At 71.1% G+C, this 53,867-nt stretch carries 45 protein-coding genes and 1 pseudogene (1 of these 46 only partly in view); 22 read left to right on the plus strand and 24 right to left on the minus strand.

Features of this window, described 5'->3' with window-relative positions; translation table 11 throughout:
* From KXC43_RS32755 to KXC43_RS32765, 3 genes are all read right to left on the minus strand, one after another.
* Positions 1 to 1,542, minus strand: the 5' portion of a protein-coding gene (locus KXC43_RS32755; RefSeq protein WP_221380070.1) for an MMPL family transporter. Its footprint begins 633 nt before the window's first position; only the first 1,542 of its 2,175 coding nucleotides appear in the window; it begins with the start codon at positions 1,540 to 1,542; its stop codon lies beyond the left edge, outside the window.
* A 1-nt stretch (position 1,543) separates the two neighbouring features.
* A complete protein-coding gene (locus tag KXC43_RS32760) occupies positions 1,544 to 2,131 on the minus strand; it encodes a TetR/AcrR family transcriptional regulator (protein ID WP_221380071.1) in 588 nt (195 codons plus the stop codon).
* A gap of 148 nt (positions 2,132 to 2,279) precedes the next feature.
* Entirely contained in the window at positions 2,280 to 3,047 is a 768-nt protein-coding gene (locus KXC43_RS32765; protein ID WP_221380072.1) for a S1 family peptidase, read from the minus strand.
* Positions 3,048 to 3,322: 275 nt separating this feature from the next.
* Here KXC43_RS32765 and KXC43_RS32770 point away from each other — a divergent pair, with 275 nt between their 5' ends.
* On the plus strand, positions 3,323 to 5,530 hold the full coding sequence (locus KXC43_RS32770) for an MMPL family transporter (RefSeq protein ID WP_221380073.1): 2,208 nt from the start codon (positions 3,323 to 3,325) through the stop codon (positions 5,528 to 5,530).
* A 106-nt stretch (positions 5,531 to 5,636) separates the two neighbouring features.
* Here the strand turns inward: KXC43_RS32770 and KXC43_RS32775 are convergent, their stop codons facing one another.
* From KXC43_RS32775 to KXC43_RS32795, 5 genes are all read right to left on the minus strand, one after another.
* Positions 5,637 to 6,470, minus strand: a complete 834-nt coding sequence (locus tag KXC43_RS32775) for a PHP domain-containing protein (protein ID WP_221380074.1) — start codon at positions 6,468 to 6,470, stop codon at positions 5,637 to 5,639.
* Positions 6,471 to 6,612: 142 nt separating this feature from the next.
* Complete coding sequence (locus tag KXC43_RS32780; protein ID WP_221380075.1) at positions 6,613 to 7,119, minus strand: DUF1990 domain-containing protein; 507 nt, start codon at positions 7,117 to 7,119, stop codon at positions 6,613 to 6,615.
* Positions 7,120 to 7,626: 507 nt separating this feature from the next.
* Positions 7,627 to 9,684, minus strand: coding sequence for an ATP-dependent zinc metalloprotease FtsH (ftsH, locus tag KXC43_RS32785; protein WP_255645247.1), 2,058 nt, complete (start codon positions 9,682 to 9,684; stop codon positions 7,627 to 7,629).
* A 197-nt stretch (positions 9,685 to 9,881) separates the two neighbouring features.
* Complete coding sequence (locus KXC43_RS32790) at positions 9,882 to 11,072, minus strand: hypothetical protein (protein ID WP_221380076.1); 1,191 nt, start codon at positions 11,070 to 11,072, stop codon at positions 9,882 to 9,884.
* A gap of 129 nt (positions 11,073 to 11,201) precedes the next feature.
* Positions 11,202 to 12,056, minus strand: a complete 855-nt coding sequence (locus KXC43_RS32795; RefSeq protein ID WP_221380077.1) for an NAD-dependent epimerase/dehydratase family protein — start codon at positions 12,054 to 12,056, stop codon at positions 11,202 to 11,204.
* Positions 12,057 to 12,138: 82 nt separating this feature from the next.
* Between KXC43_RS32795 and KXC43_RS32800 the strand changes: the two genes are divergently transcribed.
* Positions 12,139 to 13,038 carry a LysR family transcriptional regulator gene (locus KXC43_RS32800; protein WP_221380078.1) on the plus strand — a complete coding sequence of 300 codons (900 nt, stop codon included), beginning with the start codon at positions 12,139 to 12,141 and terminating at the stop codon, positions 13,036 to 13,038.
* Positions 13,039 to 15,087: 2,049 nt separating this feature from the next.
* On the opposite strand, the gene KXC43_RS32805 is transcribed toward KXC43_RS32800, so the two are convergent.
* Complete coding sequence (locus KXC43_RS32805; protein WP_221380079.1) at positions 15,088 to 16,329, minus strand: FAD-binding protein; 1,242 nt, start codon at positions 16,327 to 16,329, stop codon at positions 15,088 to 15,090.
* Between the two features lie 235 nt (positions 16,330 to 16,564).
* Here KXC43_RS32805 and KXC43_RS32810 point away from each other — a divergent pair, with 235 nt between their 5' ends.
* The gene (locus KXC43_RS32810) at positions 16,565 to 16,987 is read left to right on the plus strand and encodes an STAS domain-containing protein (RefSeq protein ID WP_221380080.1); all 423 of its coding nucleotides are present in this window, start codon (positions 16,565 to 16,567) and stop codon (positions 16,985 to 16,987) included.
* Here KXC43_RS32810 and KXC43_RS32815 read toward each other — a convergent pair.
* Complete coding sequence (locus KXC43_RS32815) at positions 16,898 to 17,872, minus strand: sigma-70 family RNA polymerase sigma factor (protein ID WP_221380081.1); 975 nt, start codon at positions 17,870 to 17,872, stop codon at positions 16,898 to 16,900. The genes KXC43_RS32810 and KXC43_RS32815 overlap by 90 nt on opposite strands.
* Positions 17,873 to 17,991: 119 nt before the next feature.
* Between KXC43_RS32815 and KXC43_RS32820 the strand changes: the two genes are divergently transcribed.
* From KXC43_RS32820 to KXC43_RS32830, 3 genes are all read left to right on the plus strand, one after another.
* The gene (locus KXC43_RS32820; protein ID WP_221380082.1) at positions 17,992 to 18,816 is read left to right on the plus strand and encodes an alpha/beta fold hydrolase; all 825 of its coding nucleotides are present in this window, start codon (positions 17,992 to 17,994) and stop codon (positions 18,814 to 18,816) included.
* An 80-nt stretch (positions 18,817 to 18,896) separates the two neighbouring features.
* The gene (locus KXC43_RS32825; RefSeq protein ID WP_221380120.1) at positions 18,897 to 19,571 is read left to right on the plus strand and encodes a response regulator transcription factor; all 675 of its coding nucleotides are present in this window, start codon (positions 18,897 to 18,899) and stop codon (positions 19,569 to 19,571) included.
* The gene (locus KXC43_RS32830) at positions 19,568 to 21,016 is read left to right on the plus strand and encodes a sensor histidine kinase (RefSeq protein ID WP_221380083.1); all 1,449 of its coding nucleotides are present in this window, start codon (positions 19,568 to 19,570) and stop codon (positions 21,014 to 21,016) included. Before KXC43_RS32825 ends, KXC43_RS32830 begins: the two co-directional genes overlap by 4 nt.
* Before the next feature lie 106 nt (positions 21,017 to 21,122).
* On the opposite strand, the gene KXC43_RS32835 is transcribed toward KXC43_RS32830, so the two are convergent.
* Entirely contained in the window at positions 21,123 to 23,120 is a 1,998-nt protein-coding gene (locus tag KXC43_RS32835; RefSeq protein ID WP_308129365.1) for an MMPL family transporter, read from the minus strand.
* A 13-nt stretch (positions 23,121 to 23,133) separates the two neighbouring features.
* On the opposite strand from KXC43_RS32835, the gene KXC43_RS52895 reads away from it, so the two are divergent.
* Entirely contained in the window at positions 23,134 to 23,310 is a 177-nt protein-coding gene (locus tag KXC43_RS52895) for a hypothetical protein (RefSeq protein WP_308129366.1), read from the plus strand.
* A gap of 276 nt (positions 23,311 to 23,586) precedes the next feature.
* Here the strand turns inward: KXC43_RS52895 and KXC43_RS32840 are convergent, their stop codons facing one another.
* From KXC43_RS32840 to KXC43_RS32860, 5 genes are read right to left on the minus strand one after another with little or no spacing between them, the layout of a single operon-like run.
* Positions 23,587 to 24,168, minus strand: a complete 582-nt coding sequence (locus KXC43_RS32840) for a hypothetical protein (protein WP_221380085.1) — start codon at positions 24,166 to 24,168, stop codon at positions 23,587 to 23,589.
* 6 nt (positions 24,169 to 24,174) lie between these two features.
* Complete coding sequence (locus KXC43_RS32845; protein WP_221380086.1) at positions 24,175 to 25,005, minus strand: carbohydrate ABC transporter permease; 831 nt, start codon at positions 25,003 to 25,005, stop codon at positions 24,175 to 24,177.
* Entirely contained in the window at positions 25,005 to 25,955 is a 951-nt protein-coding gene (locus KXC43_RS32850; RefSeq protein WP_438870928.1) for a carbohydrate ABC transporter permease, read from the minus strand. Before KXC43_RS32850 ends, KXC43_RS32845 begins: the two co-directional genes overlap by 1 nt.
* Positions 25,956 to 25,966: 11 nt before the next feature.
* Entirely contained in the window at positions 25,967 to 27,283 is a 1,317-nt protein-coding gene (locus KXC43_RS32855; RefSeq protein WP_221380088.1) for an ABC transporter substrate-binding protein, read from the minus strand.
* 12 nt (positions 27,284 to 27,295) lie between these two features.
* Positions 27,296 to 28,330 carry a LacI family DNA-binding transcriptional regulator gene (locus tag KXC43_RS32860; RefSeq protein ID WP_221380089.1) on the minus strand — a complete coding sequence of 345 codons (1,035 nt, stop codon included), beginning with the start codon at positions 28,328 to 28,330 and terminating at the stop codon, positions 27,296 to 27,298.
* Between the two features lie 229 nt (positions 28,331 to 28,559).
* Between KXC43_RS32860 and KXC43_RS32865 the strand changes: the two genes are divergently transcribed.
* Genes KXC43_RS32865 through KXC43_RS32885 form a run of 5 tightly spaced genes read left to right on the plus strand, consistent with a single transcriptional unit; the run spans position 28,560 to position 35,175 of the window.
* Positions 28,560 to 29,795, plus strand: coding sequence for a Gfo/Idh/MocA family protein (locus tag KXC43_RS32865; RefSeq protein ID WP_221380090.1), 1,236 nt, complete (start codon positions 28,560 to 28,562; stop codon positions 29,793 to 29,795).
* On the plus strand, positions 29,792 to 31,192 hold the full coding sequence (uxaC, locus tag KXC43_RS32870) for a glucuronate isomerase (protein ID WP_438870929.1): 1,401 nt from the start codon (positions 29,792 to 29,794) through the stop codon (positions 31,190 to 31,192). The genes KXC43_RS32865 and uxaC overlap by 4 nt, the downstream gene beginning before the upstream one ends.
* Positions 31,189 to 32,466 carry an enolase C-terminal domain-like protein gene (locus tag KXC43_RS32875; RefSeq protein WP_221380092.1) on the plus strand — a complete coding sequence of 426 codons (1,278 nt, stop codon included), beginning with the start codon at positions 31,189 to 31,191 and terminating at the stop codon, positions 32,464 to 32,466. Before uxaC ends, KXC43_RS32875 begins: the two co-directional genes overlap by 4 nt.
* Positions 32,457 to 33,905, plus strand: coding sequence for a mannitol dehydrogenase family protein (locus KXC43_RS32880; RefSeq protein ID WP_221380093.1), 1,449 nt, complete (start codon positions 32,457 to 32,459; stop codon positions 33,903 to 33,905). The genes KXC43_RS32875 and KXC43_RS32880 overlap by 10 nt, the downstream gene beginning before the upstream one ends.
* Positions 33,898 to 35,175, plus strand: coding sequence for a Gfo/Idh/MocA family protein (locus KXC43_RS32885; protein ID WP_308129367.1), 1,278 nt, complete (start codon positions 33,898 to 33,900; stop codon positions 35,173 to 35,175). Before KXC43_RS32880 ends, KXC43_RS32885 begins: the two co-directional genes overlap by 8 nt.
* On the opposite strand, the gene KXC43_RS52435 is transcribed toward KXC43_RS32885, so the two are convergent.
* Positions 35,072 to 36,103 (minus strand): LysR family transcriptional regulator, encoded by a 1,032-nt coding sequence (locus KXC43_RS52435; protein WP_221380094.1) that lies wholly within the window; start codon positions 36,101 to 36,103, stop codon positions 35,072 to 35,074. The two genes, KXC43_RS32885 and KXC43_RS52435, sit on opposite strands and share 104 nt — an antisense overlap.
* 90 nt (positions 36,104 to 36,193) lie before the next feature.
* On the opposite strand from KXC43_RS52435, the gene KXC43_RS32895 reads away from it, so the two are divergent.
* The 3 genes from KXC43_RS32895 (at position 36,194) to KXC43_RS32905 (ending at position 39,211) form a co-directional block, all read left to right on the plus strand.
* Positions 36,194 to 36,907 carry an SDR family NAD(P)-dependent oxidoreductase gene (locus tag KXC43_RS32895; protein ID WP_221380095.1) on the plus strand — a complete coding sequence of 238 codons (714 nt, stop codon included), beginning with the start codon at positions 36,194 to 36,196 and terminating at the stop codon, positions 36,905 to 36,907.
* Positions 36,894 to 37,265: an SgcJ/EcaC family oxidoreductase gene (locus KXC43_RS32900; protein WP_308129368.1), complete on the plus strand. Its 372-nt coding sequence runs from the start codon at positions 36,894 to 36,896 to the stop codon at positions 37,263 to 37,265. The genes KXC43_RS32895 and KXC43_RS32900 overlap by 14 nt, the downstream gene beginning before the upstream one ends.
* A 71-nt stretch (positions 37,266 to 37,336) precedes the next feature.
* Positions 37,337 to 39,211, plus strand: coding sequence for a S41 family peptidase (locus KXC43_RS32905; RefSeq protein ID WP_221380097.1), 1,875 nt, complete (start codon positions 37,337 to 37,339; stop codon positions 39,209 to 39,211).
* Here the strand turns inward: KXC43_RS32905 and KXC43_RS32910 are convergent.
* Positions 39,208 to 42,066 (minus strand): TIR domain-containing protein, encoded by a 2,859-nt coding sequence (locus KXC43_RS32910; protein WP_221380098.1) that lies wholly within the window; start codon positions 42,064 to 42,066, stop codon positions 39,208 to 39,210. The genes KXC43_RS32905 and KXC43_RS32910 overlap by 4 nt on opposite strands.
* A 31-nt stretch (positions 42,067 to 42,097) precedes the next feature.
* Here KXC43_RS32910 and KXC43_RS32915 point away from each other — a divergent pair, with 31 nt between their 5' ends.
* The 4 genes and pseudogenes from KXC43_RS32915 to KXC43_RS32930 all read left to right on the plus strand — a co-directional run bounded on the left by KXC43_RS32915 (position 42,098) and on the right by KXC43_RS32930 (position 44,591).
* A complete protein-coding gene (locus tag KXC43_RS32915) occupies positions 42,098 to 42,361 on the plus strand; it encodes a type 2 periplasmic-binding domain-containing protein (RefSeq protein ID WP_221380099.1) in 264 nt (87 codons plus the stop codon).
* 52 nt (positions 42,362 to 42,413) lie between these two features.
* Positions 42,414 to 43,328: pseudogene (locus KXC43_RS32920) on the plus strand (MFS transporter); the annotation flags it as partial.
* Positions 43,329 to 43,361: 33 nt separating this feature from the next.
* Positions 43,362 to 44,243, plus strand: a complete 882-nt coding sequence (locus tag KXC43_RS32925) for an endonuclease/exonuclease/phosphatase family protein (protein ID WP_308129369.1) — start codon at positions 43,362 to 43,364, stop codon at positions 44,241 to 44,243.
* A gap of 75 nt (positions 44,244 to 44,318) precedes the next feature.
* Positions 44,319 to 44,591 (plus strand): hypothetical protein, encoded by a 273-nt coding sequence (locus KXC43_RS32930; RefSeq protein WP_221380101.1) that lies wholly within the window; start codon positions 44,319 to 44,321, stop codon positions 44,589 to 44,591.
* Here the strand turns inward: KXC43_RS32930 and KXC43_RS32935 are convergent.
* The 4 genes from KXC43_RS32935 to KXC43_RS32950 are packed head-to-tail and all read right to left on the minus strand — an operon-like array spanning position 44,549 to position 48,355.
* Positions 44,549 to 45,313, minus strand: coding sequence for a DUF6807 domain-containing protein (locus KXC43_RS32935; RefSeq protein WP_221380102.1), 765 nt, complete (start codon positions 45,311 to 45,313; stop codon positions 44,549 to 44,551). The genes KXC43_RS32930 and KXC43_RS32935 overlap by 43 nt on opposite strands.
* Complete coding sequence (locus KXC43_RS32940; RefSeq protein WP_221380103.1) at positions 45,310 to 46,113, minus strand: sugar phosphate isomerase/epimerase family protein; 804 nt, start codon at positions 46,111 to 46,113, stop codon at positions 45,310 to 45,312. Before KXC43_RS32940 ends, KXC43_RS32935 begins: the two co-directional genes overlap by 4 nt.
* Complete coding sequence (locus KXC43_RS32945) at positions 46,110 to 47,207, minus strand: DUF993 family protein (RefSeq protein ID WP_221380104.1); 1,098 nt, start codon at positions 47,205 to 47,207, stop codon at positions 46,110 to 46,112. The genes KXC43_RS32940 and KXC43_RS32945 overlap by 4 nt, the downstream gene beginning before the upstream one ends.
* Positions 47,204 to 48,355, minus strand: coding sequence for a Gfo/Idh/MocA family protein (locus tag KXC43_RS32950; protein ID WP_221380105.1), 1,152 nt, complete (start codon positions 48,353 to 48,355; stop codon positions 47,204 to 47,206). The genes KXC43_RS32945 and KXC43_RS32950 overlap by 4 nt, the downstream gene beginning before the upstream one ends.
* A 133-nt stretch (positions 48,356 to 48,488) precedes the next feature.
* Here KXC43_RS32950 and KXC43_RS32955 point away from each other — a divergent pair, with 133 nt between their 5' ends.
* On the plus strand, positions 48,489 to 49,487 hold the full coding sequence (locus tag KXC43_RS32955) for a LacI family DNA-binding transcriptional regulator (protein WP_221380106.1): 999 nt from the start codon (positions 48,489 to 48,491) through the stop codon (positions 49,485 to 49,487).
* Here KXC43_RS32955 and KXC43_RS32960 read toward each other — a convergent pair.
* Together KXC43_RS32960 and KXC43_RS32965 are read right to left on the minus strand one after the other, a co-directional pair.
* Positions 49,484 to 50,368 carry a CPBP family intramembrane glutamic endopeptidase gene (locus KXC43_RS32960; RefSeq protein WP_308129370.1) on the minus strand — a complete coding sequence of 295 codons (885 nt, stop codon included), beginning with the start codon at positions 50,366 to 50,368 and terminating at the stop codon, positions 49,484 to 49,486. The two genes, KXC43_RS32955 and KXC43_RS32960, sit on opposite strands and share 4 nt — an antisense overlap.
* Positions 50,369 to 50,633: 265 nt before the next feature.
* Positions 50,634 to 51,284 carry a hypothetical protein gene (locus KXC43_RS32965; protein WP_221380108.1) on the minus strand — a complete coding sequence of 217 codons (651 nt, stop codon included), beginning with the start codon at positions 51,282 to 51,284 and terminating at the stop codon, positions 50,634 to 50,636.
* Positions 51,285 to 51,383: 99 nt separating this feature from the next.
* On the opposite strand from KXC43_RS32965, the gene KXC43_RS32970 reads away from it, so the two are divergent.
* Both KXC43_RS32970 and KXC43_RS32975 read left to right on the plus strand, forming a co-directional pair.
* Entirely contained in the window at positions 51,384 to 51,986 is a 603-nt protein-coding gene (locus KXC43_RS32970) for a TetR/AcrR family transcriptional regulator (protein WP_221380109.1), read from the plus strand.
* Between the two features lie 498 nt (positions 51,987 to 52,484).
* Positions 52,485 to 53,555 (plus strand): pectinesterase family protein, encoded by a 1,071-nt coding sequence (locus KXC43_RS32975; RefSeq protein WP_221380110.1) that lies wholly within the window; start codon positions 52,485 to 52,487, stop codon positions 53,553 to 53,555.
* The last annotated feature ends 312 nt before the right edge of the window (positions 53,556 to 53,867 follow it).

The raw sequence follows: 53,867 nt of genomic DNA on the forward strand, positions 1-53,867 counted from the left end.
CAGCGCCTGGTCGAGCTTCTCGGACACGTCGATGCTGACCGCGGTCTGCCCGGTGACGTAGACCTGCGCGTCCGGGCCGTCCGCCACGTCGTCCCGGATGGCGTGCACGAGGTCGAGCGTGGCCTGGTCCTCCGGCCCGGAGCCGGGGATGATCGTGATCAGGGCCGCGTTCTGCGCCGGGTTCACCTGGGGCTCGGCGACGAACGCCACGTCCTGGAGTCCGGCAATCCTCTCCCGCACCGTGGCCGCATACGCCGGGGAACCGGAACCATCGACCAGGACCAGCAGCGGTCCGGCGAAGCCGGGACCGAAGCGCTCGCTGATGATCGCGTCGGCCTTCTCCTGCGTGCTGCCCTCGGCCGCCCGCTGGATGAGCGTCGTCTGCATCGAGAAGAACGGGATCGCGATGACGGCCAGCGCGGCGACCGCGACGATCAGGCTCAGCACCCGCTGGTGGGTCACCATGTGCGCCCAGCCGCGGTAGAAGCCACGGTCCTTCTGCTTTTGAACGCCGCCGCGCTCCTTCTTGGGGAGCGCCCGCATGCCGATCGCGCCCAGGAAGGCGGGCACGAGCGTGATCGCGACCAGGACGGCGAAGACGATGGTGGCCGCGGCGGCCAGGCCCATCTCGGTGAGGAAGGGAATGCCGGCGACGCTCAGGCCGGCCAGCGCGATCACCACGGTCAGGCCGGCGGTGACCACAGCTGAGCCGGCGGTGCCGACGGCGAGCGCGACCGCCTCGGGCACCGGCAGGCCGCGGCGCAGCTCCTGGCGGAACCGGGTGACGATGAACAGCGCGTAGTCGATGCCGACGGCCAGGCCCAGCATCACCGCCAGGATCGGGGTGGTCGACTGGAGCTCGGTGAAGCCGCTCAGCGTGGTGATGGCGAGCGCGCCGATGGCCACGCCGGCCAGGGCGGTCAGCAGGTTCATGCCGGCCAGCACCAGCGAGCCGTACGTGATGGCCAGCACCACCAGGGCCACGACCACACCGAGGATCTCGCCGGCGCCGCCGATGTCGGCGCCCGATTCCTGCGTCGCCTCACCGCGGGCCTCGACGACCAGGTTCGCGGAGCGGGACTCGTCGACCACGGCGGTCAGCGCCTCGCGCTCCTCGACCGTGATCTCGGACGCCTGCACGCCGTAGGTCACCGTGCTGTACGCGGCCCGCTGGTCCTGCGAGACGGTGGGCGCCTTCGGGTCGAGCGGGTTGCTGGCCGCGACCACGCCGGGCAGCTTCTGCAGCTTGGCGACGACGGCGGCGACCTGGGCCGCGCCGGCCTGGTCGGTGATCTTGCCGGTGCCCGGCGCCTCCATCACCACCTGGGCCGTGGCGCCGGCCGAGGCGGCGCCGAACCGCTCCTCCATCAGGTCGAGCGCCTTGGTCGATTCCTGGCCCGGGATGGAGAAGGAGTTGACCATCGTGCCCGAGAGGGTGGCCGCGCCGGCGCCGAGCGCGATGACGGCCACCAGCCAGGCCACCATGACCAGGGCCTTGTGGCGCACGGCGCCCAGGCCGAGGCGATGCAGCAACGTTGCCATGTCAGTCGTTCCCTCGCTCGGTGTCGTACCCGGCCGCACTGCGGTGGCCGAGAGCGTCGTAGCTGACGTCGATCAGGTCGTCCTGGGTCACGGCCAGCGGCTTCTCGCGCAGCGCGACCCCGGCGACGGCCAGGGCGCCCAGCGCCCCGACGACCCGGATGGCCCGCAGCGGGTCGGTCTCGGGGTCGACGGCGAAGGCCTCGAAGACCGGCTCGCCGATGCGTTCCATGGCCGCGCCGAACTCGCTCTCCTCCGAGCCCGCGAGGCCGGTGAGCAGCAGCGCGACCGTGCCGGGACCGTCCATGGCCAGCTGGGCGACAGCCGTGATGACCGCGCGGTCGCGGGCGGGCCCGGGCGGCTGGTCAGCCACCTGACCGGCGATCTCGCGGATGTCGCTCAGCACGCGGTCGAGCACCGCCTGCTGCAACGCCTCCTTGGTCGGATAGCGGTGCAACAGGCCCGTCTTCGAATAGCCCACCGCGTCCGCGATGCGCTGGATGGACGTCTCTTTGAAGCCGTGCCGCGCGAAGAGCGTGGCGGCGGCCTCGAGGATCTCGTCGTCTATCTGCTGCTTGGTCGGCCGCGGCATGCGGACCACACTAGTCGGTCACGGACCAACCTGGTCGGTAGCCGACCGTGGCGGTCCTCACAATTGTGGATCTCATGTCTCTGGCCTACCGCAAACGAAACGGCCGGCCACGGGTTTCCCCGCAACCGGCCGTCGAACCCTTCGGGTTCTAGCTCACCGTGCTCTTGATCCAACTGGCGATGTTGTCGACCCGGGCCGCACTCTCGATCTGGGTGTGCGGGCAGGACGGCCCGTTGCTGACCACGGCGACCAGCGCCGGGCCCCTCTTGCCGCGCTCGAGGAAGAACGGGCCACCCGAGTCGTACGGGCACGGGGTCGTGTCCGCCTGGGGGGAGTTGCCCCTCAGCTGGGTCACCGTGTCGGTGAGCCCGGCCACCTCCATCTTTCCGGTGCGCAGCCAGGTGACCGGGGCCGGATTGGTGCTCGTGGTCGAGCCGTAGCCGGTGACCCGGACGAGGTCGCCCACCTCGGGCGCCGTACGGCTCACCTTGATCGGGCGCACGTCCCGGATCGGTTCGGCCAGTTTGGCCAGCGACACGTCAGCCGTCGCCGACTGCCGGACCGCGACGATCTCGACCTCGTGACCACGCTCGGTGTTCGTGAGGTCGGTGCGGCCGACGGTGGCGATCGTCGAGTCGGCCACCGGGCGCTCGACCCGGACGCCGTTCGCGTCCCGGAAGCAGTGCCCGGCCGTGATCACCCACTGTGGTGCGACGAGTGCGCCGGAGCAGGCGCTGTTGCGCCGGCCACCGTCGGCCGTCGGGATGCCGGTCATGGTCAGCTTGACCGAGAAGGCATACCGTCCCGGCTTGACCTGCTCCCCGTTGGCGATCGCGTTCGCCGGGGCGGCGAACCCGAGGAGCCCGACGGCGACGGCGCCGGCCGCGGCGAGAATCGATCTCTTTCTCTGTCCCATTCGGACAACCTAGACCCGTCGATCAACCCCGGCGAATCCGGGAAGACCCCGGGTGATCCCTGAGTGTCGTGGTGGCATTTGGTGGCCTGTGGGGCTTTACCGACGCCCCGCGGGCCTGGGGGTGCGGTTTTCCCCATCGGGGTCCGACCGGGGTTCGGCCCGGATGTTCCCAGCTCCCTACCTGCCTAGTTTCAGGTTCGACACAGGAGAGGCGGCCTTCAGTCCGTTCAGGGTTGGCGGGCGGGGCGGTCGGACGGTTGGGGCTGGGGGAACTGATGGGCAAGCGACCGGTGACGGTACGCATGGCGCGCTGGAGCGCCGAACATCCGTGGCGCGCCATCGCGCTGTGGGTGGTCTTCGTGGCGGTGTGCTTCGTGGGCGGCAACGCTGCCGGGCTCAAGGAAGCCACGGCTACCGACGACGCGATCGGTGAGGCCGGACGCGCGTACGTGATGATCGAGGAGGGCGGGTTCGCCGATGAGCCCGCCGAGGACAACGTCCTGATCACTGCCCGCTCGGGCAAGCTCGACAACGCGGCCGCCCAGCGCGCCGCCGCCGACGCCACCACCAAGCTACGCACGGTCACCGGCGTCGCCTCGGTCGGCAAGCCTGTCCCGGCCAACGACGGTTCGGCCCTGCTCTTGTCCATCACCATGGCCGGCGACCCCGAGACTGCCTCCGACCGCGTCGAGCCGCTCCGCGCGGCGACCGCCGAGGTGCAGCGGGCCCACCCGGATCTGCGGGTGGAACAGGTCGGCGGCCCCTCCATCGGCAAGGCCCTCGACGACACCCTGGGCGAGGACTTCAAGCGGGCCGAGATCCTCAGCCTGCCCGTCACGCTGGCCATCCTGATCCTGGTGTTCGGCGCGCTCATCGCCGCCGGCGTGCCGGTGCTGCTGGCGCTCTCGTCGGTGGCGGCCGCGATGGGCCTCTCGACGCTGGCCTCACACCTGATCCCGTCGACCGACGCCACCTCCAGCGTCATCCTGCTGATCGGCATGGCGGTCGGCATCGACTACTCCCTCTTCTACGTACGCCGGGAACGCGAGGAACGGGCGAAGGGCCGCGGTCACGTCGACGCGGTCGAGATCGCCGCCGAGACCTCCGGGCACGCCGTGGTGGTCAGCGGCACGGCCGTCGTCATCGCGATGGCCGGGCTGTTCCTGGCCGGGGACTCCACGTTCTCGTCGCTCGCGGTCGGCTCGATCCTCGTCGTCACGGTGGCCGTGCTCGGCTCGCTGACCGTGCTGCCCGCCCTCCTGGCCAAGCTGGGCCGCTGGGTCGACCGGCCGCGCGTCCCGTTCGTGTGGCGCCTGACTGCCCGCAACTCCGGCAACGGCTCCCGCTTCTGGCGCGCGGTCCTGCACCCGGCGCTGCGCTGGCCCGCCGCCACGCTGCTGGTGAGCGTGCTCGCACTGCTGGCCCTGGCCGCCCCGGCGCTGAACATGAACCTCAAGTTCCCCGGTACGGAAGACCTGCCCCGCACGACGCCGGCCATGCAGGCGTACGACCGGCTGACCGCGGCCTACCCGAGCAACGGCACCACCCACATCGTCGCCGTGCGGGCTCCCGCCGCGTCGGCCGGCGAGGTCAAGGCGGCGCTGACCGAGCTCACCGAGAGCACCCAGGGCAACCGCCTGTTCGCGCCGCCGGAGCAGACCGGCCCGGACATCGAGGTCTCCCCGGACAAGACGGTGACGGTGCTCGACCTGTCGACGCCGTACACCTCCCGCAGCGACGAGGCCGCCGATTCCCTGCACGAGCTGCGGACGACCCTGGCTCCGGCCGCGCTGGGCGGTCTGGACTACGCGGTCGGCGGCGACGTCGCCAACAACGAGGACTACGCGAAGCACATCTGGCGGACCCTGCCGATCGTGGCCGGGGTCGTGCTGCTGCTGACGTTCCTGATGATGGCCTGGACGTTCCGCTCGGTCGTGGTGGCAGCGACCTCGATCGTGCTCAACCTGCTCTCGGTCGGTGCCGCGTACGGCCTGCTGGTCCTGGTCTTCCAGGGCAGCTGGGCGCCCGACCTGCTCAACTTCACCTCGATGGACGCGATCGTCAGCTGGCTGCCGCTGTTCCTGTTCGTGGTGCTGTTCGGCCTGTCGATGGACTACCACGTGTTCGTCGTCTCCCGGATCCGCGAGGCCGTGCTGCGCGGCGTACCGACCCGCGAGGCCGTGGCCGAAGGCATCACCGGCTCCGCCGGCACGGTCAGCAGCGCCGCCCTGGTGATGGTCGCGGTGTTCTCGATCTTCGCCACCCTGTCCACCATCGACATGAAGCAGCTCGGCATCGGCCTGGCCGCCGCCATCCTCCTGGACGCGACGATCATCCGAGCCGTGGTGCTCCCCTCGGCCATGACCCTGCTGGGCAACGCCAACTGGTGGGCGCCCCGCTTCATGCGTCCCCGGGGCCGCCACGCCGCTTCGGCCGCCGTGACCCCGCCCGCTCCCGAACCGGAACTGGTCGGCCGCCACTGACCCCGGACGGCACATCGGGAGGGGATGCCCACACGGCGTCCCCTCCTCGCCGTCGCGTCCCGGCGATCCTTCGCGCGGTGGCCGCCAACCGCCGCGCCGGCCCGCTTCAGCTGGTCCAGAAGTCCCAGGGACGACGACCGGGCCGGAAGCCGTGCGCCTCAGCCGCGTGGGCAGCCTCCCGAAAGCCGCCGGCGAGCCCCGCGGGATGGTGGGCGTCGCTGCCGAACGAGAGAGCCGTGCCACCCTCCTCACGCCACCAGCGAAGAACCTCGGGGCACAGCGGCACGCGGGAGTTGAGCTCCAGCACCCGGCCACCGTCGGCCACGGCCCGCAGCGCGAGACGGAACTCCTCCTCGTACGCGAAAGGGTTGAACGGCACAGCGCCGACCGGCCAGAACCGCAACGGGTAGTCGATGTGCGCGAAGACAGCGAACGCATCGCTCCCGGCGACGACCGCCGGAACCCGTTGCAGGTACAGCCGGAGCGCCCGCTCCCGTCCGAAGTGCTCGAACAACATCGGCGGCTCGTAGAACTCCGGCCCGACCGGCAGCCCGTGCAACGACCCGAGCACCCGATCGAACCGCCCCGCACGCAGCACGTCCGCGACTGCTTCGACATGCAGATGCGGCTCCCCGATCTCGAGCCCACTCAGAATGCGCAACCCAGGAAACCGATCCCGGCAGCGCTCCACGGCCGCGAGATACCCGGCAGCGTCGAATGCCGGCGCAGTCACCCTCCCCCGCTCGTCGGCGAAAGAGGCCAGATGCGGACTCTCCTCCAGGGTGCCCCGATCAGCCGTCCACACGACGTGGTCGAGGTGCTCGGTGAAGGCCACCGCGGGCACCCCGATCGCGACGGCCCGCGCACAGGTCCCCTCCATGTCCCCGATGTTCGTGTCCCACGACCATTCGCTGTGCACATGACTGTCAGCCGGCAGCATCCGAGCACCTCCCCCGCTCACCTGTTCCCCACCAACCGGCGACACGACACGCACCCGACTCAGCGGGCCCGGAGTTGCCCCATGGACCGCAGGCAGCGCTGGCGATACGCGCGCTGCGCGACCACCCGACAAGCGCCCAGATTCAGCGGGCCGAATATTGCCCCATCGACCGCAGATAGCGGCGGCGGTACACGCGCTGGGCGACCAGCAGAGCCGGGAAGGCCCACCGCCAGGCGCCGGCGGCGGGACGGGTCAGCGACCGGATCGTCAGCCAGACCAGGCCGTCGGCCGACCGGTGGGCGACGAAGGCCTCCTCGCCGCTGACCGGATGCCCGATCAGGGTCCCGTACGAGAAACCCCGCCGTTCCGCTCGGTCGACCGTCTCGATCACCCGGATCGATTCGGTCACCGTCACCGGCCCCACCCGGGCGGTCAGCCGGTAGTCGCTGCCGCCGACCGGACTCACGGCGAACCCGCTACGCGTCTTCACCTGCCAGTCGAGGACCCCGGCCCCGATCCTCGCCCAGTCGGCCGCACCCCGCCCGACGCAGACGGTCCGCTCGTAACGCCGATAGCCGACGGGCCGCTCGTCCCAGACCTCCCGCTCCGGCCGGGTCGCGCCCACAACGTCATAACTCAGCTCCGGCACCACTTCATGATCACAGCCCACCACCGCGGCAGCCCATCATTCACCGCGTCCGCGACATCTCTCGCGCCACCGTCTCCGGTCATGGTCCTCCACCGGCAACCCGACAAGATCTCCCGGACGTACCAGACCGGAATCGCGACAGGCGCTGTGCCACAAGCGCAACCGGCACGGTGCGAACGCGCAACCAACCGCCCAGACCCGCCCGGGTGAGAGAAAGTCCTGCCTCCGTCCACAGAGCGGAAGCCAGACCCCGAACCCGCGCGGGTTCCCCAGCTCAGCCATGCACCGGAGAAGCGCCAACCACGACGCTGCCGCAAGGTGATCCCACGCAAGGACGGGGCCGAGGGTGACCATGCAGGGCGTAGCTGCCTTTCCAGCCATGCATGGCCACCCTCGGCCCCGTCCGTCCCAGCGCAAGAAAGCCGCTGTTCGCAAACCCCGATGCCCCGGTTCGCGAGCTCCGATGCCGCCGCTCGCAAGCCCCGATGCCGCCGCTCGTAAACCCGATCAGGATGGGGCGGGCGTCGGAACGCCGTTGGAAGGGTTGCTGTCGGCTGACACCGGATGCGGGATGCCCGGGGCAGGAGTAGAGCCGGGGGCCTCCCCCCGGGCCACCGCACCGGGCGCCTCGGCCGGGTTGATGCCCGCGGCGGCGTACGCGTCGGCTTCGTCCAGTGTTTCGGTCTGGAGCAGACGATGAGCCAGGCTGTCGAGCTGCGGCCGGTGCGATCGGAGCAGGGACAGCGCCTCGGCGTAGCACTCGTCGACGATCTTGCGGACCTCGGCGTCGATGAGTTCCTTGGTGGCGGGGGCGACGCCGTCGCCGAACGGGGATTCCTGGCCGGGGGGCGGCAGGACGGTGACCGGGCCGATCGCGTCGGACATGCCCCAGCGGCCGACCATCTGGCGTGCGATGTTGCTGACCTGGTCGAGGTCGCTCTCGGCGCCGGTCGTCTCGTCGCCGAAGACGACCTGTTCGGCGGCGCGCCCGCCCAGGGCTCCGATGATGCGGCCCATGAGGTATTGCTTCGAGTAGCCGTAGCGGTCGCTCGACGGGCTCTGGAACGTGACGCCCAGGGCCTGGCCCCGCGGGATGATCGAGATCTTGCGGACCGGGTCGGCGCCCGGGGTCAGCATGCCCAGCAGCGCGTGGCCGGATTCGTGGAACGCCGTGCGCTCCTTCTCGTCGGGGGTCAGCATCAGGCCCCGTACGGTGCCCAGCACGATCTTTTCGAGGGCGTCGGTGAAGTCGTTGTTCCGCACCTGGTCGTGCCCGCGCCGGGCGGCCAGCAGCGCGGCCTCGTTGACCAGGTTCTTCAGGTCGGCGCCGACCATGCCAGGCGTGGACGCCGCGATGCCGTCCAGGTCGACGCCGGGCGCGACGGGGACACCGCGGGTGTGCACGGCCAGGATGGCGCGGCGGCCCGCGAGGTCGGGCGGGCTCACCACGACACGGCGGTCGAAGCGGCCGGGGCGCAGCAGGGCGGGGTCCAGGACCTCGGACCGGTTGGTGGCGGCCAGCACGACCACGCCCTCGCTGCCGGTGAAGCCGTCCATCTCGGTGAGGATCTGATTGAGCGTCTGCTCGCGCTCGTCGTTGCCGCCGAGGGACTGGGCACTGCCGCGGGCGCGGCCGATGGCGTCCAGCTCGTCGATGAAGATGATCGAGGGTGCCACCTTCTTCGCCTGGTCGAACAGGTCGCGTACGCGGCTGGCGCCGACACCGACGATGGCTTCGATGAACTCGGAGGCCGAGATCGAGAAGAACGGCACCTGGGCCTCGCCGGCGACCGCGCGGGCCAGCAGCGTCTTGCCCGTGCCGGGCGGGCCGCTGAGCAGCACGCCGTGCGGGATCTGAGCGCCGAGCTTGCGGTACTTCCCGGGTTCGCGCAGGAAGTCGACGATCTCGGTGACCTCCTGCTCGACCTCCTGGATGCCGGCGACATCGGCGAACGTGGTGCGCGGTCCCGATTCCGGCTGGTAGAGCTTGGCCCGCGACTTGCCGAAGCTGCCCAGCACGCCGCCACCACCGCCGCCCGCCATGCGCCGGCTGATCCAGATGAAGAGTGCGACCAGCAGGATGGTCGGGCCGAAGCCGATCAGCAGCTGCTGCCAGATGGGCGCCGGCGCGTCCGGGGGGTTGGCGTTGACCGGCACGTTGTCGGCCTGCAGCTGCGAGAAGAGGTCGTCGTCGGCGAACGAGGGCCGCTGCGTGGTGAACCGGTCGACCTGCTCGGACTTGGTGTCGCCGGTCGGCGTGTAGGCCACTTCCTTCTTGAACTGGCCCTCGATCGTGTCGGCGGTCGACGTGATCTCGGCGACGTTGTCGCCCTGGACCTGGGTCAGGAAGAACGTGTACGACACGGGCGCGCGCTCGGGCGGCGCCAGGAAGAACGACGAGATGATCCAGTTGAGGGCGAGCAGGACGACGAGCATGCCGCCGAAGCGGACCCAGGAGGAACGCGGCCTTTTCGGGCCACCGGGTGCGGGAGTGGGTGGCACGCCCTCCACCTTCCAGGGGTGGGGGCGCTGCGGCGGCTTCGCGTCTGGGGCATCGGCGGGCATGGCGCGAAGCTACCCCTGATACAGAGCGGGAATGCGCAGTCGTGACGCGCGCTACGCATGCCCATCGTCACCACAGTCAGCATGAACCGACAAAGGCCGGGGCGCGGCCCGCGTACGCAGAGACGCGCGCCCGGGTGGGGGTCCGGGCGCGCGTCTGGCGTGGCTGGGCTGACGTGGCGTTCAGCCCCGGGTGGTGCTTACTGGTTGAGGGCGCAGGGGGCGAGGCCCTCGGCGTTCAGATTCGGCTTGACGGCGTTGCGGCCGATCGCCGTCTCGATCCGGTTGATGGTGGCGAAACGCTTGTCCTCCAGCGGGCCGAGAATCGCGTTCTGAACGAAGGCCGGGCCGCCCTGGCCGACCGAGGACGCGATCCGGGCGTTGGCCTCGGCGATCTGGGTGTTCAGCAGCTCCAGGTTGCGCTGCACCTCGGCCGCGGCCTGAGCCGGAATCTCGGGCAGGTTGTTCACCTGGGGGCAGTTGACCGTGGCCACGGCCGCATTGCCACCACCGGCGTTGCCGTTGCCGGCGTTGCCGCCGTTACCGGCTGCGGGAACCTCGACCGGCTGCTCGGCCGAGTTGCCGCCGTTCTCGTTGAGCGAGCAGGTCGACAGGCCTTCGGCGTTCAGATTCGGCTTGGCCGCGTTGCGGCCGATCGCCGTCTCGATCCGGTTGATGGTGGCGAAACGCTTGTCCTCCAGCGGGCCGAGGATCGCGTTCTGGATGAAGGCGGGGCCACCCTGCCCGACCGAGGAGGCGATCCGGGCGTTGGCCTCGGCGATCTGCGTGTTCAGCAGCTCCAGGTTGCGCTGCACCTCGGCCTGGGCCTGGGCCGGCACGGCGGGCAGTTTGTCGACCTGGGGACAATTGACCGTGGGAACGGCGGCGTTGCCACCACCGGCGTTGCCGTTGCCCGCGTTGCCGCCGTTACCGGCTGCGGGAACCTCGACCGGCTGTTCGGCCGAGTTGCCGCCGTCCTGGTTCAGTGAACAGGTCGACAGGCCCTCGGCGTTCAGGTTCGGCTTGGCCGCGTTGCGACCGATCGCCGTCTCGATCCGGTTGATCACCGCGAAACGCTTGTCCTTCAATGGGCCCAGAACTGCGTTCTGGATGAAAGCCGGGCCGCCTTGCCCGACTGAGGACGCGATCCGGGCGTTGGCCTCGGCGATCTGCGTGTTCAGCAGCTCCAGGTTGCGCTGCACCTCGGCCTGCGCCTGTGCCGGGACTGCGGGCAGGTTGTTCACCTGGGGGCAGTTCACGGTGGGCACCGTCTCGGCGGCCGAGGCAACGCCGAGGCCCACACCGGCGAGGACCACGGCGACACCCGCGACCGCACCGATCTGCCAGCGGCGCGAAATCGTGCGGGACTTGTTGTACCGGGATCTGTACATTGGAGCTGCGCCTTCCGCCAGGGGGACCGTTTTTTGGCTACGGCCATCCATACGGGAGCGCTCCCACGAGGGATTACCGCTTAAGGAACACTTAAGGTGATCTTTGTCGGCGCCCGGTAAACCCGCAGGTCAGACCGGATCGTACGGGCCCGACGCCAGCTCTTCGAGCAGCGACGGCCGGGTCGGCTTCCACGAGAGCTCCCGTCGTGCCTTCTCGCCCGACGCCTGCTGATTCAGCAACAGCGCCGCCCCGAAATCGCCGAGCCGCTCCACCGTCGCCGCCGCGTCCTCGGGCACGACCCGCCCATCCAGGCCCAGGCGCCGGCTCGCCGCTGCACCCATCTCCCGTACGGTCGGATTGTCGCCGCCGACGGCAATGAACCGCTCGCCCGCCGCACCGAGCGTCAGCGCCGCCACGTACAGCTCGGCCAGATCGTCGACGTGCACGGTCGTCCAATGCTGGGCGCCCGGCCCGACCAGCCGCACCTCGGCCCGATTGCCGAAGAACATCGCCGGGATGCCGGCGCCGTAGCCGTACACGATGCCCGGCTCGATCAGCAGCGAGCGGATGCCCGGCGCGGTCAGCGCCCGGCGGTCGACCGCCTCCCGCCAGGCCACGATGGCGGGCGCGTCGAGCGGCTTCTCCTCGGTGATGCCGTCGCCGTCGCCATAGACCCAGATTCCGCCCGTACGAACGAGAGTGGCGCCCGGCCGCAGCCCGGCCAGCACGGCGCCGACGAAGTCGTCGTCGGCCGCGGCGCTGGTGGCGTCGCCCGGGGTGGCCAAGGCGATGACCGCATCCGCCTCGCCCGCCAACTGCCGGACGGTGTCGCGGTCACGCATGTCCCCCACGACGGGCGTGACTCCCGCACCCCGTACGGAACACTTGCGCACCAGCGCCGTGACGCTGTGACCAGCCGCGGTGAGCGCGGGAAGCACCCGGGAGCCGATGTAACCGGTCGCGCCGGTCAGGAAGATCTTCATGGGAAGATCCTGACTCGGCCGCTGTTCGCCGCCAACGAATACGTTCGATGCCGCTCATCGCCGTGGGCGATAGGGTCACCCGGTGGAACAACGCCAGCTCCAGTTCTTCGTGGCCGTGGCCGAGGAACTGAACTTCACCCGGGCCGCGCGGCGCACCCACGCGGTGCAGTCGACGGTGTCGGCCAGCATCCGGGCACTGGAACGCGACCTGGGCGCCTCGCTCTTCCGGCGGACGACGACCAGCGTCGCGCTCACCGAGGCCGGCAAGGCGCTGCTGCCCGAGGCGCGGCGCGCCCTCGACTCGCTCGACCAGGCCCGGGCCGCAGTCGACGGCGTCCGCGACGGCGTAACGGGCAACCTGCGCATCGGCACACTGTCCGGCCTCACCATGATCGACCTGCCCGCGCTGGTCCACGACTTCCGCTCGCGGCACCCGCACGTGCAGCTCACCCTCTCCACGGCCGCCGCCGGCACCGAGGGCATGCTGGCCGCCCTGCACGCGCACACGCTCGATCTGGCCTTCGTGGGCGTCCCGTCGACGACGATCCCCGGCCTGCACGTCGACGAGATCGCCCGGTTCCAGCCCCGCCTGCTGGTGCCGGCCGGTCACCCGCTGGCCGCGGAGCCCAGCGTCTCCCCCGCCGCCGTAGCCGACCACCCCTTCGTCGACCTGCCGCCCGGCTTCTGCAACCGGGTCCGCACCGACAACGACTTCCGCCTGGCCGGCATCACCCGCCGCATCGCCATCGAGGTCAACGAGCTGAGCACGATCCCCCGCTACGTCGAGTCCGGCATCGGTCTCGCCGTCGTGCCCCCACTGGCCGCCGAGAGCGATGCCAAGGTAGTGCCGGTCGCCCTCGACCCACCGGCCGAGTCCTGGGTGCTGGGCGTAGCCCGCAGCACCACGAACCCACTCACCCGAGCCGCCCAGGCATTCCTGGACCTGATCGACACCCACATCACCCGCCGCGACCGCTACTGATCCCACAAATCAGCCCGCGCCGCCCCCGACCGCCAGACCGGGCTTGCCACCCTGCGACCGACCGCTCGTAACGGACCCGCCTGGCCCACCCCGTAACTGAACCGGCCATGTCTGGCCGCCTGCCCCGCGGCCCATGACCATCGCTCGTAACGGAACCGCCTCTGCCCACGCCCCGTAACCGGACTGCCCATAGCTAGCCGCCTACCCCGCGGCCCATGACCACCGCTCGTAACGGAACCGCCTCCGCCCACGCCCCGTAACCGGACTGCCCATAGCTAGCCGCCTACCCCGCGGCCCATGACCGACCGCTCGTTACCGGGCAGCCCTGGCCCACAGGCCGCAACCAAGCCGCCAATAACGAACCGCCTGGCCCCGCAGTCCACGACCGACCGCTCGTGACCCACTCGCCAAGCCCCACAGCCCATAACCGACCGCTCGTGACGGATCGCACGGCCCCGCACCCCGTAATCGGGCAGCAATGGCGAGCCGCCTGGCCCCGCAGCCCATGACCGACCGCTCTGACCGGACCGTCCCGGCCCCGCAGCCCGTGGCTGGCCGCCGGCCGTTCAACCCATGAACGACGGCTCGTGACTGGTCGGCCTGCCCCACGGCCCGTAACCGAGCCGCCCGCGGCTGGCCTGCCCGGCCCGCAGCCCATGACCTATCGCCCATAACTGGGCCGCCACGGCCCCACAGCCCATGAATGAGGGCTCGTCACCCGGCCGCTCTGGCCCCCAGGCCGTAACCGAGCCGCCCGCGACTCACCCGCCCGGCCGGCCGGCAACCCATGACCGAGCTGCCACGGTCCCAACAGCCCATGAACGACCGCTCGTCACCGGCCGCCACGGCCCCCCAGGCCGCCCGCGACTCGCCCGCCCGGCCCGCAACCCATGACCGAGCCGCCACGGCCCCAACAGCCCATGAACGACCGCTCGTCACCGGCCGCTCCGGCCCCCAGGCGGCAACCGAGCCGCCGGTGCCCCTGCCCGTAGCCGACCCGCCCGTGACCGGGCCACTCGGTGCCGCTACTCATGACCGGCCGTCCAAAGCCCGCCACTCCGGCCCGGCCCGCCCCACCGGCCGGCACGGCTGACGCTCACCAACCGCCTCGACCGAACTCGCTACTCACCCACCCCGGCGGCCCGGCAAATGGCGTCGCCGGATTCGGCAGCCCGCAGTACGGTGGGCGGCACCCGATGAATGAGGTGAGTGCGGTGCATCCGATCTTGTGACAGCCCCAAAACGGGGCTGCGCGGAGCCGGAAGGTGACCGTTTCATGAGTCGGACCGACAAAACTCGGCCCTGGTGGGTGCAGCTGGTGGATGCGCCGGGGGTGAGTTGCAAGCCTGTGCACGACCATCGCTTCGGGCCGTGCACGCTGCCGAGCCGGGCTGTGCCCCAGCGGGCAGACCGCGGCCGCTGCCACTGGGTGGGCACGGCAGCCTTCAACATGCGGCGCTGTGAGAGCCACGGGCACGTCGAATCGAGCTTCTTCAACCGCCAGGAGCGGCGGCGTGACCGGCACCAGACCCGCCGGGCGCTGCGCGCCTCGTATCCCGCAACGCGTTAGTTCGTCCGCCGGTCACCCGGGCGGCGCCCCGCGTGGCCGGCACAACAACACCCCCCGACCGGAGCCCAGCATGACCGGCGGAACAACACCCGCACGCCCAGAGCCGCGCGCAAGCAGCGAATGAACACCTACGCGACAGCGCCTCGCGCGACCCGGCGAACAGCACCTGTCACCAGCACCCCGCGCGACCACCGGAACAACACCCGCACGAGCGGCTCTCGCGCTAGCAGCACCCCGCGCGACCGGCGCAACAACGCCCACGCGAGCAGCGCCCCACGCAAGCAGCGCCCACGCGAGCAGCGCCCACGCGAGCAGCGCCCCACGCAACCAGCACCCCACGCAACCAGCACCCCACGCGAGCAGCACCCCGCCCCGAGCAGCGCCCCACGCAAGCAGCACCCCGCGCGACCAGCACCCCCTCGCAACCAGCGACCCACCCCAGACAGGGCGGCGGGTCGCGTGGTCGGCGGAGTTGTCGGTCAGAAGCCCAGGATGTCGGCCAGCCACGGGTTGCGGAACGTGCCGGCCGGGTCGTAGCGGCGCACGAGCTGCTCGAAGTCGGCGAAACGCTCGTACCCGGACCGGATCGTCGACGGCGTCTGGGTGAAGACCTTGCCCAGGTGGGCGCGCGGCGACAACGGGGCCAGGCGCTGTTCGAGCTCGGCCACCACGGGGGTCACGGCGTCGGCGTCGGCGATCCAGGTGAAGTGCAGGGCCATGCTGTCGCGGTGGTAGTTGGGGCTCAGCCACAGGTCGTCGGCCTTGATCGTGCGGATCTCGCACACCTGCAGCACCGGGGCCACCCGGTCGCGGATCGAGGCCACGGCGTCGATCGCGGCCAGGCCGTCCTCGCGGGCCACGTGGTATTCGGTCTGGAGTTCCTCGCCGCTGGACGGGGTGAACTCCATGCGGAAGTGGGGCAGCCGCTGATGCCACGGGCCGGGGACGCCGCCCTGCTCGGTGCTGTTGACGGCGGGCATGCCGGGCACCGGGTGGCGCGGACCGTCGGCCAGGTGGGCGCCGTACCAGTCGCCGGTCATCGGCTCGGTGCGCTTCAGCCAGGCGTGGCTGATGTCGAGGCTGGTCCAGTTGGTGAACAGGCTCACGCTGTAGCCGTCGGCCAGCATCTCGTGCAGGTGCTGCTCGACCGAGGCCCGGGGCACGTTGTCGTACACATATTGGCGCAGTTCGAAGGCCGGCTGGACGTCGACCGTGAGGGCGACGACGACGCCGAGAGCGCCCAGGTTGACGACGGCGCCCGGGAAGTCGGCGTCGCCACGGGACAGCGTGACCAGTTTGCCGGAACCGTCGACGAACTCGATCGACGATACGGCGGCGGCCAGGTTCTGGTTCTTCTCGCCCGAGCCGTGCGTAGCGGTGGCGACCGCGCCGGCCACCGAGATGTGCGGCAGCGACGCCGTGTTGTGCAGGGCCAGACCGTTGTCGTAGAGGTGGGCGGCCAGCACGCCGTAGCGGATGCCCCCGTCGACCCGCACCGATTTGCGGTCGGCGCTGATCTCGGCCAGGCGCGGCAGCTCGGCGAGCGAGACCAGCGTGCCATCGGTGTCGGCCATGCGGTTGAAGGAGTGTCCGCTGCCCAGCACCTTGATCGGCCCACCGCCGGCGACGATCTGCTGCACCTCGTCCACCGACGTGGGCCGGCGCACCTCCCGCGCACCGAAGACGACGTTGCCGGCCCAGTTGGTCACTTGCTCGCTCATGCGACCACCCTAAAACTCCTTCCCGTACGCCGGGCAGCCGTGCCCGGGTGTTCGAAGCGCCCGAATCGGAACCCACCGCGACAACCGCCCATAACACCCACGCGGCCGGGCCCCGCGCGAACAATCAGGTCGATACAGCCGATGCCGGGGTGAGCCGGACGGCCGATGAGCGCGAGCCGCTGAACGACCGGCTCGGCGACCGATGAGTCCGGTCGTTCCGGACGGTCCTACAACCATGACGGTCGTGTTCGCCGTCGGCGCGGGGGTCACCCGGGCCGACATCCCGTGCCTGTGCGCGGCGCTGGCCGACCTGTTGCGCGGTCGCCCGGCACCGGGCCAGGTCGTCTGTGACGTCTCCGAGGCGCAGCCCGACGTGGTCACCATCGAGGCCCTGGCCCGGTTGCGCATGACCGCGGGCCGATACGGCTGGCGCTTCAACACCCGCGGCGCCACCAGCGAGCTCCTGATGGTCTTCAGCCTGATGGGCCTGGGCGGCCTGTTCTTCTCGGGCCGCTACGCGCGCGGATACCCCCCACCGGCCCCGGGGCGAACCGGGGTCGCGGGCGGTTCAGGCGGGGAGGCTTTCGGGCAGGTCGAAGAGCGGGAACAGGCGCTGGGTGTCGAGGAAGTTGTTGATCCCGGCGATCCGGCCGTCTGAGATCTCGAGGACTATCAGCGCCCACGGCACGTGGCCGGGGCCGTGCTCGTCGCGGCGGTATTGGGCGAAGGCGGGCAGGCCGTTGGCCACGAGCGGGATCAGGCGGGAGCCCTCGCAGCCGGCGCCGGTGCCGGACATCCAGGCCGTGATGTCGGCGTGGCCGCGCAGCCACAGCGGCAGCGGCGGCATCGACAGCGTCGCGTCTTCGTGGAGCAGGGCGGTGAGCGCGGTCAGGTCGTACGCCTCGAAGGCCTGCACGTAGCGGGCCAGCAGCTTCTTCTGCTCGTCGTCGGAGGGCTCGAGCACCTGGGCGCCCTTGTCGGCCGCGGCGATCGTGGCCCGGGCCCGTTGCAGGGCGCTGTTGACGCTGGGCACCGACGTGTCGAGCAGGTCGGCCACCTCTTGCGCCGACCAGGCCAGCACCTCGCGGAGGATGAGCACGGCCCGTTGCTTGGGCGGCAGGTGTTGCAGCGCGGCGACGAAGGCGAGCCGGATCGACTCGCGGTCGGCGACCACCTGGGCCGGGTCGGCCACCGCGGCCAGCACGCGCCCGTCGGGCACCGGGCCGACCCAGATCTCGTCGGGCCGGGGCTCGCCCGCATGGGTGGCGTGACCGTCGCCGGGGCCGCCGAGCTCCATCGGCCGGGCCCGCCGCTGGGCGCTGCCGAGCATGGTCAGGCAGACGTTCGTGGCGATGCGGTAGAGCCAGGACCGCAGGGCCGAACGGCCCTCGAAGCCCTCGTAACTCTTCCAGGCGCGCACGAGAGTGTCCTGGACGGCGTCCTCCGCCTCGAAGGCGGAACCGAGCATGCGGTAGCAGTAACCGGTCAGCTCGGGGCGGAACGTCTCCAGCTGGGACTCGAGGGGGGTGGCCACGTCGCTCACGAGTCCGAACCTAGCCCAGGGGTACGACAAGAAAAACCTCTGCGCACACCGATGAGTACTCCGGACGTGCCAGGTCTTAGGGGTGTCGCACAGAGCACGAGACGCCCCGGAGGCACAAAATGACGAACTGGACCCAGGACAACGCCGGCAACGGCCAGTACGCCGAGGTCAACGGAATCAACCTGTACTACGAGTCGCACGGCGAGGGCCGCCCGCTGATCCTGCTGCACGGCGGCCTCGGCTCGGGCGAGATGTTCGGGCCGATCATCGGTCAGTTCGCCGAGGGTCACCGGGTGATCCTGGTCGACCTGCAGGGTCACGGCCGCACGGCCGACATCGACCGCCCGCTTCACATCACGTTCATGGCCGACGACGTGGCTGCCCTCATCGACCACCTCGGCCTCGAGAAGCCGGACGTGGTCGGCTACTCGCTGGGCGGCGGGGTGGCCCTGCAGCTCGCGATCCGCCACCCGGCCAAGGTCGGCCGGTTGGTCGCGGCCTCGGCCGGCATCCGCCGCAACGCCACCTACCCCGAGATCCTCGAGCAGCAGGGCCAGGTGGGCCCCGAGGCGGCCGAGTTCATGAAAGAGACCCCGATGTACGAGCTGTACTCGCGGGTCGCGCCCCGTCCGGAGGACTTCCCCCGCCTGCTCGGCAAGATCGGCGAGGCCATGGCGAAGGACTACGACTACACCGAGGAGGTGCGCAACCTCCAGGTGCCGACGCTGATCGTGGCGGCCGACGCCGACATGTGCCCGCCGAGCCACTTCGTCGAGGTGTTCGAGCTGCTCGACGGCGGCCTGCGCGACGGCGGCTGGATGGGCGAGGGCCGGCCCAAGGGCGGGCACGCGCTCGCCATCCTGCCCGGCCTGACCCACTACAACCTGTTCATGTCCCCGCTGTTCGCCGCGGCCGCCCTGGGCTTCGTCGACGCAGGGGAATGAGCCGGCTCTAATGATGGCCTCAGGTTGATCGGGGAGAATGAGCCGAAACTTCGACTGGAGGAGCGGCCGGCGTGCGGATCATGATCGCGGATGACGAGGCGGCCATCCGTGAGTCGCTGGAGCGGGTGCTCCAGGTCGAGGGCTACGACACCAGCACCGTCGCCAACGGTCTCGCCGTCCTCGACGGGGTCGATGGCGACGCGCCGGATCTGCTGATCCTCGACGTGATGATGCCCCGCCTGGGCGGGTTGGAGACCTGCCGGCGGTTGCGAGCAGCGGGCCGGGATCTGCCGGTGCTGATGCTGACCGCTCGGGATCAGGTCTCCGACCGGGTCGCCGGGCTGGACGCGGGCGCCGACGACTATCTGCCCAAGCCGTTCGCCACCGAGGAGTTGCTGGCACGGGTCCGGGCCCTGCTGCGCCGCCGCGCGCCGGGCGACGACGAGTCGCAGGTCCTGTCGTACGCCGACGTCCGGCTCGATCCCGACCGGTTCGAGGCGTGGCGGGGCGGGCGGTCGCTGCACCTGACCCGGACCGAGTTCTCCCTCCTGCAAGTCCTCGTACGCAACGCGACCCGGGTCCTGACCCGCGACGCGCTGTTCGAGGCGATCTGGGGCTTCGACATGAGCACCACCGCCAACAACCTCCAGGTGTACGTGAGCTACCTGCGCCGCAAGATGGAGGCCGAGGGCGAGCCACGACTGATCTACACGCTGCGCGGCCTGGGGTACACGTTGCGGGAGACTCCGCCGTGAGCAGCGCCGCCGGCCGGGAACCGCTGCGGCTGACCCGATGGTGGCGACTGCAGTCCCTGCGGACCAGGCTGACGATCATCGCGGCGACGGCCATCGCGGTCAGCGTGTTCGTGGCCTTCCAGGTGGCCAGCGAGCTGATGGACCGGAAGCTGCGGGACACCGCCGAGAATCAGCTGCGCGCCGACTCCCGTGTCCTGGCGACGAACGCGGAGCGCGCCGGTCCGGCGCGGGTCGAGCTACCGCCGTATCCCGGATCCGGTCGGCTGGTGCGGGTCATCCTGTCCGACGGCTCGACCCGGACGCCGGCCGGCCAACCCGCGCTGCCCCCGGTCAGCGAGCACGCCGGGCGCGTGGCGCAGGGCGCGTCGACCGACCTGCTGGAGTCGACCGACTGGGACGACGGCTACATCATCTACACGCTGCGGTCCGGCGACGGCGCGGTCCAAGTGGCCCAGCTCGCCGACGACAGCCCGATCAACCAGTTCGGGTTCGGCATGCTGCTGATCGGGCTGTTCTGCGTGATCGGTGGCGCCCTGGTCGGGCGGACCGTGGCGCGGGCCGCGCTGGCGCCGATCGACCGGCTGACCGCCGCCGCGGTCCGCGTCGCGCACACCCAGGACCTCGACGCCGACATCCCGGACGAGGGCGGCGGGGAGATCCGGCGGCTGATCCAGTCGATCAACGACATGCTCGCCGCGCTCCGGGGCTCCCGGCGCGCCCAGCGGCTGCTCGCCGAGGACGCCGCCCACGAGCTCAAGACCCCGCTCACCAGCCTGCGCCTCAACATCGAGCTGCTGATCCGGCTCGATCGGCGCGGCACCCTGGACACTGCGCTGCCGGCGGAGAGCCGGACCCGGCTGCTCAACGATCTCGGCGCCCAGGTGGCCGAGTTGAGCACCCTTGCCGCCGAGCTGACCGACCTGGCCCGCGGTGACATCAACGACGAGAGCACCGAGCTGCTCGACCTCGCCGACGTGACGGTGGCCGCCGCGACCCGGGCGCGTTCCCGCGTGCCCGACATCGAGATCGCGCTCGACGTGACCTCCGTGTGGGTGAGCGGGCGTCCCGCTGCGCTCCAGCGGGCGGTGCTCAACCTCATCGACAACGCCGGCAAGTGGTCCCCCGCGGACCAGCCGGTCCAGGTCCGGCTCCGCGCCGAGGGCGCGTCGGCCGTGCTCGAGGTCGACGACGCCGGGCCCGGCATCGACGCCGCCGACGCTCCGCGGGTGTTCGACCGGTTCTACCGTGCCGGCAGCGCCCGGGCGCTGCCGGGATCCGGCCTGGGGCTGTCGATCGTGCAGCGGGTCGTCGACGCCCACGGCGGCCGGGCCGCCGTCGCCCGCTCCGCACGCGGTGGCGCGCTGCTTCGGATCGACCTTCCGGCCGCGGCCCCGCCCGCCCCGATCGCGCGGCTCACCGCCGGGGAGGACACCGCGGTGCGCTGACCGGCCCCGGCGCGTGGCGCAGGACCGAAGGGCGGCGACTGTCGGGCCCATGAAAAGATCCGGGACGGGCTTGAGCCCGTCCCGGATCTCGTTCGTGCCGCCGCGCTCACCGTTGCAGCGCGGGCTCCTCGTCGTCGGCGAGTGACCGGTGCCTGGCCGGTGGCTCCGCCGGTGGGCGGGAGAGCCGGCTGGGTGCCCACATCCGCCGGCCGAGTAGCAGGGTGAGGGCGGGTACCAGGACCGACCGTACGAGCAGGGCGTCGAGCAGGACGCCGAAGGCGATGAGGAACCCGAGTTCGACCAGCATCACCAGCGGAAGTGAGACGAGGACCGCGAACGTGGCCGCCAGGACCAGGCCGGCTGAGGTGATCACGCCGCCGGTGGCCGAGAGGGCTTTGAGCATGCCGTCTCTGGTGCCGAGGCGCAGGGTTTCCTCGCGGGCCCGGTGGGTCAGGAAGATGTTGTAGTCGACGCCGAGCGCTACCAGGAACATGAAGGCCAGCAGCGGCACCGAGTAGTCGATGCCTTTGAAGCCGAGGATGGTGTCGAAGACGAACACGCTGCCGCCGAAGGCCGCGGCGAAGGAGACGATCACGGTGGCCATCAGGATCAGCGGGGCCACGATGGCGCGTAGCAGCAGCCCGAGGATGATCAGGATGACGGCGAGGACCAGCGGGATCACCACCTTCTGGTCGCGTTTGGTGGTCACGTCGGTGTCGAGGTGCTCCGCGCTCGGCCCGCCGACGATCGCTTCCGCCCCGTTGACCGTGTGTACGGCGGTGCGTACCCGTTTGATCGTGTCGTACTCCGCCGTGGTGTCCGGCGCGTCGGTCGGGTACACGGAGATGTCGGCCCAGCCCCCCTTGGTCTCGCCCGCTTCGGCCTGAGCCACACCGGGGACGCCCTTGACGACGTTGAGGACCCGTTCCTGGTACGCCGCCCGGGTGAAGACCGTCATCGGCTGGCCGCCGAGTTCCGGGAAGTGCTGACGCAGAACGGTGAAGCCGGCGACCGATTCCGGCGTGGACAGGAACTGATCCTGCTCGCGCAGGATGTTGGTGTTGCCCGACAGGCCGACGGTGAGCACGCCGAGGACTCCGAGCGAAGCGAGCGTGGCCACCCACCGGCGGCGGTTGATCGCGGTGCCGAGCCGTCCCCACAGCCCCGGCTTCTGCTGCATGGCCGTGTTGAAGCGGGGGATGGCCGGCCAGAAGATCCGCCGGCCGAGCACCACGAGCAGCGCCGGGAACAGCGTCAGCATGGCCACCAGCGCGCAGAGGATGCCGGCCGCACCGATCGGGCCCAGCCCGCGGGTTTCGTTCAGGTCCGCGGCGAGCAGGCAGAGCAGGCCGGCGACCACGGTGGCCGCGGACGCGATGATGGCCGGCGCCGCGCGGCGTAGCGCGTGCAGCATCGCGACCCGGACGTTCTCGTGGTGGTGCAGTGCCTCCCGATATCGGGCGATGAGCAACAGCGCGTAGTCCGTGCCGACGCCGAACACCAGGATCGTCAGCAGCGCCGAGTTCTGACTGTTGATCACGAGGCCGAAGCCCTTGACGAGCAGGTAGACCGTCGCCATCGAGGTCAACGCGGCCACACCCACGGCCACCAGCGGGACGAACCACAACACCGGGCTGCGGTAGGTGAGGATGAGCAGGATGGTGACGACGATGATGGTGGTGAGGAAGACCTGCACGTCGATGCCGTCGAAGACAGCGTCCATGTCGGCGTCGATCCCTGCCGGGCCGGTCACGTCGAGGTCCAGGCCGGCGGGGCGGTCCTTCGCAGTGTCCCGCATCGGGCCGATCAGGACCGCCGGTTCGCCGTAGCTCGTGCTCACGTTGAGGGTGAACACCATCGCCTTGCCGTCGTTGGAGCGCTGCGTCGCCGGGCCCTCGTCGTCCTCGCCGGCCGGCGGCGCCACCTTCGGCGGGTACCGCTTGGCCAAGGTGTCGTAATGACGCTCGACCGCCGCGCGGTCGTCGGCGGTCACACCGCCAGCACGGTGGTACACGAAGACAAACGTGTTGTCCTCACCACCGGGAAGCTTGTCCTCCAACGCCGCCACCTTCGTGGACTCGGCACTGGCCGGCAGACCATCCACGGCCCTGTCCTTGGTGACCGAGCCCAACTTCCCGCTCAACGGCACCATCACCACCGCCAAGGCCACCCACAAACCGATCACCAACCACGGCACCCACCGACCCGCCAACCGGCCGGTCGGCGCTTCCCCGGGCGGCGCTGCGTTGTCTGCCATCTCCAACCTCCTGCATTCGGATTCCACGCATGTCTGATGCCTGCTGCGTACTTCGTAGTGAGCGAATCTGAGACGACTGTTAATGCGCCGCTCAGGCCGCGTCGCGGACCCGCGGGGTCGGCGAGGTCGAGCAGGAGGCCGCGACCGTCACGCAGCAGAGCGGCCCGGTCCGGACGTCGTCAGTGCGGTGACGACGTCCGGACCGGGCCGCTCAAGAGTCAGTACCCGGGCTCGTAGCCGCGGCTACGACGCGGGCAGGAAAGTCAACGCCACATCGCGGTCGACTCCTGCGGACAGCTGCTCGCCATCCCGGTCATCGACGGACACCTTCAAGCCGGTTGAGCCGGAAGAGCACGGCGTGCACGGCGAAAAGCGCGAAGCCGGCCAGCACGGGCAGCAGGACCGGGTGGACGAATGCCGCCAGCGCCGCCGCGACCAGCGCCACGCCGGTCGTGGCGGCCAAGGCCTGCGGCCTGCCGGCCGCCAGCGCTCCCGCCCGCCGTACGGAATGGGGCGCCGGCGAGCCGGCCAGCCCAACCACCAGAGCAGCGAAACCGGCACCCAGGGCCGCCGCCAGCAACACGGCAGCGACCGCAGCGGCACCGCCCGGAACGTCTCCGCGACGCAGCGCCGCCACGTCGACGACCACCAGCCACGCGGCGGCCAGCACCAGCGGACCGGCGAACAGGCCGGGCACCAGCCGGGTACGGAAATCGAGCAGGCACTCGGCGGCCGTCGGCCACCGCCCGATGCTGAGCAGCCGGTGGAGGGCAGCGCTCCCCGTGCCCAGTGCCGCCCCGGCCGTGACGACGGGCAGGCAGGCCAGGGTCACCAGGATGCCCAGCAACGCCAGGTCGGCGGCGAACCGCAGCGAGTCACGCCAGTCGTGCGGCACGAGTGATCACCCCTTGAGGCCGCTGGTGTTGATGCCCTCGACGAGCAGGCGCTGGAAGGCCACGAAGAACAGGAAGACCGGGACCAGCGACAGCAGCGACATCGCGAACATCGGGCCGACCGCGTTCTCGCTGCCGGAGTCGATGAACAGGGTCAGCGCGACCGGCGCGGTGTAGTCCTTGAGGTCGGACAGGAAGACCAGCTGGCGGAAGAAGTCGTTCCAGGTCCAGATGAACGAGAAGATCGCCGTGGTGACGAGGGCCGGCCGGGACAGCGGCAGGATCACGTGCCGGAAGATGCTGTAGGGCGAGGCGCCGTCGATCACCGCGGCCTCGTCGAGCTCGCGCGGGATGCCCCGCATGAACTGGACCATGAGGAACACGAAGAACGCCTCGGTGGCCAGGAACTGCGGCAGCAGCAGCGGCAGGTAGGGCCAGTCGCCGCCGACCCAGCCGAGGCTGCGGAACAGGATGTACTGCGGGATGATCAGCACGTGCCCGGGCAGCAACAGGGTGCCGATCATGACGCCGAACCAGATGCCGCGCAGCCGGAAACGCAAACGGCTGAACGCGTACGCCGCCAGCAGGCACGAGATCGTGTTGCCGGCCACCGTCAGGAGCGAGACGAGCGCGCTGTTGAGGAAGAAGCGCCCGAAGTTGACGTCGAACTTGTTCCAGCCGTCGGCGAAGTTGCCCGGCGTGAACTCGCGGGGGATCAGCCCGATGTTGTTGACGATCTCCTGCGGTGACTTGAACGACGTGCCCACCATCCACACCAGCGGGTAGAGCACGATGGCCAGGATCAGCAGGAGGGCCGCGAGGCGGAACGGAAACCGCATCACCGCTCCTCGTTGTCGGAGTAGTGGACCCAGAAGCGGCCCGTGTTGAACAGCAGCACCGTGATGGCGCCGATCACGAGCAGGAAGACCCAGGCCATCGCCGACGCGTAGCCCATGTTCAGATCGACGAACCCGGCGATGTAGAGGTTGAGCGAATACATCAGCGTGGAGTCGACCGGGCCGCCGGTGCCGTTGGAGAGCACGAAGGCCGACGTGAAGCCCTGGAAGCCGTTGATGGTCTCCAGCACCAGGTTGAAGAAGATGACCGGCGACAGCATCGGCAGCGTGATGTGCACGAACTTGCGCCACGGGCTGGCGCCGTCGACCGACGCCGCCTCGTAGAGCTCGACCGGCACCTGCTTCAGCCCGGCCAGGAAGATCACCATCGGCGCGCCGAACTGCCAGACGGCCAGCAGGATCAGCGTGGACAGCGCCCAGTCGGGATCGTTGACCCAGGGCAGGCCCTCGATGCCGAAGATCGCCAGGAACGAGTTGAAGGCGCCGTCGCGGTTGAACATGCTGACCCACACGATGGCCAGCGCGACGCTGCCGCCGAGCAGCGACGGCAGATAGAACAGGCCCCGGAAGACCGAGATGCCGCGCATCGTGCGGTTGAGCAGCAGCGCCACGGCGAGCGCGGCAGCCAGCTTGAGGGGCACCGCCACCAGCGCGAACGTCACCGTCACCTGCACCGCGTGCCAGTAGGACTGGTCGGCCGTGAACATGCGCCGGTAGTTCTCGAGGCCGATCCAGTTCGCCTCGGTCAGCGGGATCAGCGGGCTGTAGTCGGTGAAGCTGAGATACAGCGAGATCAGCATCGGGATCGCCGTGATGCCGAGCAGGCCCAGCAGCCACGGCGAGAGGAACACGTATCCGGCCAGGTTCTCCTGGCGGCGGCGGGCCCGCCGCCCCGGCTGCGGGGCAGCCGGAGCGACGGGTGCGGGGCTCAGGGTGGAGGCGGTCACGAGGCGCCGATCGCCGCCTTGGCGGCGGTGACGAACGCCGCCGCGCCCTGCTCCGGGGTCTGCCGGCCGTAGATGACCTCTTCGGCCACGCGGACGAGCTCGGAGCGCACCTTGCTGTGCCCCTGCGGCGGCACGGTGGGCGCGGTGGGCCCGTACCTCTTCCCCAGCTCGTCCATCACCGCGATGGTCTGCTTCATGTTGGGGTCCTCCACCGTCGCGGCGACCTGCTTACGGACGTCGAGGTTGGGCGGCAGGCCCCGGTCGGTGCCGAGGATCTTGCCCGCCTCGGGGTCGTTGGCCAGGAAGTTGATGACGTCGACGGCGATGTCCTTGTGCTCGCTGCCGCGGAAGGCCGACATGTACATCGAGGCGCGAGCCCACTGCGCGCTGGGATTTCCCGGGTACGCGATGAGGCCCAGCTCGTTGTCGGTGCTCTTCTTGAGCTCGGGCATCTGGTTGGCCCAGACCCACGACGTGCCGGCTTTGCCGGTGGCCACCAGCTGCTTGCTCACGTCACTGGCGTTGCCCTCGTGGATCACGTCCGGTGTCGGCGTCGCGCCCTTCTCGCGGGCGCCCTTCCAGAGCGCGAACCACTTGGTGATGTCGGCCTCGTCGAAGCCCAGCTGCTTGCCGGCGTACAGGTCCTTGCCGTTCTGCCGCAGGAAGACCCAGAGCGCCTGATAGACCGCGCTGGCGTCCTGCGTGCCCGGCAGCTTCGCCTTCTTGGTGACGTCGGCCGCCCAGTCGACGAACTCCTCCCAGCTCATGCCGGTCTTGGGCTCGGGCAGGTTGTTCTTGGTGAGCAGGGTCTTGTCGTAGACCAGGCCCTGGGTGTTCTCGCCGAGGGGGACGCCGGCCAGCTTGCCGTCGACCTCGCCGTACTTCAGCAGGCTCTCGGGGAACTTGGTGACGTCGAGCTTGCCGCTGTCCTTGTAGGACGTCAGGTCGAGGGTGACACCGCGACCGGCGTACTCGGAGATGTAGTTGTCGTCGATCTGGAAGATGTCGGGTGGGTTGCCGCCGGCGGTGAGCGTGGCCAGCTTGTCGAAGTAGCCCTGGTTTCCCTGCCAGGTCTTCTTGAACGTGACGTCCGGGTGTTTCTGGGTGTAGAGCGCGAGCGCCTGGTCGGTCAGCTCGGCGCGCTTCTCGGCGCCCCACCAGAAGATCGACAGCTCGGTCTTGCCGTCGCTGCCGCCTCCGTCGTCGCCGCAGGCGGCGGCGCCCAGCAGGAGCGGAACGGTAAGGGCGGCGGCGAGTAGCCGGCGCCGGGTAGTACGTTGAGCGGGCGTGACCGCCCGCGTGATGGGCTCCATGGCGCTTCTCCTTCAGGAAGCGACACCTTCCGGGGCGTTCACGTCGCCCGGGTCCGCAGGGCTGTGCGGACCCGGGCCCCGCCCCGTCGAGTCGCGAATGACCAGTTCGGTCTGCAGGTGGATGTGTGCGGTGGTGCGGCGGTCGTCGCCATGCGCGAGCAGCATGTCGACGGCCGCCCGACCAGCGGCGGCGGTGGGGGTCGCCACCGTGGTCAGCTTCGGGCGGGTCAGTCGGCTGAGCATGATGTCGTCGATCCCGACGACGCTGACGTCGGCGGGCACCCGGGCCCCGGCGGCCATCAGACCTTCGATGAGACCGATCGCCATGAGGTCGTTGTAGGCGAGCACGGCGGTGGCGCCGGCCCGCAGCACGTCCTGGGCGACCGTGAGCCCACCGAACTCGGTCGGCGCGTTGGGGCCGATGATGGTCAGCTCGGCCCCGGCGGTGCGGGCGGTGGCGGCGGCCGACCGCCGGATCTCGCGGCTCGTCCACGACCCGCGCGGGCCGCCGAGCAGGGCGAGATGGCGGTGACCGAGCGCGGTGAGGTGTTCGACCGCCGTGCGGGCGCCGCGGGCGACGTCCATCACGACGGCCGGGATGCCGGCGATCTGCCGGTTCACCACGACCAGCGGCACCTCGCGGCTGAGCTGTTCGATCAGCGTGTTGCTCATGCGCGGGCTGACCAGCAGCACGCCGTCGACCTGCTTGGCCAGGGCGCGCACCACCTCTTCCTCGAGCGCCGCGTCCTCGTTGGTGTCGGCGACGAAGATGTGGTGGTCGTGCTTGCGGGCCTGACTCTCGGCCGCCTTGATCAGCGGCGGGAAGAACGGGTTGGCGATGTCGGCCACGATCAGGCCGATGTTGTAGGTGCGGCCGGTGATGAGCGCGCGGGCGGCCCGGTTCGGGCGGTAGCCCAGCTCCTCGGCGTGAGCCAGCACACGGCTGCGGGTGTTGGGGTTGACCAGATGCGGCGCCGAGAACGTGCGCGACACGGTCGAGATGTGCACTCCGGACGCCCGAGCGACGTCGCGAATGGTCACCGCCATGCCCCGGCCTCCTTTGTGGTTTGTGGCCCCGGTCACGTGATGACAGCCATTAATGCAAGCGGTTGCACAGCTGTCAATGGCGTTGTGTTGCATCCAGATGACAAACGGATGCTTCGGATGCGCTGTTAATCGGGCATATACCGCCGAAACCAGCGCGAGTCATTGACGCGATGGGATCGATAGTCCTAACTTCGCTGCAAACCTTTGCCGTCGCAGAGCCGGAGTGATCATGGCTAGACGCAGAATCGCCGTCATCGGCACCGGCCATCGCGCCGGGATGTTCATCCGCGCGGTCACCGACGACCACGCCGGCACAGCCGAACTGGTCGCCCTGGCCGACGTCAACCAGGCCCGGATGGATGTCCACAACGGCTGGCTGACGAAACCCGTGCCCACCTACCAGGCGGCCGACCTCGCCACCATGCTGGCCCGGGATCGGGTCGACGAGCTGATCGTGACCAGCGTGGACAGCACGCACGCCGGCCACATAGTGACCGCGCTGGAGGCCGGCTGCGACGTCATCACCGAGAAACCGATGACCGTGGACTCGCCGAGCTGCGACCGCATCCTGGACGCGGTCGAGCGCACCGGCCGCCGCGTGCAGGTCGCCTTCAACTACCGCTTCAACCCCGTGCACGAGGTGGTGCGCACGCTGCTGGCCGGCGGCGAGATCGGCGAGATCGGCTCGGTGCACTTCGAGTGGCTGCTCGACGTGCGGCACGGCGCCGACTACTTCCGCCGCTGGCACCGCGACAAGGCCCGTTCGGGCGGGCTGCTCGTGCACAAGTCGGGGCACCACTTCGACCTGGTCAACTGGTGGCTGAGCGCGGCGCCGGCCGAGGTCTACGCGTCCGGGCGGCTGTTCTTCTACGGCGATCAGGGGCGCGGCCGCGGGCAGGCCGACGACCGGTTCACGCTCGACCTCACCGCCGACCCGCGGCTGCGGGCGCTCTACGTGGAGCCGGCGGCCGAGGACGGCTACCACCGCGACCAGGACGTCTTCGCCCCCGGCGTCAGCATCGAGGACGACCTGGCCGTGCTGGTGCGCTACGACTCCGGCGCCACGATGAGCTACCACCTCACCGCGTACGCGCCGTGGGAGGGCTACCGGCTGATGGTCAACGGCAGCAAGGGCCGGCTCGAGCTCGAGGTGGTCGAGAGCGACCACGTCAGCCCGGCCGCGGCCGGCCAGGTCAAGCAGGGCGCCAGCCCCGAGTCCGGGTCGGTGACGCTGACCGTCCGGCCGTTCTGGTCACCGCCGTACGCCGTGGAGCTGCAACCCGTGGACCGCGAGGGACACGGCGGCGCCGACAAACGGATGACCGCCGTGCTGCTCGGCGGCGAGACCGACCCCATGCACCGGTCGGCGACCGCCCATGACGGGGCGCTGGCCCTGCTCACCGGTCTGGCCGCGAACGAGAGCCTGACCACGGGCCGGCCGGTGCACGTGAAGGAGACGAGATAGTGCCCGACCCGATTCTCACCACCGACCTGGCCCGCGAGCTCCACGCGGTGGCGCGCGACCTGCCGCTGATCAGCCCGCACGGCCACGTCGACCCGGCGCTGCTGGCCGACGACCAGCCCTTCGAGGACCCGGCCCGGCTGCTGATCGTGCCCGACCACTACGTCACGCGCATGCTGCTCAGCCAGGGCATCCCGCCCGACCGGCTGGGCGTTCCGCGGCGCGACGGCGGCCCGGTCGAGACCGACCCGCGCGCGATCTGGCGGCTGCTCGCGGCGAACTGGCACCTCTTCCGGGGCACGCCGTCCCGGCTGTGGCTCGAACAGAGTTTCCGTACGGTGTTCGAGGTCGAGACCCCGCTGAGCCGGGACACCGCCGACGAGGTGTACGACGCGATCGCCGCCCGCCTGACCGAGCCGGCGTTCCGCCCGCGGGCGCTGTTCGAGCGCTTCGGCCTCGAGGTGCTGGCCACCACCGAGTCCCCGACCGACGACCTCGCCCGGCACGCCAAGCTGGCCGCCGACGGGTGGGAGGGCCGGGTCATCAGCACGTTCCGCCCGGACGACGTGGTCGACCTGGAACGCGAGGACTGGGCGGCCAACGTCGGGCGGATGGGCGAGCTGGCCGGGGAGGACACCGGCACGTACGCCGGGTATCTGGCCGCGCTGCGCGTACGGCGGCAGGACTTCATCGCGATCGGCACCACGTCGTCCGACCACGGGCACCCGACGGCCCGCACGGTCGACCTCTCCCCCGCCGACGCGGCCAAGCTCTACGACCGGGCGCTGCGCGGCGAGACGTCGGCCGCCGACGCGGAGACGTTCCGCGGTCACATGATCCTCGAGTTCGCGCGGATGTCGATCGACGACGGCCTGGTGATGCAGCTGCACCCGGGCGCGTCGCGGGACCACAACCGGGCGCTGTTCGCCGCGCACGGCCGCGATGTGGGCGGCGACATCCCCCAGGCGACCGACTACGTGCACGCGCTGCGGCCGCTGCTGGAGGCGCACGGCATGGACACCCGACTGCGGGTGGTCCTCTACACGCTGGACGAGACGGCGTTCAGCCGGGAGCTGGCCCCGCTGGCCGGCGGCTATCCCGCGCTGTTCCTGGGCGCGCCGTGGTGGTTCCTGGACACGCCGGACGCGATGCGCCGCTTCCGCGAGGCGGTCACCGACGCGGCGGGCTTCTACAACACGGCCGGGTTCGTCGACGACACCCGGGCCTTCTGCTCGATCCCCGTACGCCACGACGTGGCCCGCCGGGTCGATGCGGCCTACCTGGCCTCGCTGGTCGAGCAGGACCGCCTGCCGTTCGACGAGGCGGCCGAGACGATGGCCGACCTCGCTTACCACCTGCCCAAGCGGATCTTCAAGCTCGAGAAGGGCCCCAGCGCATGACCACCATCACCGGGTTCGAGGTGCACGACGTGCGCTTCCCCACCGCGGCGGCCGGCGACGGCTCCGACTCGATCAACCGCGGCGACTACTCGGCGACCTATGTCGAGCTGGCCACGGACGAGGGCGTGACGGGCACCGGTTTCACCTTCACCAACGGCCGGGGCAACGAGATCACCTGCGATTCCGTACGCGCCATGGCCCCGCTTCTGATCGGGCGGAGTGTCACCGAACTGACCGCGGAGCCGCCCCGATTGCTCACGGCCCACCCTCAGCTCCGCTGGATCGGCCCCGAGAAGGGCGCGCTCCACATGGCGACCGGCGCCCTGATCAACGCCGTCTGGGACGCGCGCGCCAAGGTGGCGGGCAAGCCGATGTGGCAGCTGCTGGCCGAACTACCCACCGACGAGCTGGTGTCGTGTGTGGACTTCCGGCACATCGACGACGCGCTCACACCGGGCGAGGCGGCCGCGATCCTCGACAAGGGCCGCGTGGGCCTCGAGGACCGGCTCGCCGCCTTGCGGAGTGACGGTTTCCCTTCGTACACCACAAGCGTCGGCTGGCTCGGTTACCCCGACGACAAGGTGCGCGCGCTGACCCGGCAGGCCTACGCCGAGGGCTGGCGGGCCATGAAGATGAAGGTCGGCGGCCCGATCGAGGACGACGTGCGGCGGGCCGGCATCATCCGCTCCGAGATCGGCCCGGACGCGCTGCTCATGATGGACGCCAACCAGATCTGGGGCGTCGACGAGGCCATCGCCGCCATGGCCCGGCTGGCCGAGTTCGACCCGTACTGGATCGAGGAGCCGACCCATCCCGACGACGTGCTCGGTCACGCGCGCATCCAGCGGGCGGTGAGCCCGATCCGGGTCGCCACCGGCGAGGTCGCGGCCAACCGGGTCGTCTTCAAGCAGCTGCTGCAGGCCGAGGCGATCGGCGTGATGCAGGTCGACGCGTGCCGGGTCGCCGGCATCCCCGAGGTGCTGGCCGAACTGCTGCTGGCCGCGAAGTTCGGCGTGCCGGTGTGCCCGCACGCGGGCGGCGTCGGCCTGTGCGAACTCGTGCAGCACCTCGCCATCTTCGACTACCTGCGGGTCGGCACGTCCCTGGACGGCCGCATGATCGAGTACGTCGACCATCTGCACGAACACTTCACCGATCCGGTGCGCACCCGCGACGGCCGCTACCTGGTGCCGGCGCAGCCCGGTTACAGCTCCGACCTGCGGCCCGCCTCGATCGCCGAGTTCTCGTTCCCGGGCGGCCCGGCATGGAACTGAATCGGGCGTCCCTCAACAGCGTCCCGGCCGCGAGCCGCCCCCGGATCGCCGCGCCCGCGCCCGGCATCGTGCATCTCGGCGTGAGCGCCTTCCACCGGGCCCACCAGGCCGTCTTCACCGAGGATGCGATGGCCGCGGCCGGCGGCGACTGGGGCATCGTCCATGTGGCGCCTCGCTCGCCTCAGATCGTCGACGCCCTGCGCGACCAGGACGGGCTCTTCAGCGTCACCACGCTCGGCCCGGACGGCTCGAGCACCCGGGTGATCGGCTCGTCGGCCGGGCAGATACTGGCCGCGGCCGACCCGGAGGCGGTGGTGAAGCTGCTGGCCGACCCGGCCGTCACAGTCGTGACGCTGACCGTGACCGAGAAGGGCTACCGGCTCGATCCGGCGACCGGGCGGCTGCTGCTCGATGACGAGTTGCGGGCCGACCTCGAGACCGGGCGAGCGCCGCGTACGGTCCCGGGGCTGCTCATCCGCGGGCTGTGCGCCCGGCGGCGGGCCGACGCGGGGCCGATCGCCCTGGTCAGCTGCGACAACCTGCCGGCCAACGGCCATCGGGTGCGCGGCCTGATCGACACGCTGGCCGTGGCCAAGGGGATCAGCGAATGGGTACGGCAGAGCGTGACCTGCCCCGGCACGATGGTCGACCGGATCGTGCCCGCCACCACGGCCGGCACCTTGGACCTGGCCGCGCGGACGTTGGGCGTGCGCGATCGGGCGGCCGTCAACGGCGAGCCGTACTCGGCCTGGGTGATCGAGGACGACTTCCCGGCCGGGCGCCCGGCCTGGGACCAGGCCGGGGCGGTGCTCACCGACGACCCGCGGCCCTGGGAGACGCTGAAGCTGCGGTCGCTCAACGGCGTGCACTCCGCGATCGCGTACCTCGGCGCGGTGGCCGGCCGGGAGACCATCGCGGCCGCCCTCGAACTGCCCGGACTGGCCGGCGTGCTGCGGCGGCTCATCACCGAGGACATCGCGCCGAGCCTGGTGCCACCGTCGGGAGTGGACACGGTCGCGTACGGCGAGCAGGTGCTGACCCGGTTCGCCAACCCGGCCATCGAGTACCGGACCGTCCAGGTGGCGATGGACGGCTCACAGAAGCTGCCGCCCCGGGTGCTCCACACGATCCAGCAGCGACGCGAGGCCGGCGCCGTGCCCCGCTGGGCGGCCCTGGTGGTGGCGGCCTGGATGCGCTTCGTCCAGGGCGTCTCCGACGAGGGCCGCCCGCTGCCGCTCGACGACCCGCTGGCCGACCGGATCCGGGCCCGCCTGGCCGCCGGCCCATCCACCCCGGACGGCGTGGTGGACGCGCTGCTCGGCCTCGACACGATTTTCAGCCCCGACCTGGCCGAGGACGCCGAGCTGCGGGTCGTCCTGGTGGAATGGCTGACCGCCCTGGAAAAGCACGGCGTCGCCGCCACTCTGGCCGGTGCCTGATGGCTTCGCCGCGAAGAACGCCTCCCCCCGAGACGAGACGTCTCGTCTCGGACGGGGCACCACGGTGACGCCGCGGGTGGCGCTGATCGGCGCCAACGGCCACGGGCGGTGGCATCGGCGCCGTATCGCCGAGTTACGGGCCGGCGGCATCGTCTCGCTCGTCGGGCTGGCCGACGTGCAACCGATCGACCCGGCGCCGGACGTGCCGGCCTTCACCGACCACCGCGAGCTGCTGACCGCGACCCAGCCGGACGTGGTGGTGATCTGCACGCCGCCCCACACCCACCTGCCGATCGCGCTGGACGCGCTGCGAGCCGGCTGCGACCTGTTGCTGGAGAAGCCACCGGTCACCTCGCCGGCCGACCACGAGACGCTGCTGACCGCCCTTCAATCGACCGGCCGGTCATGCCAGGTCGGGTTCCAGGCGCTCGGGTCGGTGGCGTGGTCCCGGTTCCGCGACGCGCTGTCACCCAAGACCACCGGGCTGACCGCGGTGGCGTCGTGGAAGCGTGACGACACCTACTACGCCCGCTCGCCGTGGGCGGGACGGCGGATGGTCGGTGGCCGCCCGGTGGTGGACGGGGCGCTGGTGAACCCGCTCGCCCACGCGGTCATGCAGGCGCTGGCGGCGGGCGCCGCGGCCGGGGCCGGGCGGCCGCGGCAGCTGGAGGTCGAGCGTTACCGGGTGCGGCCGATCGAGGTGGAGGACACCGCGTTCGCTCGCATCACGTTCGAGACCGGGCTGCCGCTGCTGGTCGCTGTCACGCTCGCGGGCGAGGATTTCATCGCGGGCGAGATCGAAGCGCGCGGGCCGGACGGTACGGCGGTCCTCGAATATCCGACCGACCGGCTGGCCCTCCCCGGCTCCGGCCACACCGACTCCGCTCGGCTCGACTCCGGCCTGCCTGGCTCCGAAGCGGCCCGCTCGGACCTGGCCGGCTTCGAGGCGCCCGACTCCGGCCTGATCGAGGTGCCGGGCCGCACTGACCTGCTCGCCGACCTGTTGCGGCACCGCGCCGAGGGCACCCCACTGCTGGTGCCACTGGAGGCAACGGCCGACTTCACCGCCGTACTGGAAGCCTTGACGATGCCCGAAGCGCCCGAGCCGCAGCTGCTGAACTCGAGCACGGTCGCCGTCGAGGGCCCGAACCGCACGATCCCGGGGATCAACGCGCTGCTGCGCCGGGCCGCCGCGGAGCTGAGATTGCCGTCGGAGCTCGGCGTGCCGTGGGCGACGACGCCGTACCGCCGGCGTCTGCCGGTGATGTGAGAGCGACGCCGGCCGCCGGACGGTGCGGGTCGTCGGACGGCAGCCAGGCGTTCGGGTCCTCCAGGCAGAGCCGGTCGACCGAGCGGGTCAGGGCCTCGACCAGCGCCCGCACGGCGGCCCGGGGCTCGTCGCGCCGCGACACCAGCGACCACGTCCAGTAGACGGCCGGATGCTGAATCGGCCGGGCCACCAGGTCGGGCGGCACCGGCGCGGTCTGGCTCTTGGGGTTGTTGACCACCGGGCGGCGCAGTCGGCGTACGTGATCGAAGAACGCGTGGCCGGTCACGCCGCCCTCGGGAACGTCGATCGCGTGGGCGCCGGTCTCGACGGCCATCGACTTCGCCCAGCGGTTCCACGACGACCAGCTGGTCTCGTCGGCGTCGACCAGGACCGTCGCGTCGCGGGCCTCGACCGGCGTGGTGGCAGTGCCGGTGCTGATCGCGTAGAGCCGGTCGGAGCCGAGCAGCCGGGCCTCGAGGCGGTCGTCGATCAGCGTGCTGTCCGGCACCCAGCAGATCGCCAGGTCGAGGCTGCCGTCGGCGACGCGGGCGGCCTGGGCGTGCGAGGGCAGCACCCAGGCGTCGACGACCAGCTGGGCGATGCCGGCGGCGCGCTGCTCGAGGTCGGCCGGGCGCCAGTTCACGTAGCCCAGGCGCACCGGCTCGGAGGCGGACAGGCTTCCCACCGTACGGCGAAGATCGTCGGCCTGGTCGAGCAGCGCCTTGGCCCGGGGCAGCAGCAGGGCGCCGGCCGCGGTCAGCGACACCGAACGGCGGTCGCGGTCGAACAGGCGGTTGCCGAGATCGCGCTCCAGCGCCTTGATCTGCTGCGACAGCGAGGGGCCGGCGATGCGCAGCCGCTCGGCCGCCCGGGCGTAGCTGAGCTCTTCGGCGACCGCGACGAAGTAGCGAAGCTGGCGTAGCTCCATCGGCCCAGCTTAAGGGTCTGGTAGGCGCAGGCTCCCAGCCGGGAGAAAGTCGGTCGTGCCGGTCGCGTCCCGGCGACGGATTCTCGGGTCATGACGAACAACAACAGCAAGGTCGCCGTGGTCACCGGAGCCTCGCAGGGCATCGGGGCCGCCACCGTCGCCGCCTACCGCAAGCTCGGCTGGTCGGTCGTCGCCAATTCGCGCGGCATCACGCCGTCCGACGATCCGGGCGTGCTCGCCGTCGCCGGCGACATCGCCGACCCGGAGGTCGGCCCGCGCGTGATCGAAGCCGGGCTGCGCGAGTTCGGCCGGATCGACACGCTGGTCAACAACGCCGGCATCTTCATCGCCAAGCCGTTCACCGAGTACACCGCCGCCGACTTCGACGCGGTCACCGGCATCAACCTGCGCGGCTTCGTCGCGATCACCCAGCCCGCCGTCGCGGCCATGCTCGAGCAGGGCGGCGGTCACGTCGTCACCATCACGACGTCGCTGACCGACCAGGCGAACAGCAGCCTCGCGTCGGCGCTGGCCTCGCTGACCAAGGGCGGCCTCAACTCCGCGACCAAGGCCCTGGCCATCGAGTACGCGACCCGGGGCGTCCGCTTCAACGCCGTCTCCCCCGGCATCATCAGCACGCCGATGCACCCGGCCGAGACGCACGACTTCCTCAAGGCGCTGCACCCGGTGGGCCGGATGGGCGCCGTCAGCGACATCACCGACGCCATCGTTTTCCTGGAGAACGCGCCTTTCGTCACCGGCGAGATCCTGCATGTGGACGGTGGTCAGAGTGCCGGCCACTGACGAGCTACGGTCGCTGCTGGACCAGTGGCGCAAGGCGATCGGCGACCACCGCCCGGCCGAGGTGGCGTCGCTGTTCGCCGAGGACGCCGTGTTTCAGGGCCTGCGCCCGTTCACGATCGGCCGGGCGGGCGTGGCCGCGTACTACGCCGCCCAGCCGGAGGGCATGACGGTGGCGTACGAGATCGTCGAAACCCGCGACCTCGGGCCGGACGCCGTGCTCGGCTGGGTGAACGCCGACTTCGACTTCACCCGGGCCGTGCCCGGCCGCGCCCCGATCGCCCTCAACCTGACCGTGGTGGCCCGCCGCACCGACGAGGGCTGGCGCCTCGCCCACTATCACGTGTCGCCACGCCCCTGAGAGAAAGGTAGCCGCCCGGCCGTCGTGGATCGGACAGGGCCACCGCTCGCCGGTGGCCCTACGCTGCGAAGATGACGCAGGCGGTGGCACTCACGGACTTTCTCGGCACGACCGAGGCCGGCCGGCTGAACCCGGCCCAGCGGCGGCTGATCGTCGAGCAGGCGCTGCTTCTGGTCGAGCAGAACTACGCTTTGCTGCCGTTCAAGGTGGCCCGCTACGGCATCAATCCGTTGCAGCGCCTGCGTCTGCTGCTGCAACGGCTGGGCCGCGACGGCGACCCGGAACTCGAATGGCGGATGCACCGCGAACTGCTCGACGTCTTCAACTCGCTGCGTGACCTGCACACCCGCTACACGTTGCCGCAGCCGTTCAACGGTGTCGCCGTGTTCCTGCCGTTCCTGCTCAAGGAGTTCACCGAGGACGGCCGCCGCCGCTACCTGGTCAGCCGGCGCCAGGCGGAGCAGGTCGAGCTGGACGACCCGGCGTTCGGATTCGGCGTCGAGGTGACGCACTGGAACGGCGTGCCCGTCGCGCGCGCCATCGAACGGTTCGGCGAGGGGCTCCCGGGGGCCAACGCCGATGCTCGTCATGCCCGGGCGGTGCAGATGTTCACCGTACGGTCGCTGGCCTTCGCCGCCCCGCCCGATGAAGAGTGGATCACCCTGGGCTACCTGGACGCCTCCGGCCTGGCCCGCGAGATCCGGCTGACGTGGAGCGCGACGCCGATCGAGACCGCGGCCGCGTCGTCGGCCGACACGCCGCTCGGCGTCGACGTCGAGGGAGCCCAGCTCGCCCGGCTGCGGGCCGAGCTGTTCGCCCCGCAGGCGCTGGCCGGCCTCCCGGTCGCCCGGAGTCCCGAGATGGTGCCGGTCATCCCCGAGCTGACCACAGTCTTCGAGGCCCGCCGGGTCACCGTGGGCGGCCGCACCGTCGGGCATCTGCGCATCCGCACGTTCATGCCGACCGGCAGCGGGATCGTCGGCTTCGTCCGGGAGTTCGCCCGCCTGCTGTCGGCGCTGCCGCCGGACGGGCTCGTGCTGGACGTGCGCGGCAACGGCGGCGGCGCGGTCGTCGCCTCGGAGCTCTGCCTGCAGGCGCTGACCGCGCGTCCCGTCGAACCCGAGCCCGCCCAGTTCGCGGCAACCGCGCTCAACCTGCGGCTGTGCCGCACCAACGACGCCCTGCAGCCGTGGCTCCGATCGATGGAGCAGTCGCTGGAATGCGGCGCGCCCTACTCGGCCGGCGTCCCGTTCACCGAGCGCGAATGGTTCGAGGCCGTGCCCCAGTCCTACTTCGGGCCGGTCGTGCTGCTGACCGACGCCCGCTGCTACTCGGCCACCGACATCTTCGCGGCCGGCTTCCAGGACAACGGCATCGGACGGGTGCTGGGCGCCGACGGCAACACCGGCGCCGGCGGCGGCAACGTCTGGCAGCTGGGCGACCTCATCGGCGCGCTGGCCGGCCAGAAGGAGATTCCGTTCCGGGCGCTGCCGCTGGGCGCCGGACTGTCGCTGGTCATCCGGCGGGTGCTGCGGGTCGGCGCCAACGCGGGCACGCCGCTCGAGGACTACGGGGTCGTGCCCGACGAACGCCACCACTCGACGCGGCGCGACATCCTGGAGGACGACGCCGACCTCATGGCGGCCGCCGTCAAGCTGCTCGAGAAGTCACCGCAGCGCCGGTTCGACGTCGAGTTGTCGGAGGCCGGGGGCTCGCTCACCGCCGTCCTCTCGGTGCTGGGCCTCGACCGGGCCGACTTCGAGGTGGACGGGCGTCCCCGCTTCAGCGCCGACCTGGGCGGCAACCCCGGGCCGGTCGAGGTGGTCGGTTGCGCCGGCGCCCAACTGGTGAGGGTGCGGGGCTTCGATGCGGGCGAACTGGTGGCGCTGCGCACCTTCGTCCGCCGCGGCGAGACGCTGCGGCCCCTCGAGACGCTCGCCGACTAACTCCAGCCCGCGGGAGCGCCGGCAGGGGCGCCCGCGCCGGACGGCAGCGCGGCGCAGGTTCGCCGGTAGGGCCACGACCCGCCGACGAACGCGTCCCACTCCTCCTGGCTGAGGTTGCGCCCGGCCTGCTCGCAAGCCAGGGCCGCCCAGGACGCCGGGGCGAGATCCCAGAAGATCAGCGCGTCCGGGACCTTGAAGCAGCACGCCGCCGACACCAGCGTGGTCCCGTCCGGGGTGAACGCGAGCGCGCCCGCCCCGTCCTGTTTCAGCGGCGTGCCGAGCGGGGTCCGCCGGCTCACGTCCCACAGCACGACGGCGTTGTTGTAGCCCTGAGCGGCCACCGTGCTGCCGTCCGGGCTCAGAGCGACGGCGGCGACCTGAGAGCTGGGCAGAGTGAGCGGCGCCCCGACCCGGGCCCGGGAGGCGACGTCCCACAGGGCGACGGTGTGGTCCTCGCTGCCCGAGGCGAGCAGCCGCGAGGCGGCGTCGAAGGCCAGCGCGGTGACAGGTCCGGTGTGGCCGGTCAGCTGCTGCCGTACACGCAGCGGCTCGAGGTCCCACAGGGTGATGCGCGCGTCGACGCCGGCGGTGGCGATGGTCCGGCCGTCCGGGGCGACGGCGACCGCGGTCACTCCGCACAGCTCGCAGAAGGACGCGGGCGGCGGCGGGGTGGCTACGGGCGCACCCAGCGGCTGCCCGGTCGCGGCATCCCAGGCCTGCACGCGGCCGTCGGCGTAGCCGGTTATCAGCGTGCGGCTGTCCGCACCGAAGGCGACCGCTGACACGCCGTACTGGCCGCCGGCGGTCAAGGGGCTGCCCCGGAGCCGGCGGGTGCCGACGTCCCACAGCACAGCCTGGCCGTCCACGCCGGACGCCGCGATCGTCCGCCCGTCCGGGCTGAAGGCCACGTCGTCGAGCGCCCCCTCGCCGCCCGAGGCGAGCAGCCCGGCTGCCTCCCGCCGCCGTGCGTCCCAGAGCAGCACCTGGCCCTTGTTCGCGGGCGTGGCCAGCACCGTGCCGTCAGGGCTGAAGGCAGCGTCGCCGAAGCCGTCTCCGCGCGCGACCGTCTGCCCGAGCCGGGGCGCCTCGCGCAGGTCCACGATCACGGAAGCGGCACTGAACGTGCCGATGGCCAGGCCGCGGCCGTCCGGACGGTAGGCCAGCGTGGCTATCTCCCCGTTGTCGCTCGACATGACGTCCGTGCTGGTGCGGGCGGCCAGGTCCCAGACCGTGACCGTCAACGTGTCGACAGCGGCGAGCTGCCGGCCGTCGGGACGGAAGGCCACCTGGGCCACGGCGCGGGAGCTGACCAGCGGTACGCCGTCCGGTCCGCCGCGCCGCACGTCCCACAGCTGGATGCTGCCATCCGTCAGCACCGTCGCGAGGCGGTCCCCGGTCGGGTCGAACGTCACGGTCCGCGGTTTCCCGCCCCAGGGTGCGGTGAGCGTCTGTAACCGGATGCCGCGGCCGACGTCCCACAGCTCGACCCCGCCCGGCCGGGCCACGGCCAGGGTGCGGTTGTCCGCACTGAAGGCGACACCGGAGATATCGGGCCGGCCGGCGGGCAGCGCGCGGCCGGCGGCCCTTCGCGCCCAGACATCCCAGATCTCTATCCGCCGCCCGGCGATCCGTGCTGCCCGCGTGCCGTCCGGGCTGAACGCCTTGACGACACTGTCGAAGGTGTTCCGGGCGATCTCGCTCCCGCCGGCCACGTCGAGGTGGAGCAGCATGCCGTTGCTCAGTGCCACGGCGACGGTCTTCTTGTCCGCGCTGACCGCGACGGCCTCCGAATTGCCGCCCAGTCGCAGGTCGAAGGTGGCGAGTCGCCGGCCCGTGCGCGGGTCCCAGACCAACAGGCCCGAGTTGTTCTGCCCGCTGACCAGTACCGAGCCGTCGGGATGCCAGGCCAGCGCGGCCACCGAGTTCTGGCCGGTCGGGTTGTCGGCCACCAGGGCCCGGGTGGCCGCGGTCCGGTTCTGCACGGCGGCGAGCAGTGCGCTGCGGGCCTCGGCGGTCGGCGACACGTGCATCGCCTGCACGCCCAGCAGCAACGCCCGTTCCGGGGCCGGCTGCAGGTTGACCGTCGACTCGGCGGCGAGCTGACGCGAAGTGGCCAGCCGCGCCTGCTCCTGCGCGGCGGCCCGCCCGGCCCGGGCCTGGTCGCGCTGGTCGGCGGCGATGTAAGCGGCGACGCCGGTCACCAGCAGCAGCAGCGTCAGCACGGCTGCGGCGCCGCGGGCCAGCCACAGCGCGCGCCGGTGCTGGCGGACGTCCTCGCCGATCAGGGCGTCCCGGTCACGCTCGTGCACGGCCGCGGCCAGATCGGCGACCCGCTCCAGGAACAGCGGGTTGTGCAAAGACACGTCCTCGGATTCGTGGGCCCAGCCCAGATCGACGTGGCGGGGTTCGTCGGGGAACACGCCGTGCAGCGCGGGCGGCACAGCGGTGCTGAGGCGGCGGTCGAAGTCGCCGGCGGTCGCGTCCCAGGACAGCCCGCCCTCGGTCAGCACCAGCAGCAGGGTCGCCGGGGACCGGTGCTCCAGCCACCAGCGGACCTCCCGATCGACCCAGGGCGATGCCGCCGCCCGGGGCGACGCCAGCAGGATGAAGTACCGGGAGGAGCTGAGCGCCCGCTCGAGGGATTCCCACAGCGCGGCCGTGGCCGGCAGGCTGGCGTCGTCGCGGAACACGCGCAGCGCCCGCACCCGATACCAGGGCCGGGCGAAGCGGTGCAGAGCGAGTTGCAGCGCCGGGGCCAGCCTGCCGTCGGCGGCGTGGCTGTAGGAGATGAAGGCGTCGTACGCCGGTCCGGGCCCCGATCCGGGCGGGTCGGCACGTCGCGCGAGCAGGCTCATGGCGTCATCGGTACGCCCGTAGGCCGCCCCCGTGCGCGTTGGATCCAAGATCCGACAGGACGCGCCAAATTCCGGGCTTCAGCGCTCGAACGGTGGCGCCGACCCTGCCGGCCGCCCGGAGCTGACCTGGCGCCCCCTGGCCGCGGCATTCGGGCTGGCCATCCTGCCGCTGCCGTTCACTCTGCCGTCCCCGCCCATCGTCTGCGCGTGGCACCAGCGCTACGACACCGACCCGGCACACACCTGGCTCCGCGAGCGGGTCCGGGCCGCGTTCGCCACCGTGCTCACGGGCTGAATCCGGTTGCGTCGCTGGCCGGGCTGATCGGGCTGGTCGGCTCGCTGCCGCTCGGACATCTGGCCGACCGGATCGGCGGGCAACGGCCTGGGTGATCGGCGCGCTGACCGGGGCGGCGGCGTTCGCGGCCTACCCGCAGGCCGGCGGATTCTGGACGTTCCTGCTGGTCATCGCGGCCGAGGCGACGGCCGACACGCTGGCCAACTCGGGCCGCATGGTCTACACGGCGGCGGCCCTGCCGCGGGAGGACCGCGTCCGCACGATGGCGTTCAACCGGGCGTACCTCAAAGTGGGTTTCACGATCGGCTCGGGGCTCGGCGCGGCGGCCCTGGCCCTGGATTCGCGGACCGGCCTGCTGGCGCTGGTGCTCGCCAACGCGGCCGGGCTCGTCCTGAACGCCATCTTCGTGGCGCGGATGCCCGCGGTGGCTCCGCTGCCGGCGACCACCGGCCCGCGGCCCAGCCCCAGGGGTGTGCTGCGCGACCACCCGTACACCGCCCTGGCCGGCCTGTTCGGCGTGCTGTGGCTCAACGCCACCCTGTTCGGCGAGGTGATCCCGCTGTGGGCGATCACCATGACCGACGCCCCGAAACCGTTGCTGGGGGCGCTGTTCGCCCTGAACACGGTGATGGCGGTGGCGTTGCAGGTGCGGGCCACGCGCAGCGCCGACAGCATCGAAGGGTCGACCCGGCTGCTGCGATGGGCCGCGCTGGCCAGCGTGGCCGCCTGCCCCGTGGTAGCGCTGACGAACTCCACCCACGGCTGGTGGACGATCGGCCTGCTGGCCCTGTCGATCGTGCTGGTCACCACGACCGAGCTGTGGATGTCGGGCGCCCAGTGGTACCTGCAGACCGAGATCCCCCCGCCCGACCAGCGGGGCGCCTACATGGGCGCCAGCAAGTCGGTCGGTGGCGTCTCCCGGATGCCTGAGCACTGCAAGCGTCCTACCTCGTTTCGAGCGGGGTGAAGACGGCTTGCGCACGCCTGCGAGTATCCAGCGGTGCTCGTTGTCGTTCTGGCCGTTCTGGTGACGGTCGCGCTGGCCGGGCATCGGCTGATCCCGGGCGGCGGCATCATCGAGACGTTTCTGCCGTGGCTGGGGCTGAGCATTCCGGTGCTGGCCCTGCTCGCTTGGCGGCGGCGACCCGCGGTCACGTTGCCGGCTGTGCTGCTGCCGTTGATCGCCTGGTCCGTCCTGTTCGCTCCGGCGTTGCTGCCGGCGAACGAGGGTCACGACCTGATCGCCGTGCAGCACAACGCGAGCGACGTGAACCCCGACCCGGCCGGCACAGTCCGTGAGCTGCTTCGCGTCTCCCCCGACCTGGTAGCGCTCACCGAGGTGCTGCCGTCAACCCTTCCCACGTACGACGCCGCGTTCGGCCCGGCCTACCCGTACCGAGCCGCGTACGGCACCGTGGCTCTCTGGTCCCGCCACCCCCTCACCGAGAACAGCCCGCTCGACATCCGCCCCAGCGCCTTCGGCCCCGACTGGAACCGGGGACTGCGCGCAGTGGCCAAGACTTCGCACGGCGACCTAGCCGTCTATGTCGCGCACCTGCCTTCCGTACGCATGGGTCTGTCGGGTTTCGCGACCGGCCCCCGGGACGAAAGCGCCGTAAAGCTGGGCGCGGCCCTGAAGTCCGAGCCGCTCGCGCGGGTGCTCCTGCTGGGCGACCTCAACGCCACCGTCCACGACCGGGGCCTGCGCCCGATCACCAGCCGGCTCAGCACCGCCCCGGCGTTCGCCTTCAGCTGGCCGGCGAAGGCCCCTGTCGCCCGGATCGACCAGGTTCTCGGCCGCGGCCTGACCGTGACGGCGCTGTGGTCGCTCCCCCGCACCGGCAGCGACCACCTGCCGATCGCCGCCCGGGTCCGGTTCTAGGAATCCTCACGTCACGTTCGCGGCAGCCGAATGAGGGCGGCTGAGTTCAGGCGCGTCGTCGGAGGGTGGGCTGTTGTGTCAGCGCATGTGGTGGGAAGCCGGTTCGGGCTGGGTGTCGAGGTTCGGGTGAGTCCGGCCGTCGCCGCGCTGCTGCCCGGGTCGTACGGGCGGATCTGCGACATTCGCTATGACGCGACGCGCGGCGAATTGGAGTACGAGGTCCGCTTCACGCCGGCCGACCTGGAACGCTTCTACATCCCCGCGGGCGAGGACCGGTTCTGGTACCGCCCGAACCAGCTCGAGTATCACTCCGGCATCACCGGGTTCGTCGACGATGTGGCGGCCTGAGCGGCTCCTCCGACGTCCTGAACGAGCACGGTCAACGACCGGCTGAGCGTGTCGCCGGGCGGGAGGACCAACGGCTTCTCCCAAGCGAGGGCCGCGCAGACACCTACGTAGCCGTCGGTTCGGACGAACCAGCGGTCGTCGCCGGCCAGGCCGCGGAAGGTCAGCGAATAACGGTCGTCGACGGTCAGGGTCAGTTCGGGGGCGTCGCTGCCGTGTTCGACGCTCGAGACCGCTTTCCCGGCGGGCGGGCAGCGCCAGAAGAGGCCGCCGTAGCCGGCGCCTCCGGTGCGGCCGTTGGTGGCGGGGCTGCCGATGGTTACCGGCCGGCCCGGGGGCGCAGTCAAGGCGTACCGGAAGGAGAGTTCCCACCCGCCGGCTGCGGGCGCGGCGGTGATGTGGCGCTGTTCCGTCAGGACCGTGCGGCCGTTGCCGTCACGCCAGCGCAGGCGCTCGGGGGACTCGTGGCGGATGGTGCCGTGGTCGTCGAGCCAGGTGTAGCCCCGGTCGCGGACGTAGGTGCGGCCGCCCCAGAAGTTCCAGCCGTTGACGTCGGCCAGCGTGACCGAGGCGCCCAGGTGCCACGGGTGGTCGAAGCAGAGCTCGTCCGTGACGACTGTGCCGCCCAAGGTGCGTACGGGATGCAGATAGGGCCTCGGGGCCAGCCGGATGTCGAGCTGGGGGTCGGCGACGTAGGTGGCCACCTCGGTGTCGCCTATCTTCACGCGACGGCCGCCTCGTAGCCGGCGATCGCTTCGGCCAGGACCTCGGGGCCGGGGCGCGACCACACCTCTTCGTGGAAGACCTCGACCTCGACGTAGCCGGTGTAGCCGGTTTCGCGGACCGCCCGGGCGAACCGTCTCATGTCGACGGAGCCGGTGCCGGGGAGGCCACGCCCGAGCAGCACGCCGGACGGGAGCGGAGTGATCCAGTCGGCCAGCTGGAACGACGCCAGGCGGCCCTCGCGGCCGGCGCGGGCGATGCCGTCCCACACCCTGTCGTCCCACCACAGGTGGTAGGTGTCGATGACCACGCCCACCGCTTCCGGCGGATAGGGGTTGGCCAGTTCCAGCGCCTGGTCGAGCGTGGCCACCACGCAGCGGTCGGAGCAGAACATCGGGTGCAGCGGTTCGATCGCCAGGCGTACGCCGGCCGCCAGCGCGTCGGGCACCAGCGCGCCGATCGCGTCGCCGACGTGGCGGCGGGCGCCGTCGATGTCGCGGCTGGTGCCGGGCAGGCCGCCGCTGACGAGCACGAGCGTGTCGGTGCCGAGGGCGGCGGCCTGGTCGATCGCGCGCCGGTTCTCGTCGTACCAGTGTGCCTCGTGGAAGAAGCCGCCCCGGCACAACGACGAGACCGTCAGGCCGGCGTCGCGGACGAGGGCGGCCGCCTTCTCCGTTCCGTACTCGGTGACCTCCTCGCGCCAGAGGCCGACCGCTTGGACACCGGCCGCGGCGCAGCCCGCCACCAGGTCGTCGAGCGGCCAGCGCTTGGTGGTCGCCTGGTTCAGCGAGAAGCCCTTCATGCCAGGCCCACCGTCGTCAGCCACGCGTTGGCGCGGTGCTCGGCCAGCGCGGCGTCCGGCAGCAGCCCGGCCTCGTCGGCCAATCTCATGAGCGTCAGCAGGTGCTGCGGCGACCGGCCGGACTGGGCGCCGTTCACCATCGTCAGGTGGTCCTGGTGGCCGGCCAGCCAGTTGAGGAAGACGATGCCGGTCTTGTAGTGGTAGGTCGGCGCGGCGAACAGATGCCGGGCGAGCGGCAGGGTCGGGCCGAGAATTGCTTCGTACGCCGTGATGTCGCCCTCATCGAGCGCCCGGAGCGCCGCCGCGGCGGGCGGGGCGATGACCGCCAGCACGCCGAGCAGCGCCTCGGAGTGGCCCTGGTCGTCGCCCCGGATCAGCGCCGGATAGTTGAAGTCGTCGCCGGTGTACATGCGCACGCCCGCGGGCAGCCGGCGCCGCATCGCGATCTCGTAGTCCGCGTCGAGCAGCGACAGCTTGATGCCGTCGACCCTGTCCCGGTGCTCCTCGATGATCTCGAGCACGGTCTCGCGCCGCCCCCAGTAGCCGGCCAGCGCGGGGTCGAACGCCTCGCCCAGCCAGTGCAGCAGCACCGGCTGGTCCGACTGGGACAGCAGTTCGCCGTACACCCGCTTGTAGTCGTCGGCGTCGCGCGCTGCCGCGGCCAGGTGCCGGCTGCACATGAGCACGGGGGTCGCGCCGGCATCGCGTACGTCGTGCAGCTGTTCCAGGTAGGCCTTGGTGATCTCGTCGATGGTCGCCGGCCCCGGGGGCAGCTGGTCGGTGGCCACGCCGGCCACGATCGCGCCGCCGACCGACCGGGCCTCGGCCGCGCTGCGCCGGATCAGCTCGCGGGTGGCCGGGTAGTCGAGCCCGGCGCCGCGCTGGGCGGTGTCCATCGCCTCGGCCACCCCGAAGCCGTACGACCACAGGTGGTGCCGGAACCGCAGCGTGGTCTCCCAGTCGAGGGCAGCCGGGGCGCCCGGGATGTTCTCGGCGCGCTGGTCGGCCGTGACCGGCGCGGCGGCGTACGCGATGCGGCTCGTGAACGGGCCCTTCGCCCGGAACTCGGCGCCGTGGCCGCTGAACCGCGTCATCGGCCGAGCTCCGGGATCTCGAGGCGCCGGCCCTCGCGCGACGACTGCAGGCCCAGTTCGGCCACCTGCACGCCGCGCGCGCCCGCCCACAGGTCGCCGGTGTAGGGGCCGTCCTCGGCGACGTAACGCAGGAACTGTTCCCACTGCGCGCGGAAGCCGTTGACGAAGACCTCGTTGTCGGGCACCTCCTGCCACTGCTCGCGGAAACGCTGTGCGGTCGGCACGTCCGGGTCCCACACCGGTTTCGGCGTGCCCGCGCGGGGCTGGATGCGGCAGTGGTGCAGGCCGGCCACCGCGCTGCCGTGCGTGCCGTCGACCTGGAACTCGACCAGCTCGTCGCGGTTGACCCGGACCGCCCAGGACGAGTTGATCTGCGCGATGACCCCGCCGTCCAGCTCGAACAGGCCGTACACCGCGTCGTCGGCGGTAGCCGCGTAGGGCTCGCCGGACTCGTCCCAGCGGCGGTCGATGTGGGTGACCGAGCGGGCGGTGACCGCGTTGACCGGCCCGAAGATCTGCTCGAGCACGTAGTGCCAGTGCGGGAACATGTCGAGCGTGATGCCGCCGCCGTCGGCCGATCGGTAGTTCCACGACGGCCGCTGCGCGCCCTGCCAGTCGCCCTCGAAGACCCAGTAACCGAATTCCCCGCGTACGGAGAGCACGCGCCCGAAGAAGCCGCCCCGCACCAGCCGGTGCAGTTTCTGCAGGCCCGGCAGGAAGAGCTTGTCCTGCACCACGCCGTGCTTGATGCCGGCCGCGTCCGCCTTGCGGGCGAGCTCGACGGCCTCGGCCAGACTCTCGGCCACCGGCTTCTCGGTGTAGAGGTGCTTGCCCGCCTCGATCGCCGCGTGCAACGCCTTGACGCGGGCCGAGGTGACCTGGGCGTCGAAGTAGATCTGCACGTCGGGACGGGCCAGCGCGCCGGCCAGATCGGTGGTCCAGTCGGTGAGGCCGTGCTGCTCGGCCAGCGTGCGCAGCTTGGCCTCGCTGCGACCGACCAGCACCGGCTCGGGCCACAGCACAGTTCCGTCGCGCAGCGGCAGGCCGCCGTCGGAGCGGATGGCCAGGATCGAGCGGATCAGGTGTTGTCGTAGGCCCATCCGGCCGGTGACGCCGTTGAGGACGATGCCCAGGGGGGTGCGATCCATGTCTTCGTTGCCTCCGGCCGAGTTGAACACCTTGAGGTAAGCGCTTTCCTGATACCGTACGGGGCGTGCCGCCGGGCGGGCAAGACCGGCGGCGGTATCCTCGGCTTCTTTGGATCTCGGCGGGGGGGTGCACGTGGCGACCTTGGCGGACGTGGCACGCCGGGCCGGAGTGTCCACTGCGACGGCATCGCGGATCATCAATGGCAGCTCGAAGCCGGTGACCGACGAGCTGCGCACCCGGGTGCTGGCGGCGGTGGCCGAGCTGCGCTACGTGCCCAACGCGCACGCCCAGATGCTGGCCCGCTCCAACCGCAACGCGGTCGGCGTGCTGGTTCACGACGTGTCCGACCCGTACTTCGCCGAGATCACCCGCGGCCTGCAGCGGGTCGCCACCGCTCACGGCCGCCTGGTCATCATCTGCAACACGTTCCGCGAACCCGCCCGCGAACTCGAGTACATCGACCTGCTGCACGCCCATCAGGTCGCCGCGATCGTGGTCGCCGGCTCGGGCTATCTCTCCTCGGACGCCGAGACCGAACTGCACGAGCGGATGGCCGCCTTCGAGACCACGGGCGGGCGCATCGCCGTGATCGGCCGCCACTCCCACACGTCCGACGCGGTGCTGCCGGCCAACGAGGAGGGCGGCTTCCTGGCCGGCGAGCACCTGTTCGAGCTGGGTCACACCGCGGTCGGCGTGATCGCCGGCCCGGCCGCCCTGACCACCACCGCCGACCGCCTGGCCGGCCTGCGCCGGGCGGCCGAGGCCCACGGCCGCACGCTGCGCGTGGTCCACGCCGACTTCACCCGCGACGGCGGCGAGGCGGCCGCGACCAAGCTGCTGGCCGACGAGCCGGACCTGACCGCCGTGGCCGCCCTCAACGACTCGATGGCGGTCGGCGCGCTCTCGGCCATGCGCACGTGCGGCCGCAATTTGAGCGTGGCCGGCTTCGACGACATGCCGATCGCCCGCGACGTCACGCCGGCGCTGACCTCGGTGCGACTGCCGCTGACCGAACTGGGCGAACGAGCCATGCAGCTGGCTCTCGACCCCCCGCCACCGGGCTCGCCGCCGCGGGTCGAGCACATCCGCGCCGAGCTGATCCGCCGGGAAAGCACCTGGCCCGTCTCTTAGGGACTGCTTCGTGGCTGCTCGTCACGGCCCGCAGTAAGTACTGGTCCGGACTTTCGGGTGCACCACCAGACGATCGCGGTCATGACGACGACCATGAAGGTCGGGACGAGCTGGTACGGCGAGCCGACTCCGGCCGAGCGGTCCTGCGTCGCGCTCCCGAGATCTATCCGCAGGGCCGTGGCCACGAGGAACGTGAACGTGTTGAGTACGGCGTGGAGCATGACCGCGACCTCGAGCCCGCCCGTGCGCCAGGTGATGACGGCCAACCCGGTCCAGAGCACGAAATACCAGGCGATGATGTACGGATCCGTCGCGCCGTGGACGGCCGTGAAGAGCACGCTCGAGACCAGCACCCCGGCGACCAGCCCCGCTCGTGGGCTGCGTGTCCAGCTTCCGATGACACGGAACATGAGCCCCCGCACGCCGTATTCCTCGCCCGCGGATTGCAGCGGGGTGAGGAGCACCGTGGCGATGAAGATGGCGACGAGGTCGGTCTGCGACCAGGGGGCCTCGTCAACCGGCGTGAGAGCTCCGAGGACGTTGACGACCAGCCAGGCCGGGCCGAAGACGAGGAGCGATCTGCCGAACAGGTCGAAGCGGAACCGCGACGTCACGGAGTGCAGGGATGCACCGGGTACGCCGTAGAGCCACCGCTGGACGAGCATGCTCCACGGCAGGAGCAGGCCCAGCGCGATCATGGAACTGGCATGGGAGAGCGGCGTGTAGTCGGTGCCGCCCACGATCGGTGGGGTCTTTCCCATCTGCGCGTCGATGAGCGCAGCGGCCCGGCCGATGACCGTCGGGAAGATGACGAGCCCTGCCAGCAGGAGAACGATCGCGAGGATGCCGCGACCGATCCGGCGCTTGTCTCCTGCGAGCACCCGGTGGTATTCCACTCCGGCGGGAACTGACGGGCCGTTGCGGGGTTCGCCCGGAGTGAGTAGCCAATTCGGCCTGGTTGTCGTGGTCATGGCTTCCTCTGATCGGTCGTTGTTTCCCGGCTTGGTGTCGTTATCTCCCGGCTTGGTATCGCTGGCCCGGCTTGGTGTCGCTGGCCCGGCTTGGTGTCGCTGGCCCGGCTTGGCGTCGCTGGCCCGGCTTGGTGTCGCTGGCCCGGCTTGGTGTCGCTGGCCCGGCTTGGTGTCGCTATCTCCCGGCTTTGTCGAGCACGGTGTAACGCAGGCGAAGTGCCCGCTCGGCGCTGGCGAGAGCGGCCCCGACGGCGAGGGCGAAGTTGAGCCAGACATGGAGGTGGACCGGCGATTCGAAGCGCCCGACGCTTTCGGCGATCGCGGGGATGCGCGAGAGCGGTTCGGCCAGCTGCAGCAGGTTCAACCCCACGCCGATGAGCAGCATCAGGACGGAGAGAAAGCCGATCGAGCGACTCAGCCCCGGATGCTCGCGTTCGACGCGGGCACGGCGCCCTTCGGCGGACTTCGGGTCGGGGACGAGCTGGTGCTCGGCGCCGGCGGTGGTGACGTAGTGGCTGCGCTTGACCCCGAAGGTGCTGATCGCCACCTCGATGGTGCCGCCCTCGACGGGGAACGCTGCCGGCAGCTTCGACTCGGCGTGGTGTCTGCCGTCGAGGTACAGGTGCGCTCTTGCCTTGCCGCTGCCCGTGTCTGCCCGGTACGGCAGGTCGACGGCATACACCGTCTGCCGACCATCCGGATGGGTCAGCGGTAGGTAGAAGAGGGCGCGGGTGACCGACTGCCACCAGCGGAGGGGTTTCAACGCCCGCCCGTCCCCGCCCTTGATGCGCCCGACGGCCCGCCGTTGCTGCCATTCCTTGATCACGTTTCTTCGCCCCGCTCCCGATCACCGCCGTCGCACTAACACGCTGTACTAGTACGAAGCTAACACGGCGTACTAGTACGATGTAATAGGAGGTGGCACATGACACAGGGCGACAAGAGCACCGGCTCGCGGGAACGAATCCTCACGGCTGCCGCGGCCATGCTTGCGGAGGATCTGGCGGCGCGGCTGAGCGTGCGCGCGGTCGCGGCACGCGCCGGGGTGAGCACGGGCTCGCTCAGGTTCCACTTCCCGACCCAACGCGCGTTGCAGGACGCCGTCCTGGCCAGGATCTACGGCCATCTGCTCCGGGACGACCCGATCCACGACCGATCGCTGGCCGCCCGGGATCGACTGGTCAACTGTCTCCGGCAAGTGCTCGCCCCGGCCGGTGTCGGAGAGCAGGCACGTGAGGCGTGGACCAAGGCGTACCAGGCGTATATCGCGTCCGACCCCACCGAGGAGGTGCGCGCGGCCTATCTCGCCTTGGAGCGGGGCGGCTGGGGGCGCGTCGAGTACTGGCTGACGGTCCTCGCCGACGAAGGCGCACTGCCCAAGGAGGATCACGCTCGCCGAGTGAAATTCCTGCTGACCGTCCTCAACGGACTTTCGATCGAACGAGCCCTGCCGGCCGAGGACTCGATCCTGAAGTCCGAGACCGAAACCCTCTACATGGCCGTCGACTGCGTCCTCAGAGAGACATGAGTACGTTTTCGGCAGGCTCATAGTCCGCAGGCTCACCGTTCGGCAGACTCATGGTTCGGCAGGCTCATATTGAGGTGAAATCATGGCGGCGCCTTTGGGCCGCGGCGGCCCCGCCTTCAATCCCCCGACCACAGCCCGCTCGGCGGGGACGGAGCCGGAGACATCGAGTCCTGAAGCACCTTCGCCGAGCGCGAGGCGGCCGGCGGCTGCGCTCCACCCACCTCGTCGGCTGAGCGCTGCCTCGGTACAAGGGATCGGCCCATTTCCGCACGCCCGGCCGGGACGTCGCCCTGGCCGCGGCCGCCCGCAGCGGCGACCCGCTGATTTCGGCTCGCTTCGTTTGCAGATCATGGTGGTGGGCTGGAGTTACTTCCCAAGAGCCCGGCGGAAGTTTGCAGTGGCCGTCCGGTGCCATTGACGTGGGCCGATGAATCGACCTACCGTGCCGCAGGAAAGGCCTTACCTGAAGGCTTTTCGATCGCTCGGAGGGGATACGGCATGCGCAGACGGACGTTTCTGGGGATCACCACCGGGGCCGTCGCGGCCGCGTCGACCCTCGCCGGGCGGGGCGCATCGGCGTCGCCCGCACGGGCGGGCAGCTTTGCTCCGCACGTCGTGGTGGCGGCCGACGGCAGCGGGGACTTCGCCGGGATTCAGGAGGCGGTGGACTCCGCACCCGCGGGGAATGCGTCGGCCTTCGTCATCGGGGTCCGGCCCGGTACGTACACGGGAAGGATTGTCATCGGGGCCGACCGGTCGCTAGTCACGATCGCCGGGCTCGGGCGGCGGCCGCAGGACGTGATGATCGCGGACGACCGGGCGAACGGAACGCCCAACCCGGCCGGCGGCACCTGGGGAACGACCGGCAGCGCCTCGGTCACAGTGGACGGAGCCGGATTCCGGGCGCACAACCTGACTTTCGCCAACCTCTTCGACGAAGCGGCCCACCCGGAGATCACCAACCGGCAGGCCGTCGCCGTGCTGACCCGGGCCGATCGGGTGGCGTTCTCACGGGTGCGGTTCCTCGGAAATCAGGACACCCTTTACGTCAACAGTCCGGCCGCCACGACCGTCGCCCGAGCCTACTTCCGGGACTGCTACGTCGAGGGCGATGTCGACTTCATCTTCGGACGGGCCACGGCCGTCTTCGACCGGTGCCGGGTGCATTCGCTCCATCGCGGGACCACACCCAACGGCTATGTCACGGCGCCGAGCACCGACATCGCGAACCCGCACGGCTTCCTGTTCACGCGGTGCGCCCTCACCTCCGAAACTGCGCCCGCAACCGTGTTCCTGGGCCGGCCCTGGCACCCCAGCCAGGACCCGAACGCGATCGGCCAGACCGTCATCCGCGACTCACGCATCGACGCCCACATCGGAGCGACGCCCTGGAGCGACTTCGGCACCTGGCCGTGGCGAGAGGCGCGCTTCGCCGAATACCGCAACTTCGGACCCGGCGCCCCGGTGACCCCCGACCGGCCCCAACTCACCCCGGCCGAGGCCGCCACCCAGACCGTCCCCGCCTTCCTGCGCGGCCCGGACGGCTGGTCCCCCGACCGCCACCACTGACGACCCGGCGTCCACCACAGCCCCGCCCGGCGGGCACCCCCCGACCGGCACCCTACGACCCACGACCCACGACCCACGACCCACGACCTGCGACCTGCGACCTGCGTCCTGCGTCCTGCGTCCATGGCCCAGGGCATTCGACCCGCGCCCCACAGCCCACGAACCCACGACCTGCAACCCGCGACCAGCGCCCACCAACCCACGACCTGCAACCTGCGTCCGCCGCCCACGGCACTCGACCCGCGCCCCACAGCCCACGAACCCACGACCTGCAACCCGCGACCAGCGCCCACCAACCCACGACCTGCAACC

This window comes from Paractinoplanes polyasparticus (genome assembly GCF_019710575.1).
GTDB lineage: Bacteria > Actinomycetota > Actinomycetes > Mycobacteriales > Micromonosporaceae > Actinoplanes > Actinoplanes polyasparticus.

Bases quoted from the DNA above. Each gene is read 5' to 3' on its own strand.
- KXC43_RS32760 (WP_221380071.1), bottom strand. From the start codon at position 2,131: ATGCCGCGGCCGACCAAGCAGCAGATAGACGACGAGATCCTCGAGGCC.
- KXC43_RS32765 (WP_221380072.1), bottom strand. From the start codon at position 3,047: ATGGGACAGAGAAAGAGATCGATTCTCGCCGCGGCCGGCGCCGTCGCC.
- KXC43_RS32770 (WP_221380073.1), top strand. From the start codon at position 3,323: ATGGGCAAGCGACCGGTGACGGTACGCATGGCGCGCTGGAGCGCCGAA.
- KXC43_RS32775 (WP_221380074.1), bottom strand. From the start codon at position 6,470: ATGCTGCCGGCTGACAGTCATGTGCACAGCGAATGGTCGTGGGACACG.
- ftsH (WP_255645247.1), bottom strand. From the start codon at position 9,684: ATGCCCGCCGATGCCCCAGACGCGAAGCCGCCGCAGCGCCCCCACCCC.
- KXC43_RS32790 (WP_221380076.1), bottom strand. From the start codon at position 11,072: ATGTACAGATCCCGGTACAACAAGTCCCGCACGATTTCGCGCCGCTGG.
- KXC43_RS32795 (WP_221380077.1), bottom strand. From the start codon at position 12,056: ATGAAGATCTTCCTGACCGGCGCGACCGGTTACATCGGCTCCCGGGTG.
- KXC43_RS32805 (WP_221380079.1), bottom strand. From the start codon at position 16,329: ATGAGCGAGCAAGTGACCAACTGGGCCGGCAACGTCGTCTTCGGTGCG.
- KXC43_RS32810 (WP_221380080.1), top strand. From the start codon at position 16,565: ATGACGGTCGTGTTCGCCGTCGGCGCGGGGGTCACCCGGGCCGACATC.
- KXC43_RS32820 (WP_221380082.1), top strand. From the start codon at position 17,992: ATGACGAACTGGACCCAGGACAACGCCGGCAACGGCCAGTACGCCGAG.
- KXC43_RS32825 (WP_221380120.1), top strand. From the start codon at position 18,897: ATGATCGCGGATGACGAGGCGGCCATCCGTGAGTCGCTGGAGCGGGTG.
- KXC43_RS32845 (WP_221380086.1), bottom strand. From the start codon at position 25,005: ATGCGGTTTCCGTTCCGCCTCGCGGCCCTCCTGCTGATCCTGGCCATC.
- KXC43_RS32855 (WP_221380088.1), bottom strand. From the start codon at position 27,283: ATGGAGCCCATCACGCGGGCGGTCACGCCCGCTCAACGTACTACCCGG.
- KXC43_RS32860 (WP_221380089.1), bottom strand. From the start codon at position 28,330: ATGGCGGTGACCATTCGCGACGTCGCTCGGGCGTCCGGAGTGCACATC.
- KXC43_RS32865 (WP_221380090.1), top strand. From the start codon at position 28,560: ATGGCTAGACGCAGAATCGCCGTCATCGGCACCGGCCATCGCGCCGGG.
- KXC43_RS32875 (WP_221380092.1), top strand. From the start codon at position 31,189: ATGACCACCATCACCGGGTTCGAGGTGCACGACGTGCGCTTCCCCACC.
- KXC43_RS32880 (WP_221380093.1), top strand. From the start codon at position 32,457: ATGGAACTGAATCGGGCGTCCCTCAACAGCGTCCCGGCCGCGAGCCGC.
- KXC43_RS52435 (WP_221380094.1), bottom strand. From the start codon at position 36,103: ATGGAGCTACGCCAGCTTCGCTACTTCGTCGCGGTCGCCGAAGAGCTC.
- KXC43_RS32895 (WP_221380095.1), top strand. From the start codon at position 36,194: ATGACGAACAACAACAGCAAGGTCGCCGTGGTCACCGGAGCCTCGCAG.
- KXC43_RS32905 (WP_221380097.1), top strand. From the start codon at position 37,337: ATGACGCAGGCGGTGGCACTCACGGACTTTCTCGGCACGACCGAGGCC.
- KXC43_RS32910 (WP_221380098.1), bottom strand. From the start codon at position 42,066: ATGAGCCTGCTCGCGCGACGTGCCGACCCGCCCGGATCGGGGCCCGGA.
- KXC43_RS32940 (WP_221380103.1), bottom strand. From the start codon at position 46,113: ATGAAGGGCTTCTCGCTGAACCAGGCGACCACCAAGCGCTGGCCGCTC.
- KXC43_RS32945 (WP_221380104.1), bottom strand. From the start codon at position 47,207: ATGACGCGGTTCAGCGGCCACGGCGCCGAGTTCCGGGCGAAGGGCCCG.
- KXC43_RS32950 (WP_221380105.1), bottom strand. From the start codon at position 48,355: ATGGATCGCACCCCCCTGGGCATCGTCCTCAACGGCGTCACCGGCCGG.
- KXC43_RS32970 (WP_221380109.1), top strand. From the start codon at position 51,384: ATGACACAGGGCGACAAGAGCACCGGCTCGCGGGAACGAATCCTCACG.
- KXC43_RS32975 (WP_221380110.1), top strand. From the start codon at position 52,485: ATGCGCAGACGGACGTTTCTGGGGATCACCACCGGGGCCGTCGCGGCC.